The organism is Consotaella salsifontis, from assembly GCF_900167365.1.
GTDB lineage: Bacteria > Pseudomonadota > Alphaproteobacteria > Rhizobiales > Rhizobiaceae > Consotaella > Consotaella salsifontis.
This window is the reverse complement of record NZ_FUXL01000013.1, coordinates 1-57671: the sequence shown is the minus strand read 5'-3', so window position 1 is coordinate 57671 and position 57671 is coordinate 1. Positions and strand designations below refer to the sequence as shown.

General features: G+C 65.5%; 41 protein-coding genes (1 of these 41 running past the window's edge). 20 read left to right on the top strand and 21 right to left on the bottom strand.

All coding sequences use genetic code 11. From position 1 onward, the window contains the following. The 4 genes from B5D38_RS16515 to guaD form a co-directional block, all read left to right on the top strand. Positions 1–5, top strand: the 3' portion of a protein-coding gene (locus B5D38_RS16515) for an ABC transporter permease (RefSeq protein WP_078709543.1). It extends 922 nt beyond the left edge of the window; 5 of the gene's 927 nt are visible here — the last part of the coding sequence; the start codon falls outside the window, past its left edge; the stop codon is at positions 3–5. 90 nt (positions 6–95) lie between these two features. Next, the gene (locus tag B5D38_RS16510) at positions 96–1196 is read left to right on the top strand and encodes a BMP family ABC transporter substrate-binding protein (protein WP_078709542.1); all 1101 of its coding nucleotides are present in this window, start codon (positions 96–98) and stop codon (positions 1194–1196) included. 113 nt (positions 1197–1309) lie between these two features. Continuing rightward, a complete protein-coding gene (locus B5D38_RS16505; protein WP_078709541.1) occupies positions 1310–2548 on the top strand; it encodes a urate hydroxylase PuuD in 1239 nt (412 codons plus the stop codon). Beyond that, complete coding sequence (gene guaD / locus B5D38_RS16500) at positions 2545–3951, top strand: guanine deaminase (protein WP_078709540.1); 1407 nt, start codon at positions 2545–2547, stop codon at positions 3949–3951. Before B5D38_RS16505 ends, guaD begins: the two co-directional genes overlap by 4 nt. Positions 3952–3970: 19 nt before the next feature. Here the strand turns inward: guaD and B5D38_RS22785 are convergent, their stop codons facing one another. Continuing rightward, complete coding sequence (locus B5D38_RS22785) at positions 3971–4708, bottom strand: GNAT family N-acetyltransferase (RefSeq protein ID WP_342587365.1); 738 nt, start codon at positions 4706–4708, stop codon at positions 3971–3973. On the opposite strand from B5D38_RS22785, the gene B5D38_RS16490 reads away from it, so the two are divergent. Beyond that, positions 4680–5414 (top strand): polysaccharide deacetylase family protein, encoded by a 735-nt coding sequence (locus tag B5D38_RS16490; RefSeq protein ID WP_245319307.1) that lies wholly within the window; start codon positions 4680–4682, stop codon positions 5412–5414. The genes B5D38_RS22785 and B5D38_RS16490 overlap by 29 nt on opposite strands. Before the next feature lie 30 nt (positions 5415–5444). Here B5D38_RS16490 and B5D38_RS16485 read toward each other — a convergent pair whose 3' ends face one another. After that, entirely contained in the window at positions 5445–6242 is a 798-nt protein-coding gene (locus B5D38_RS16485) for an SDR family NAD(P)-dependent oxidoreductase (protein ID WP_078709538.1), read from the bottom strand. A gap of 180 nt (positions 6243–6422) precedes the next feature. On the opposite strand from B5D38_RS16485, the gene B5D38_RS16480 reads away from it, so the two are divergent. After that, on the top strand, positions 6423–7973 hold the full coding sequence (locus tag B5D38_RS16480) for an FAD-dependent oxidoreductase (protein ID WP_078709537.1): 1551 nt from the start codon (positions 6423–6425) through the stop codon (positions 7971–7973). Positions 7974–7993: 20 nt separating this feature from the next. Here B5D38_RS16480 and B5D38_RS16475 read toward each other — a convergent pair whose 3' ends face one another. Together B5D38_RS16475 and ispG are read right to left on the bottom strand one after the other, a co-directional pair. Beyond that, positions 7994–8926, bottom strand: coding sequence for a lytic transglycosylase domain-containing protein (locus B5D38_RS16475; protein ID WP_245319304.1), 933 nt, complete (start codon positions 8924–8926; stop codon positions 7994–7996). Positions 8927–8928: 2 nt separating this feature from the next. Next, positions 8929–10194 (bottom strand): flavodoxin-dependent (E)-4-hydroxy-3-methylbut-2-enyl-diphosphate synthase, encoded by a 1266-nt coding sequence (gene ispG, locus B5D38_RS16470; RefSeq protein WP_078709536.1) that lies wholly within the window; start codon positions 10192–10194, stop codon positions 8929–8931. Between the two features lie 221 nt (positions 10195–10415). On the opposite strand from ispG, the gene B5D38_RS16465 reads away from it, so the two are divergent. Next, positions 10416–10574: a DUF3309 family protein gene (locus B5D38_RS16465; protein WP_078709535.1), complete on the top strand. Its 159-nt coding sequence runs from the start codon at positions 10416–10418 to the stop codon at positions 10572–10574. A 132-nt stretch (positions 10575–10706) separates the two neighbouring features. Here the strand turns inward: B5D38_RS16465 and B5D38_RS16460 are convergent, their stop codons facing one another. The 4 genes from B5D38_RS16460 to pyc all read right to left on the bottom strand — a co-directional run bounded on the left by B5D38_RS16460 (position 10707) and on the right by pyc (position 16943). After that, the gene (locus B5D38_RS16460) at positions 10707–11132 is read right to left on the bottom strand and encodes a L,D-transpeptidase (RefSeq protein WP_078709534.1); all 426 of its coding nucleotides are present in this window, start codon (positions 11130–11132) and stop codon (positions 10707–10709) included. A gap of 184 nt (positions 11133–11316) precedes the next feature. Further along, a complete protein-coding gene (locus B5D38_RS16455) occupies positions 11317–12552 on the bottom strand; it encodes an MFS transporter (RefSeq protein ID WP_078709533.1) in 1236 nt (411 codons plus the stop codon). A 5-nt stretch (positions 12553–12557) separates the two neighbouring features. Continuing rightward, entirely contained in the window at positions 12558–13358 is an 801-nt protein-coding gene (locus tag B5D38_RS16450; protein ID WP_245319302.1) for a DeoR/GlpR family DNA-binding transcription regulator, read from the bottom strand. A 117-nt stretch (positions 13359–13475) separates the two neighbouring features. After that, positions 13476–16943 carry a pyruvate carboxylase gene (gene pyc, locus B5D38_RS16445; RefSeq protein ID WP_078709532.1) on the bottom strand — a complete coding sequence of 1156 codons (3468 nt, stop codon included), beginning with the start codon at positions 16941–16943 and terminating at the stop codon, positions 13476–13478. 209 nt (positions 16944–17152) lie between these two features. Here pyc and B5D38_RS16440 point away from each other — a divergent pair, with 209 nt between their 5' ends. Next, positions 17153–19330 (top strand): DUF1217 domain-containing protein, encoded by a 2178-nt coding sequence (locus B5D38_RS16440; protein ID WP_165690884.1) that lies wholly within the window; start codon positions 17153–17155, stop codon positions 19328–19330. Between the two features lie 44 nt (positions 19331–19374). Here the strand turns inward: B5D38_RS16440 and B5D38_RS16435 are convergent, their stop codons facing one another. Beyond that, positions 19375–20262, bottom strand: a complete 888-nt coding sequence (locus tag B5D38_RS16435) for a DMT family transporter (protein WP_078709530.1) — start codon at positions 20260–20262, stop codon at positions 19375–19377. Between the two features lie 190 nt (positions 20263–20452). Between B5D38_RS16435 and B5D38_RS16430 the strand changes: the two genes are divergently transcribed. Beyond that, complete coding sequence (locus B5D38_RS16430; protein ID WP_078709529.1) at positions 20453–20974, top strand: hypothetical protein; 522 nt, start codon at positions 20453–20455, stop codon at positions 20972–20974. 120 nt (positions 20975–21094) lie between these two features. Further along, positions 21095–22096, top strand: coding sequence for a 2-dehydropantoate 2-reductase (locus B5D38_RS16425; protein ID WP_078709528.1), 1002 nt, complete (start codon positions 21095–21097; stop codon positions 22094–22096). 21 nt (positions 22097–22117) lie between these two features. Here B5D38_RS16425 and treY read toward each other — a convergent pair whose 3' ends face one another. The 4 genes from treY to B5D38_RS16405 form a co-directional block, all read right to left on the bottom strand. Then, a complete protein-coding gene (gene treY / locus B5D38_RS16420) occupies positions 22118–24820 on the bottom strand; it encodes a malto-oligosyltrehalose synthase (RefSeq protein ID WP_078709527.1) in 2703 nt (900 codons plus the stop codon). Then, a complete protein-coding gene (gene malQ, locus B5D38_RS16415; protein WP_078709526.1) occupies positions 24817–26673 on the bottom strand; it encodes a 4-alpha-glucanotransferase in 1857 nt (618 codons plus the stop codon). The genes treY and malQ overlap by 4 nt, the downstream gene beginning before the upstream one ends. Next, positions 26670–28601 (bottom strand): malto-oligosyltrehalose trehalohydrolase, encoded by a 1932-nt coding sequence (treZ, locus tag B5D38_RS16410; RefSeq protein WP_245319300.1) that lies wholly within the window; start codon positions 28599–28601, stop codon positions 26670–26672. The genes malQ and treZ overlap by 4 nt, the downstream gene beginning before the upstream one ends. Positions 28602–28773: 172 nt before the next feature. Next, positions 28774–29832, bottom strand: coding sequence for a zinc-binding metallopeptidase family protein (locus B5D38_RS16405; protein WP_078709525.1), 1059 nt, complete (start codon positions 29830–29832; stop codon positions 28774–28776). Between the two features lie 242 nt (positions 29833–30074). On the opposite strand from B5D38_RS16405, the gene B5D38_RS16400 reads away from it, so the two are divergent. From B5D38_RS16400 to ybaK, 4 genes are read left to right on the top strand one after another with little or no spacing between them, the layout of a single operon-like run. Then, complete coding sequence (locus tag B5D38_RS16400; protein WP_078709524.1) at positions 30075–33509, top strand: transglutaminase family protein; 3435 nt, start codon at positions 30075–30077, stop codon at positions 33507–33509. Between the two features lie 26 nt (positions 33510–33535). After that, the gene (locus B5D38_RS16395; protein ID WP_245319298.1) at positions 33536–35953 is read left to right on the top strand and encodes a circularly permuted type 2 ATP-grasp protein; all 2418 of its coding nucleotides are present in this window, start codon (positions 33536–33538) and stop codon (positions 35951–35953) included. After that, a complete protein-coding gene (locus B5D38_RS16390) occupies positions 35950–36825 on the top strand; it encodes a transglutaminase family protein (RefSeq protein WP_078709523.1) in 876 nt (291 codons plus the stop codon). The genes B5D38_RS16395 and B5D38_RS16390 overlap by 4 nt, the downstream gene beginning before the upstream one ends. 17 nt (positions 36826–36842) lie before the next feature. After that, a complete protein-coding gene (ybaK, locus tag B5D38_RS16385; protein ID WP_078709522.1) occupies positions 36843–37322 on the top strand; it encodes a Cys-tRNA(Pro) deacylase in 480 nt (159 codons plus the stop codon). Between the two features lie 37 nt (positions 37323–37359). Here ybaK and B5D38_RS16380 read toward each other — a convergent pair whose 3' ends face one another. Next, positions 37360–38112: an SDR family oxidoreductase gene (locus B5D38_RS16380; RefSeq protein ID WP_078709521.1), complete on the bottom strand. Its 753-nt coding sequence runs from the start codon at positions 38110–38112 to the stop codon at positions 37360–37362. 471 nt (positions 38113–38583) lie between these two features. Here B5D38_RS16380 and B5D38_RS16375 point away from each other — a divergent pair, with 471 nt between their 5' ends. After that, the gene (locus B5D38_RS16375; protein WP_078709520.1) at positions 38584–40464 is read left to right on the top strand and encodes a methyl-accepting chemotaxis protein; all 1881 of its coding nucleotides are present in this window, start codon (positions 38584–38586) and stop codon (positions 40462–40464) included. A gap of 207 nt (positions 40465–40671) precedes the next feature. Here the strand turns inward: B5D38_RS16375 and glgB are convergent, their stop codons facing one another. The 6 genes from glgB to B5D38_RS16345 all read right to left on the bottom strand — a co-directional run bounded on the left by glgB (position 40672) and on the right by B5D38_RS16345 (position 51160). After that, entirely contained in the window at positions 40672–42903 is a 2232-nt protein-coding gene (gene glgB, locus B5D38_RS16370) for a 1,4-alpha-glucan branching protein GlgB (protein WP_078709519.1), read from the bottom strand. Continuing rightward, the gene (gene treS, locus B5D38_RS16365) at positions 42903–46232 is read right to left on the bottom strand and encodes a maltose alpha-D-glucosyltransferase (RefSeq protein WP_078709518.1); all 3330 of its coding nucleotides are present in this window, start codon (positions 46230–46232) and stop codon (positions 42903–42905) included. Before treS ends, glgB begins: the two co-directional genes overlap by 1 nt. Before the next feature lie 14 nt (positions 46233–46246). Then, positions 46247–48280, bottom strand: a complete 2034-nt coding sequence (locus B5D38_RS16360) for an alpha-1,4-glucan--maltose-1-phosphate maltosyltransferase (protein ID WP_078709517.1) — start codon at positions 48278–48280, stop codon at positions 46247–46249. A 162-nt stretch (positions 48281–48442) separates the two neighbouring features. Then, complete coding sequence (locus B5D38_RS16355) at positions 48443–49291, bottom strand: fumarylacetoacetate hydrolase family protein (RefSeq protein ID WP_078709516.1); 849 nt, start codon at positions 49289–49291, stop codon at positions 48443–48445. Positions 49292–49426: 135 nt separating this feature from the next. Then, positions 49427–50164 (bottom strand): DUF4336 domain-containing protein, encoded by a 738-nt coding sequence (locus B5D38_RS16350; protein ID WP_078709515.1) that lies wholly within the window; start codon positions 50162–50164, stop codon positions 49427–49429. A 93-nt stretch (positions 50165–50257) separates the two neighbouring features. Beyond that, entirely contained in the window at positions 50258–51160 is a 903-nt protein-coding gene (locus B5D38_RS16345; protein WP_078709514.1) for a polyprenyl synthetase family protein, read from the bottom strand. A 164-nt stretch (positions 51161–51324) separates the two neighbouring features. Here B5D38_RS16345 and mtgA point away from each other — a divergent pair, with 164 nt between their 5' ends. Together mtgA and rpmF are read left to right on the top strand one after the other, a co-directional pair. Next, positions 51325–52005 carry a monofunctional biosynthetic peptidoglycan transglycosylase gene (mtgA, locus tag B5D38_RS16340; protein ID WP_078709624.1) on the top strand — a complete coding sequence of 227 codons (681 nt, stop codon included), beginning with the start codon at positions 51325–51327 and terminating at the stop codon, positions 52003–52005. 327 nt (positions 52006–52332) lie between these two features. Further along, complete coding sequence (gene rpmF, locus B5D38_RS16335; RefSeq protein WP_078709513.1) at positions 52333–52518, top strand: 50S ribosomal protein L32; 186 nt, start codon at positions 52333–52335, stop codon at positions 52516–52518. 296 nt (positions 52519–52814) lie between these two features. On the opposite strand, the gene phaR is transcribed toward rpmF, so the two are convergent. Then, positions 52815–53333 carry a polyhydroxyalkanoate synthesis repressor PhaR gene (phaR, locus tag B5D38_RS16330; protein WP_078709512.1) on the bottom strand — a complete coding sequence of 173 codons (519 nt, stop codon included), beginning with the start codon at positions 53331–53333 and terminating at the stop codon, positions 52815–52817. Positions 53334–53549: 216 nt separating this feature from the next. Here phaR and B5D38_RS16325 point away from each other — a divergent pair, with 216 nt between their 5' ends. The 3 genes from B5D38_RS16325 to B5D38_RS16315 form a co-directional block, all read left to right on the top strand. After that, positions 53550–56873 (top strand): helicase-related protein, encoded by a 3324-nt coding sequence (locus tag B5D38_RS16325; RefSeq protein WP_078709511.1) that lies wholly within the window; start codon positions 53550–53552, stop codon positions 56871–56873. A 76-nt stretch (positions 56874–56949) separates the two neighbouring features. Continuing rightward, complete coding sequence (locus tag B5D38_RS16320; protein WP_078709510.1) at positions 56950–57333, top strand: RNA-binding S4 domain-containing protein; 384 nt, start codon at positions 56950–56952, stop codon at positions 57331–57333. Positions 57334–57424: 91 nt separating this feature from the next. Beyond that, positions 57425–57671 (top strand): helix-turn-helix domain-containing protein (locus B5D38_RS16315; RefSeq protein WP_131829941.1); only part of this gene is annotated, 247 nt, incomplete at its 3' end.

Sequence of the window (57671 nt, the reverse complement as noted above, 5' to 3'; positions counted from 1 at the left end):
CATGATCGGGCCCGCCCGCGCTCGTCTTTCGCCGAAAGAGGCGAGGCGGTGGAGCCGATGACCAACAGGATCGAGGAGCAACAGGAGTGACGTCGATGTTTCTGACAAGCCGCCGCCGGATGATCGCCGGCGCCCTCTCGCTCGCCGCGGCGAGTGCCCTGGCGATGCCGGCGAGCGCCCAGGAGGCCTTCTCCAAGCCCAAGGATCAGGTCAAGGCGGCCTTCGTCTATGTCGGCCCGGTGGGCGACTATGGCTACAGCTTCGCCCACGACCAGGGACGCAAGTATCTGGAAGAGAAGCTTGGCGACAAGGTGAAGACTACCTTCGTCGAGAATGTCGCCGAGGGTCCGGACACCGAGCGCGTGCTGCGCCAGCTCGCTCAGGACGGCAACGACATCATCTTCTCGACCTCCTTCGGCTTCATGAATCCCACGGTGAAGGTCGCCAAGGAGTTCCCGAACGTCGCCTTCGACCACGCGACCGGGTACAAGAAGAACGACACCAACATGGGCATCTACAACTCGCGCTTCTACCAGGGGCGCGCGGTGCTCGGCACGATCGCGGCCATGATGTCGAAGACGGGCAAGGCCGGCTATGTCGCCTCCTTCCCGATTCCCGAGGTGGTGATGGGCATCGACGCCTTCACGCTCGCGGCGCGCAAGGTGAATCCCGACTTCCAGGTTCAGGTGGTTTGGGTGAACTCCTGGTACGATCCCGCCAAGGAGGCCGACGCCACCAAGGCGCTGCTTGATCAGGGCGCGGACGTCATCACCCAGCATACCGACTCGCCGGCACCGCTTCAGGTCGCCGAGGAGCGGGGGGCCGTCGCCTTCGGTCAGGCGTGGGACATGTCGAGCTTCGCGCCCAACGCCCACATGACGGCCATCGTCGACCATTGGGGCCCCTATTACGTCGAGGAGGTCCAGGCGCTTCTCGACGGCAAGTGGGCGCCGCGCGATATCTGGGGCGGAATGAAGGAAGACATCCTCGAGATGGCGCCTTTCAATCCCAAGATGCCTGACGACGTGAAGGCGGCGGCGCAGAAGGTCATCGACGAGACCAAGGCCGGCACCTACGAGATCTTCACCGGCCCGATCAAGGATCAGAACGGCGAACTCAAGGTCAAGGACGGCGAGAAGATCCCCGATGGCGACCTGCTCAAGCTCGACTGGTATGTCGAGGGCGTGAAGTCCTAAAAGGCGCCGCGTTCCCTCGGAACTGACGAAGCAAGGGGCGCCGCGGCGCCCCTTGCCGTGTTCGCCGCCGGCGCGGGCCGGCTCCATGTTCCTCCTGAGGCAAGGAATGCGCCATGGCGCCCATCGTCTATGAATGGTTGAGCTTTGCCGTGCGCTGGCTCCACGTGGTGACGGCGATCTCCTGGATCGGCGAATCCTTCTATTTCATCGCCCTCGATCTCGGCCTCAGAAAGCGTCGCGATCTGCCGCCGGGGGTCGCCGGAGAGGCATGGCAGGTCCATGGCGGCGGCTTCTATCACCTCCAGAAATACACCGTGGCTCCCAGTGAGATGCCGGAGGAACTGACCTGGTTCAAATGGCAGAGCTACACGACCTGGCTCTCCGGCGCGGCGCTTCTGTTCCTCGTCTATTACCTTGGCGCCGAGCTGAACCTCATCGACACGCACAAGGCCGACCTGTCACCGCTGACGGCGAGCCTCATCGGCATCTTCGGCATCGGCCTCGGCTGGATCATCTATGACCAGCTCTGCAAGTCGCCCCTGAAGAAGAACGACACAGCGCTGCTCGCCGCGCTCGCCGTCTATGTCGTGGTGGCGAGCTTTCTCTTTTCGCAGGTCTTTTCCGGGCGCGGAGCAATGCTCCATACCGGCGCGCTCATCGCCACCGTGATGACGGCCAACGTCTTTTTCATCATCATTCCGAAGCAGAAGATCGTGGTGGCGGACCTCAAGGCCGGGCGCACGCCCGATCCGCAGCTCGGCCTCGACGCCAAGCAGCGCTCGCTCCACAACAACTACATCACCCTGCCGGTGATCTTTCTCATGCTGTCCAACCATTATCCGCTGGCCTTCGCCACGGAATGGAATTGGGCGATCGCCGGCCTCGTGCTCCTGATGGGCGCGGTCATTCGCCACTTCTTCAACACGGCGCACAAGACAGGCCGGCATCTTTGGTGGTGCTGGGGCGTCGCGGCTGTTCTCTTCGCCGCCATCGTCTGGCTCTCGACGTACCCCGGCTGGCAAGCCGAGGCGGAAGAGGGCAGCGCTCTGCCCACCACGAGCCGGTCGGCGGCGCTGGCCGCCTCGCCGGATTTCGAGGAGGCGACGATGATCGTCCAGACGCGGTGCTCGATGTGCCACGCCCGCGAGCCCTTGTGGCCGGGGCTTGCTCATGCGCCGCGCGATATCTTGCTGGAGACGCCGGCCGATATCGTTCACAATGCGCCAAGGATCGATGTCGAAGCGGTCATGAGCCACGCCATGCCGCCAGGAAACCTCACGGAGATCGAGCCTGCCGAGCGCCTCACTCTCGCCCGGTGGATCGAAACGAGCAAGGAAACGGACCAACCTTGACCAAGACCCGCGGCGCAACGCCTCCTACCTCCCTCGCGATACGCGGACGGCTGCTTTCCTTCGAGGGCGATCCCGCCGTCGAAGGGCCGTCGGTCGTGCGCTTTTGGGAGGACGGGACGCTGGTCGTCGCGAACGGTCTGATCGAGGCCATCGGCGAGAGCGGCGATATGCTGGCGGGGCGCGCGAAGGGCTTGCCGCTTGCCGACCACCGCCCGCATCTCGTCATGGCGGGCTTCGTCGATCCCCATCTCCACATGCCGCAGACGCAGGTCATCGCCTCATTTGGCACCGAGCTGATGGAGTGGCTGCAGCGCTACACCTTTCCCGAGGAAAGCCGCTATGGCGATCCGGCGGTCGCGGCGGCGGGATCGCGCTTTCTGCTGGACGAGCTGCTGCGCAACGGCACGACCAGCGCGGCGGTCTATTGCACCTCGCACCCGCAGTCGGTCGATGCCTTCTTCGGCGAGGCTGAAAGGCGCGGCCTTCGCATGGTCGCCGGCAAGGTGATGATGGATCGCGGCGCGCCCGAGGCGCTGCTCGACACGCCCCAGCGCGGCTACGAGGAGTCCAAGGCGCTGATTGCGCGCTGGCACGGGCGAGGGCGCCTTTCCTACGCCATCACGCCGCGCTTCGCGCCGACTTCGACCGAGGCCCAACTGGAGGCGACGGCGGCGCTGGCGGCAGAGTTTCCGGACCTTCACGTCCAGACTCATCTTTCGGAGAACGAGGGCGAGATCGCCTTCGTGCGCGAGGCCTTCCCCTGGTCGAAGGACTATACGGAAGTCTACGAGCGCTATGGCCTGGTGCGGGAGAAGGCGCTGTTCGGCCACTGCATCCATCTTTCGGACCGCGAGCGCACGGCGCTTGCGGCGGGTGGGGCGAGCGCCATTTTCTGCCCGACCTCCAATCTCTTCCTCGGTTCCGGGCTCTTCGATCTCGAAGCGTCGCGGGCGGCTGGAATCAAAACCGGCATCGCCACGGACATCGGCGGCGGCACCTCCTATTCGATGCTGCGAACCGCGGCGGAGGGCTACAAGGTGCTGGCGCTCAAGGGGGAAAAGCTGCCGCCGCTTCAGGCCTTTCACATGATGACGGCGGGCAACGCCGCCGCCATGGGGCTGGGCGACAAGATCGGGCGGCTCTCGCCGGGCTACGAGGCGGATATCGTCGTGCTCGACAGCGAGGCGACGCCTGCCCAGCGCCGGCGCATGGAGCGCGTCGAAACGCTCGGCGAGGAATTGTTCTGCCTGATGACGATGGGCGACGACCGCTCCATCGTCGCGACCTATGCCGGCGGGCGCTTGCTCCACGAGCGGGATAAGGCGCCGTTTCATCCTCTGGAGGCGAAGCAGGATGCGCCGCCGCCACCATCGTCCAGCCAGGGAGGCGAGGCGGGTCAGTAGGGCTATGGAGTGACTCGGCTCACTCCTTGCGCGTTGCGATACGCCGCTTTTGAAACCCGGTCTTCGTCTGCTCAAAGCCGGCGTGCAGGTAAAAGTTGATCGTCGCCGAATCTTTGGAACCGGTCAGGAGCATGACCTTGTAGCACCCGTGATCCCAGGCGGATGACGTTGCGGCGTCGAGCAACTGCGTGGCATGGCCCTGTCCCCTGAAGCGCTCATCGGTCACGACGTTCTCGATCAGTCCATAAGGGCTGCCTCCACGGGTGAGATTCGGCACGACGACGAGCGTGCAGGATGAAACGATGCTCGATGCGATCTCTCCGATGAAGATCGCGCTTCCCGGATAGGTCAGAAACCGGCTGAAAATCTCGGACGCAAGCTCCGGCGAGGCGCGCTGGTCGCCCGGCGCGAGGTGCTGATAAAGATCGAGAAGCGGGGGGAGATCGGCTTGTCGTGCCTGCCGGATGGAAAGAACGGTATCATTCATCGGGATCTGCTTTGGATTTTCCTGTTCGAATTGAGCGGCAGCACGGGGCATTTGCGCCATCACGATCCTTCCCCGTCGGCCGCCGCCATGCTCCGGCCGCAATCGCGGCTCCTTGCGTGCAAGCGGGTCCATCATCGCAGCAGAGTTCAGCATGTTCAATTTGCGCGGTCGCCTTCGTCGTATCAGTCGGGTGAGGCTTCCCACCTGGGCCGCCAGCGCGGCGTTTGCCGCCGGCGCGGTTTTGGCGCTGTGTTTTGCTGGTGCCGGCATTGCCGATGCCGGGCAGTCGCATCGGCTGGTGGAGCCCAAGCTGCATATCGCCACGGGCGGCGTCGCCCATCCGCAGGTCGCCCTGACGTTCGATGCCTGCAGCGGAGCGACCGATCCGAGGATTCTCTCGGCTCTGATCGATAACCGGATTCCCGCGACCATCTTTGTGACAGAGCGCTGGTTGAAGAGGAACAAGCCGGCGCTGGAGACGATGCTTTCCCATCCCGATCTCTTCGAGATCGAGAATCACGGGGCGAAACACATTCCCGCCGTCGATGTTTCGATGAGCGTCTTCGGCCTTGCGGCCGCCGGCAGCACCGAGGCCGTCGATCGGGAAGTGGACGGCGGCGCGGAGGCTGTCCAGAACGCCGGCGCGCCGGCCCCACACTGGTTCAGAGGCGCCACGGCGAAATACACATCGACCTCCATCGCCGAGATACGCCGGCTCGGCTTTCGCGTCGCCGGCTATTCGGTCAATGGCGACGAGGGCGCGCTGGCCAGCGAGAAGGCCGCCAGGAGCTATGTCGCGAGGGCCAAGGACGGCGACGTCGTCATCGCCCATATCAACCAGCCAGGCCGCGCCGCCGGAGCGGGCGTCGCCGCCGGCATCCTGTCACTCAAGGACAAGGGCTACCGGTTCGTCCGCCTCGACGACGCCGAGGCCACCGGCACCGATGGGACCACGCGCCAACAGCCGGGCTTCTAGGTAGTCGCGTCGTCGCGGGCTCCGGCCGGCTCAGTTCTGTACCGCCTGAACCGAGCCGCCGTCGACCCGCAGATTGGAGCCGTTGATGAAGGAGCCGCGCTCGGAAACGACAAGCGCGATGGCCGCGGCGACCTCGTCCGCCTTGCCGCGCCGTTTCATCGCGATGCCGGGGCGCTCCTCCTCCAGGAAGCTCGCCACGGCCTCGTCGAAGGAAACCCCGAGCTTTTCCGCGCGCTGCTTCATCATGTCGTCCGTCATCGGCGTCTCGATGAAGGCCGGCGCGATGGTGTTGCACAAGACGCCGTGGCGCGCTTCCCTGTAGGAGAGGTTCTTGACGAAGGCCGAGAGCGCGGCCTTGGCCGTGTTGTAGGTCGCCTCTTCCCAATAGGGCTGGACGGCGTTTTCGGACGTGATGCAGACGAAGCGGCCCCAACCGCGCGAGCGCATCGCCGGCACGGTCACGCGCGCCAGGCGCACGGCGGAGAAGAAGTCCACCTCCCAGGCTTCGCGATAATCCTCGTCGGTCATGTCCAGCGGGTCGCCCTTGGCGCCGGTGATGCCCGAGGTGTGGATGACGATATCGATGGCCCCGAAGCGCCCCCGGGCGTTTCTTGCAAGCGTTTCGACGTCGGACTGCCTGGTGACGTCGGCGGCGACGACGAGTGTCTCGCTTGGCAGGCTCTCCGCATCGCTCTTCAACCGATTGACCTCGATGTCGGAGAGGATGAGCCTGACGCCCTCCTGGGAAAGCAGGCTTGCCGTCGCAAAGCCGATGCCGCCGGTCGCTCCGGTGATGAGGGCGACGCGATTCTTCAGTCCAAGGTCCATGAGACTTTTCCAGCTCGGTTGATGTCGCGCGGGGCTGCCGCGTCCTTGTCCGCTCAACGCCGAGGCGGGTGCAGGGTTTCGGACGCAGGCCTGATTTGCCGAGAACCGACGAGGCGAAGGCACTTTTCCGTCGCCCTGTCGTTATCGACGCGACAAACCCATTCGATCGAGGAGACCGCCATGAGTGCCAAAGCCGACGATCAGCGCCCTGACCTCGCCATGGGCGTCGCCTCGGAGGCCATTCCCGAGGGTGCCATTTTGGCCGGCACGGTGAATGAGGAGCCGGTGGTCGTCGCCCGCAAGGGCGGCCATCTCTTCGCCCTCTCCGGCAAGTGCACGCATCTGGGCGCGCCGCTGGAAAAGGGCATCCTGGTGGGCGGCGAGTTGCGTTGCCCGTGGCACCATGCGCGCTTCTGCCTGAAGCGTGGCGCGGCAAAGAACGCGCCGGCCCTGCTGCCGCTGGCAAGCTACGAGGTGAGCGAGGTGGAGGGCGTCGTGCGCGTCTTCGCCAAGCGGCCTCTGGATTCTTCCGAGCCGGAAAGCCAAGGCCCCGGCAGGGTCGTCATCGTCGGCGGCGGGGCGGCGGGTCACGCCTGCGCCGATATTCTGGCGCGTGCCGGCCACGGCGCCAGCGTCACCATCATCTCCTCGGATGCCGATGCGCCCTATGACCGGACATTCTGCTCAAAGCAGTTTCTTGCCGGCAAGAAGGAGCGCGAGGACGCCATGCTGCCGGTCATGGGGCTCGGCAATGGGCCGAAGCCGGCGCTGCGACTGAAGTCCACCGTTGCAAGAATCGATCTCGGCGCGCGCGCCGTCATCCTCGAAGGCGGCGAGCATGTGCCCTTCGATTCGCTGGTGCTCGCCACCGGCGCCGAGCCGAAGCGGCCGGAGCTTCCGGGCGCCACGTCGCAGAATGCCTTCGTGCTTCGCTCGCTCTCCGACGCCGAGGCGATCATCGAAAAGGCCGGTTCGGCGAAGTCGGTCGCCATCCTGGGCGCGAGCTTCATTGGGCTGGAGGTCGCGGCGTCGATGATCTCGCGCGGGCTCGCCGTCCATGTCGTCGCGCCCGGAAAGGTGTCCTTCGAAAAGGTCATGGGTGCGGGTGTCGGTGGCTATGTCCGCGATCTTCATGAGAAAAAGGGCGTCGTCTTCCACCTTGGCAGCAAGGCGGAAAGCTTCGACGGCGGCACGCTGACCCTCGATGACGGCTCCACGATCGAGGCGGATTTCGTCGTCTTCGGCGTCGGCGTCAGCCCACGCATCGAGCTCGCCAAGCAGGCCGGCCTCGCTATCGCCTCGAAGGAGGAGGGCGGCGGCGTCAAGGTCGACGCGGAGCTGAAGACCTCGGCACCCGGCGTCTATGCGGTCGGAGATATCGCGAGCTATCCCGACGCCCGGCTCGGGCGCCGCATCCGCGTCGAACACTGGGTTCATGCCGAGCGTCAGGGCCAGCATGTCGCGCGCGTGCTCCTGGGCGAGGCGGAACACTTCAACGAGACGCCCTTCTTCTGGACCGCGCATCACGGCACGAGCCTGCGTTATGTCGGCCATGGCGACGATGTCGCGGAAGTGCGGATCGACGGCAGTCTGGAGGCCGGAGAGTTCGCGGCGGAGATCGTCGAGGGCGAGCGGGTGAGCGCCCTCGTCACGCTGAAGCGCGACAGGCAGGCGCTGGAGAGGGAGGCCGAATGGGACCACGCGGCGACGCTCGCCTCCGGCAAGAGCTGAGGGGGCGGCCCTGACGGTCGTCAGTTCTTATAGACGACGCAGGCGCCTCCCGCGGCCTTGAGCTTGCCGCAAAGAGCATCGGCTTCCGCCCTGCTGTCCGCGCCGATCCTCACGGCGTAGATGGAGCGGCGGCCGATGCCGTTTCGCGCGCGCATGACAATGGGGTCGCGCCCTCCGAGGACCGACGGGTAACGCTGTGCCGTTGCCCGGTAGATGCGCATCGCCACGTCCTGGCGGAAGTTTCCGGCGACCTGAACGCCCCAGGGCTGCATCGGCGCCGAGGCGACGAGGGCGCGCGTCTTGACGACCGGCAGGCGCTCGCAGGCTTCCTGGAAATCCTTCCCCTCCTCGAGCGGCCGCTCCTCCACCTCGTGCCCGTCATCGAGGAACCAGTCGGCCGATCGGGCCGTGATGGAAAGGACGTAATCCTCGGTCTCGAAGGGCAGGGACCCGCCGCTCGCCATCCAGCCCTTCACTCGGTTGATGCCGCCGTTATAGGCTGCCGCCGCGAGACCCCAGTTGCCGAGTTCGCTCTTCAGGTCGGCGAGGTAGAGGGCCGAATGCCGGATCGCCTCCTCCAGGTCATAGGGATCGGCCAGCCCGCGCTCCTTGGCGGTGTAGGGCATGAACTGGGCGATGCCTTGCGCGCCGACGGGCGAGACGGCCTTGGAATCGAAGCGGCTCTCCTTCCAGATCAGCCGGGCGAAGAAAGCCGGCGACATGCCGGCGACGTCCGCATTCGCCTTGATCAGCTTGCAGATCTCCGGCGGTCCGGGGGGTGGTCCCTCCTTTTCCGCCGCCGCAGGAGCCTCGGCTTGCGCCGCGTCAGGCGTCGCATTCGGCTCGGCGGGAGCAGCACGGGCGGCCGGCGCGGCCATCATCAGCACAAGCGTCAGCACGAGGAGGCCTCTCACGCGATGATGGCGCATCAAACGCTGCAACCCGTCGGCCATTCTCACTCGGCTGCCTGCGGTCTCCCGAAGCGCCGCTCGATATAATCGGCAACCATCACCTGGAAATCGGCCGCGATGGATGGCCCGCGCAAGGTCGCCACCTTCTTGCCGTCGACGAAGACAGGCGCCGCCGGCGTCTCTCCGGTACCCGGCAGGGAAATGCCGATATCGGCGTGCTTCGATTCGCCGGGGCCGTTGACGATGCAGCCCATCACCGCGACGTTGAGTGCCTCGACACCGGGATATTTCTCGCGCCAGAGCGGCATGTTCTTGCGAAGGTCCGACTGGATCGCCTCGGCGAGCTCCTGAAAGACGGTGGAGGTCGTGCGCCCGCATCCCGGACAGGCGGCGACCACGGGAACGAACTGGCGGAAGCCCATGACCTGGAGCAGCTCCTGGGCCACCTGCACCTCGCGCGTCCGGTCGCCGCCGGGCTCCGGCGTCAGCGAGACGCGAATGGTGTCGCCGATGCCCTCCTGAAGCAGAATGCCCATGGCGGCGGAAGAGGCGACGATGCCCTTGGTTCCCATTCCCGCCTCGGTGAGGCCGAGATGGAGGGCATGATCCGTGCGGGCGGAAAGATCGCGGTAGACGGCGATGAGGTCCTGCACCTGGCTGACCTTGGCCGACAGGATGATCTTGTCGCGGGAAAGGCCTGTCTCCTCGGCGAGCGCCGCCGAAAGAAGCGCCGACTGGATGATCGCCTCGCGTGTCACTGCGCGGGCCGAGAGCGGGCGGGGAAGCCGCTGGTTCTCGTCCATGAGGCGCGTCAGGAGCTCCTGATCGAGCGAGCCCCAGTTAACGCCGATCCGCACCGGCTTGTCATAGCGGATCGCCATCTCGACGATCTGGACAAACTGCCGGTCCTTCTTGTCCTTGAAGCCGACATTGCCGGGATTGATGCGATATTTCGCTAAGGCTTCGGCGCAGGCCGGATGATCGGCCAGAAGCTTATGGCCGATATAATGGAAATCGCCGACCAGGGGCACAAAGATGCCGAGGCGCTCCAGCCGTTCACGGATGTGAGGCACGGCGGCGGCCGATTCGTCCCGGTCGACGGTGATGCGCACGATCTCGGAGCCGGCGCGGGCGAGGGCCGCCACCTGTGCGACGGTCGAATCGGCATCGGCGGTATCGGTGTTGGTCATCGACTGAACGACGACGGGCGCATCGGCGCCCACCATGACGCCGCCGACCGAAACGCCGACGGTGCGCCGGCGCGGCAAGGGAGCCGCATCACGCTCGGAATGCGAGGCCTCGATGTTCATTGGTCAAGGTCCATGAATGTCCGGACAGAACGAAGCCGGCCTTAGGGGCCGGTCGTCTTCCGAGGTGGCGCTTTCCGGCGCTGTTGTCAAATCACGGGGACGCGCGACGTGACCGCCGCGAAAGTTGCCGAGCAACAATCGTGGCGAAAATGGGAACTTCCTGGCCGGACCGGAGTTTATTGGCCGACCAACCAAGGCTCCGCGTTCAAGGAAGCTCTGCCATGTCCCTCGGTACAATTCTCATCATCATCCTCATTCTTCTCCTCATCGGCGCGGTGCCCTCCTGGCCCTATTCGCGCGGTTGGGGATACGGCCCGTCCGGTATTCTCGGCGTCATCCTGATCGTCATCATCATCCTGCTATTGATGGGCCGGATCTGACGCCGAGCCGCGATCCAATCGGCGGCGGACGGCAAGTCCACCCGTGAACGAAAAAAGCCTCCCGGTGCCTAGCGCCGGGAGGCTTTTCAGTTGGCATTCGTGGAGCGCCGAAGCGCGCTGCGGTGCCGGCGATTAGCGCGTGATCTCGATGCGGGTGTTCTCCATGCCACTGCTACGAACCAGCCCGTAGAAGATTCGCGCATTGGCGGGATGAAGCCGCACACAGCCGTGAGAGGCGGGGCGGCCGAGGCTGCGCAGGGCATTGGTGCCGTGGATGGCATAGCCGCCTTTGAAGAACACCGAATACGGCATCGGCGACATGTCGTACTTGCGCGAATACCACATCTTATGGATGCGCTGGGCACGGTAGGTTCCTGTCGGCGTATGATAGCCGCGCCGTGCCGTGGAGACCGGCCAGGTATAGGTCAGCTCGCCATCCTCATAGACGTTCATCACCTGACTTGAGATGTCGATGCGCGCCGTAATGCCAGCGGACGCAGGTCCGGCAAGAGCGGCGACAAGAATACAGACCAGAAAGCCCAAAAGACCAAAGCGCATCGCTTTTCCCCACGGCGACTATTTCAACCTCTGGTCCTAATCCAAGCACGAGCCAGTCAACGAAAAAACAATTCCGCCTTGTGGTCGGGCTTCCGTTGGGAAAATGGCAAACAAAGTCTTCCTGAGCGGCGACGCACCCGAGAACCGCGCTCTTCAATGGGGGAAGCTTCGCCTCCCCATGTCTTCATGGCTGCGGACGGTCGGCGATCCCCAAGAGGCGAGCGCTGAAGAAGCCGCCGACGAGCAGCACGGACAACGCGATGAAGACCGTCGGGAAGCCGATCCTCTCCGTCAGATACCCAATCGGTGCAGGGGCGAGCAGGATGCCGGAATAACCGACGGTGGAAACGATCCCGAGCCCGACGCCCGGTCTCAGGCCCCGGACGTTGCCGGCCGCGGAAAAGGCGATGGGAACGAGGTTGGAAACGCCGACGCCCATGAGGGCGAAGCCGAGACAGGCCATGGCGAGGTTTACCGAGCAGGCCGCGACCACGAGACCGGCAGCGGCGGCAAGCGTGGAAAAGCGCGTGACCCTGACAGCTCCGAAGCGGTCGCGCAATCCGTCGCCGGCAAAGCGGAACGCCGCCATGGAAAGCGAGAATGAGGCGAAGGCGAACCCGGACAGCGCGACGCTGACGCCAAGGTCCCGCCGAACGAAGATCGCACCCCAATCCAGAACGGCGCCTTCCGGAACCATGCACAGGAGCGCAAAAAGGCCAACCGCGGTGGCGATGAGGATGGGGCGGGAGGAGGTCGAGCCGCGGTCGTCCGTGTCGGAAGGCACGGCAGTCGATTCCTCCTTCGCGGCCGTCAAAGACGAGCCGCGATCCTCCAGGGCGCGGCGAACCACCAACGCGATGAGCAGCAGGATCACGCCTCCGACCAAGAGCGCGTGGCCGAGGGTGCCAAGCGTAGCGATGAGCACTCCGCCGACGCTGGCGCCGGCAAGGCCGCCGAGGCTCCAGAAGCCGTGGCAGGAGGACATGATGGCAAAGGGGAGGCGCTTCTCGAGGGCTACCGCGTTAGCATTCATCGCGACATCCATGCTGCCCGTCGTCGCGCCGGCATAGGCCGCGGCGACAGCAACCGCCCAAAGCCCCGGTGCCGAGGCGATCGAGGGCAGGCCGAGCGCGAGGAGGACGCCCCCGGTGATCATGATGCGCCGCGACCCAAGCCGGCCGATGAGCCCGCCCACCAGAGGCATGGTGCCGATCGCTCCAAGGCCGAAGAGCAGGATGATCGTGCCGAGAACCGTGTTGTCGATATTGAGGCGCGCGGCCAGCATCGGAATTTGCGTTGCCCAACTGCCGGTAAAGAAGCCATTGGCGAAGAACGCTGCGCAGACAGCCACTCGTTCCGGCGTAATGCGACGAACGACAGCCGTCTCTCCGGCCCGGAAAGAGTAGGAAGATTGATCCATCGGATTCACTGGTCCTCGAAGGTGGCGGGCGCGGCGCGCGTCACGGCGACGCCCAGCCTCGAAAAGCGCTCAACCTCACGGGGCTCGGCATCGGCCTCGACCACCAGAGCGGAGACGCGTGACGCCGCCATGATGGCAAAGGGCGCGGCGGTGCCAAGCTTCTCGCGGGTCGAGGTGACGATGACCGCGCGGCTCGTGGCGGCGACGGTCCGCTTGATTTCGGCTTCCTCGCTGGAAAAGACGGTGACGCCCGCGTCCGCGGCGATGCCGCAGCCGCCGAGAATGACGACGTCCGGCGCCAGCCCCTCGACCTCGCGCAGTGTGCGCGAGCCGAGGCAGGAGCCGGTTGCCGGGTCGAGACGCCCGCCGATCACGACGATCTCGTCCACACCGTTTTCCGACAGGACGGCGGCGATGGAGGGCGCGTTGGTAATGACCGTTCGCGGCTGGAACCGCCAAGCCAACGAGGCAACCTGGACATTCGTCGAGCCGGCGTCGATGAATACGGTCGACCCCGGGGGGATCAGCGGGATAACGGCTTCCGCGATCAGACGCTTGCGCCCCGGCGCCTCCCGCCGGCGCTCGGTCAAGTTGCCGCCGGCGGGCGACAGGGGGAGCGCTCCGCCATAGACCCGGCGGCATTCGCCCGCACGGGCAAGGTCGCGGAGATCGCGCCTAACAGTATCCTCGGATACCGCGAATTCAGCGGCCAGTTCGGCAGCTTTGACCGGGCGTCCCTCACGCAGGCGACCGCGAATCAGCTCGCGTCGGGCATCGGCAAGGGGAATGAGTTCGCTCATCGACATGCATGCAATCATGCATGAATCGGATGAAACGTGCAAGAACGTGCATACTGCTCCTTTTAAAAGGAAAGGCGGCTCAGGGCCGCCTTCCGCTGGAACGATGGGGCTGAGGCTCCGTCGTCAGCCTTCGGCGGCGTAGACCACCAGAAGGTCCTTGGCGTCGACCTGGGCACCGAGCTTCACGTTGACTTCGGCGATGACACCGTCGCGTTCGGCATGGATCGCGGTCTCCATCTTCATCGCCTCGATCGAACAGAGCACATCGCCGGACTTCACCGCCTGACCCGGCGCAACGCCAAGCGTGGAGATCACGCCAGGCATGGGCGCGCCGACATGAAGCGGATTGGAGGCCTCGGCCTTCGCCCGCACCCCGGCGCCGGCCGCGCCATGGACGCGATCCGGCACCTTGATGCGGCGCGGCTGGCCGTTGAGCTCGAAGAGAGCGGCGCGCATGCCCTCTTCATCCGTCTCGGTGATGCCCGTGCAACGCACGATCATGGTCTTGCCGCGTTCCAGCTCGACCTGAATCTCCTCGTCCTGATCCATACCGTAGAAATAGTTGGGCGTCGGCAGGATGGAGACCGGACCATAGGTATCGGACGCGGCGACAAAGTCGAGGAAGACCTTCGGATACATGAGATAGGCGGCGAATTCCTCGTCGCTCGCCTCGCGTCCGATCTTCTCTTCCAGCTCGCGGCGCTTGGCGTCCATGTCGGCCGGCGCGATCAGTGAGCCGGGCCGCGCCGTCGTCGGCGTCTCACCCTTCAGCACCTTCTTCTGGATGTCCTTGGGCCATCCCGAGGGCGGCTGGCCAAGATCTCCGCGCATCATCGCCACGACCGAATCGGGGAAGGCGACGTCGCGCTTGGGATCGAGCACGTCGGCGACCGAGAGATCCTGGCTGACCATCAGCAGGGCCATGTCGCCGACCACCTTGGAAGACGGTGTGACCTTGATGATGTCGCCGAACATCTTGTTGACGTCGGCATAGGTCTGGGCGACCTCGTGCCAACGCGTCTCAAGGCCGAGCGAGCGGGCCTGTTCCTTGAGGTTGGTGAACTGGCCGCCCGGCATCTCGTGGAGATAGACCTCGGAGGCCGGACCCTTGAGGTTGCTCTCAAAGGCGGCGTACTGGTTGCGCACCGCCTCCCAATAGAAGGAGATGCGCCGGATGGCCTCGGCCGAAAGGTCCGTGGCCCGATCGCCATCGGCGAGCGCTTCGACGATGGAGCCGAGGCAGGGTTGCGAGGTATTGCCGGAGAAGGCATCCATGGCCGCGTCCACCGCATCGACGCCCGCTTCGACGGCGGCGAGGATGGTCGCGCCGCCAATGCCGGACGTATCGTGGGTGTGGAAGTGGATCGGCAGGCCCACCTCCTCCTTCAGGGCCTTGAACAGAGCGCGGGCCGCCGCAGGCCGCATGACGCCGGCCATGTCCTTGACGCCGAGGATATGGGCGCCCGCCGCCTCCAGCTCTTTGGCGAGGGAGACGTAGTATTTGAGGTCGTATTTCGGGCGCGAGGCGTCGAAGATGTCGGCGGTGTAGCAGAAGGTGCCCTCGCAGAGCTTGCCCGACTCGATCACCGCGTCCATCGACACGCGCATGTTCTCGACCCAGTTGAGGCAGTCGAACACGCGGAAGAGGTCGATGCCGCCCTTCGCGGCCTCGGCGACGAAGCGCTTCACCACATTGTCGGGATAGTTGGTGTAGCCGACGCCGTTGGAGCCGCGCAGCAGCATCTGAAGCAGGATGTTCGGTGCCTTTTCGCGGATGAGAGCGAGTCGCTCCCACGGGTCCTCGGTGAGGAAGCGCATGGCGACGTCGAAAGTGGCGCCCCCCCAGCACTCCAGCGAGAGCAACTGCGGCAGCGCTCGCGCATAGGCGTCGGCGATCTGCGCGATGTCGTGGGTGCGCATGCGCGTCGCCAATAGCGACTGATGGCCGTCGCGCATCGTGGTGTCGGTGACGAGGACGCGCTTTTCCGCTCGCATCCATTCGGCGAAGCCCGTCGCCCCGAGCTCGTCGAATTTCTGGCGCGTGCCCTCGATGAGCGGAAGATCGAAGACCGGGGCGATGGGCCGGGCGATCTGCGGGTCCGGTCGCGGACGGTCGCGGGTCTCGGGGTGGCCGTTCACCGAGACGTCGGCGAGATAGGTCAGCAGCTTCGTCGCGCGGTCGCGCCGCTTGGTTCGATGGAAGAGCTCAGGTGTCTCGTCGATGAAGCGGGTGGTGTATTGGTTGGCCTTGAACTTCTCGTGGGTGATGATCGCCTCGAGAAAGGTCAGGTTGGTGGCCACGCCCCGGATGCGGAACTCGCGCAGCGCCCGGTGCATCCGCGCGATCGCCTCTTCCGGCGTCGGCGCCCAGGCCGTCACCTTTTCCAGAAGCGGATCATAGAAGCGGGTGATGACCGCGCCGGTATAGGCCGTGCCGCCATCGAGGCGGATGCCGAAGCCGGTGGCGCCGCGATAGGCGGTGATCCGGCCATAGTCGGGAATGAAGTCCTGCTCGGGGTCCTGCGTGGTGATGCGGCACTGGAGGGCATGGCCGTTGAGGCGGATGTCCTTCTGGGCCGGGACGCCTGATCCCGGCGCGCCGATGGCGAGGCCGTCGAGGAGGTGGATCTGCGCCTTGACGATGTCGATGCCCGTCACCTCCTCGGTGACGGTGTGCTCGACCTGGATGCGCGGGTTGACTTCGATGAAGTAGAACTCGTCGCTGTCGGCATCCATGAGGAATTCGACCGTGCCGGCTCCGACGTAGTCGGTCGCCTCGGCGATCTTGCGGGCGTAGGCCGCCACCTCGCGCCGCTTCTCGTCGGACAGGTAAGGCGCGGGCGCGCGCTCCACGACCTTCTGGTTGCGCCGCTGGATCGAGCAATCGCGCTCGAAGAGGTCGACCACCGTGCCGTATTTGTCGCCGAGGATCTGTACCTCGATGTGGCGGGCGCGCTCCACGAGCTTTTCGAGATAGACCTCGTCCTTGCCGAAGGCCGCCTTGGCCTCGCGCTTGGCCTCGATCACCTCGCGCGCAAGGTCGGCGTCGGAGCGTACGACGCGCATGCCGCGCCCGCCGCCGCCCCAGGACGCCTTCAGCATCAACGGATAGCCGATGGCCTCCGCCATCTTCTCGATCTCTGCCGGATCGTCCGGCAGGGGCGGCGTCGCCGGAACGACCGGCACGCCCACTTCCACCGCCAGATTGCGCGCCGCCACCTTGTTGCCGAGCTTGCGCATGGTTTCGGGGGAGGGGCCGATGAAGAGAATGCCGGCGTCGGCACACGCCTGCGCGAATTCGGGGCTTTCCGAGAGAAGGCCATAGCCCGGATGAATGGCGTCGGCGCCCGAGAGCTTGGCGACCCGTATCACCTCCTCGATGGAGAGATAGGATTCCACCGGCCCGAGAGGCCGCGCCAGGTGCGGTCCCCGACCCACTTCATAAGACTCGTCGGCCTTGAACCTGTGGAGCGCCAATTTGTCTTCTTCCGCCCAGATCGCGACCGTTCGAAGACCCAGTTCATTGGCGGCCCGGAACACCCGGATGGCGATCTCTGACCGGTTGGCGACAAGCAACTTGCGAATGGGCAAGGATATCTCTCCTCATGAAGTGCAGCGATTCACGCTCCCCGCGCTGCCGCGAAAGTGCGGTGGCAAGGATGATTTCGCAAGTGCGAAAGTCTGAGCGTCTTGAAAGCGGCGCACGTTAGGCTGGCACAACGTTGAAGAGTTAGGGCCTTGATTGGCGCCGTCCATGTGCGCCGACGATGGAAGCGTCAATCGCGAAAGGCCCGCCTGCCATGCTCTCGACCCTTCTTGCTTATCGCATGGTCGCCAACGACCCCGACCGAGCCCTTGCTCGCGTGGAGGCCAATCCCGTGAACAAGCGAGAAGCCGAATACTATCAAGACAATATCGGCAACGTCCGGTCGGTTGACGACTTCATCGGAAACTTCCGTCTCTTCAGATTTGCGATGACGGCCTACGGGCTCGAAGAGAAGGTCAACCAGCAAGGCTTCATGCGCAAGGTGCTGGAAAGCGATCTTTCCGACAAGAACAGCTTTGCCAACCGTCTGGTCGACAAGAGATTCGTCGCCTTCGCCAAGGCCTTCAACTTCTCCGCGGACGGTTCTGTCTCGTCTACACCTGAGATTCAGACCGCGACGCAGGAAAACAACACCGTCGAGGCTTATAGCGAGTGGCGGGTGCGGAACGCGACGGCGGCGGCGGCCGAAACCAACTATTTCCGCGATCATTTCCGCGGCGACATGAGTGTCGACGACCTGCTGAACGACGACCGGCTCTATCAGGTCGTGATGAAGTCGGCGGATATCGATACAACCTATCTGTCCAAGAGCTATGTGCGGCAGATGCTGACGGCCGACTATACGGACAGGAACGCCTTTCCCGCCGGAAGTCAGGGCGCCAAATATTTCGAGCTCGCCGGGATGCTCCGCTTCGATTCCACCGGTGCGGCGCCTGCCCGAACGCCCGAATACACAGCGGATCTAATCGACCAGACGAGCTACAACTACAACGTCAACACCGACAACATCGATAGCCCTCAGGCTGAGCAGTACATGGTCGATCACTTCACGTCGAAGATCGATACGATCACCAACGTCAATGATCTGGTCGCGGACCCGAAGGCGTGCCGCTACATCTTCGTGGCCTTCGGCCTCGATCCCGATCTCGAATACTCTTCCTCGATCCAGCAGGCGCTGACGAGCGATCTGAACGATCCCAACAGCTGGGTGCGCAAGTTACCCGTTGACTCGGCCGCTGACGTGAAGCGCAAGACCTCATACATGGCGATGGCATCCATGTTCGACTTCGGCACGGATGGCACGGCCGACCCGGCCGGCGCGATCACCGACGAGGAGAAGCAGCAGCTCTCCGCGCTCTTTCATGAGCATAATGACGACAAGTCCGAAACCATGGACAAGCTCAGCACGGCGATCTTCCGGGGCAAGATACGCAAGGTGACGACGCTCAACAGCCTTCTCTACGACAAGAGCCTTCTCGAATACGCGCTCAAGGCTTGCGACATCGACCCCGAGAAAGTCTCGCAGTCGCAGCTGCGCAAGGTCCTGACCAGCGATCTTTCCGATCCGAAGAGCTATGTGAACCGCCTCGGCGATGAGCGCTTCGTCAACCTCGCGGCGTCCTTCAACTTTGACGCCAACGGCAAGGTCGGCGCTCCGAAGCCGATCCAGACGCTGCGTGACCAACAAGCCACCGCCACGCTTTATACGGCGGCGCTCTCCAGCTCGGCGACAACGGCCCAGAAGGCCAAAGCCAAGGAGGAGGTCACCTACTACCTCGAGAAGATGCCGACGCTGCACAAGCTCGACGATTTCGTCGCCGATGATCGCCTGACGAAGTTCGTTCTGGCCGCTCATGGCGTCGAGGATCAGAAGGTGACGCCGTCGATGTGGAAGAAGATTCTGGCCAGCGATATCACCGACCCCAAGAACTATGCCAGCAGCCTCGGCAGCCAATTCGCGGACATCGCCGCCAGCTTCAACTTCGACAAGGACGGCAAGGTCGCGGCGAGTGACAATGTGCAGACGGTGGGCGGTGTGGCCAAGACGCGCCAGCTCTTCCTCCGCCAGACGATGGAGACCGATGCGGGGCAACAGAACGAGGGCGCGCGCCTGGCGCTCTATTTCCAACGCAAGGCTCCCGAGGTCAAATCAGCCTACGACATCCTGGCCGACAAGGCGCTAACGCAGGCGGTCAGGACGGCCTTCGGACTCCCGGATCAGATGTCACAAATGGATATCGACGTTCAGGCGAAGATTCTCGACAAGAAGCTGAATTACGATGACTTCAAGGACCCGAAGAAACTCGATGCCCTCGTGGCGCGATTCGCCGCGATGTACGATCTCAAGAATGACACCTCGGCCTCATCTCCCGCGGTCTCGCTGATCTCCGGCATCAACACCGGCGGCACAGGCCTGCTCGGATATCTCTGACGTCGGGTCACACGATGGCGCGCGGCCCTCCCGGGCCGCCGCGTTCACTGCCGATGGCGCACGACGGGCGTGCGGCGCGACCAGCCCGCTCTCTTCTCCTCGCGCACGAAGGTGAAGAGACCGGAGGCGCCGACGAGGCCCATGCCGACGACGGCCAGGAAGTCCGGCAGCTCGCCGAACAGTCCGGCGCCCAGCAGGGTCGCCCAGACGATCTGCCCGTACTGCGTCGGCGCGATCCGGTTGGCCGGGGTGAGGCGCGCCGCCGTCACCAGGAGAAGCTGGCCGATACCGCTCATCAAACCGCCGAGGACGAGGATCGGCACGACATTGAGCGAAGGCGGCGAGAAGGTGGGGATCATCAACGCGCCGTTGGTGGCGATCGCCGCGACGATGACGGAGCCCATCAGCGTCACCCGCCTTTCGCTGGGACCGAGCACGCGCAGGACGATGATCGTGATGGCGCCGAAGGCGGCGACGCCGAGGGCGGCGAAATGGGCGGGCAGGATTTCATTGAAACCAGGCCGCACCACGAGCAGCACGCCCGCAAGGCCGATGGCCACCGCGATCCAGCGCCGCCAGCCGATCTCCTCCTTCAGCACCAGCCGGGAGAGGACGGTGACGAAGAACGGGATCAGGAAGATCAGCGCATAAGCCTCCGCAAGCGGCAGATGGGTGAATGCATAGATGCCGAGAATGCCGCTCGACGTGCCGCAGACCATGCGCAGGAGCACCAGGCGCGGGCGTCTCGGCACCAGCAGCTCGCGCCATGTCTCTCCCGCCCTTTTGGCGAAGAGGACCGGGAACAGCGCGATCAGCGACGTGAAGAAGCCGATCTGAAACACCGTCATCGAGCCTCCCAGGGCCTTAACGGCGGCGTCGCTGCACGAGAAGCTGAAGTAGGCGAGAAACGCCAGCAGGACGCCAAACTGCATCGCTATCGGTCTTTCGGGAAGAGAATCACGGGAAGGCTTTCGGGGGTATGGGCGCGCCTCGCCGGAAAGGCAATGACGAGCCTTGCGCGCCATCGCACAAGCTTCTGACGACAGACCACGCCGGCACTTTTACCCTCCCGCAATCTGCGGTAGCATCGCCGATATTCTGATCGGAAGACGGTGTTGGCCCATGGCATCCTGGTTCGATCGTATCACGCTGCGCCAGATCGCTTTCGGTGCCGGCGCTGCTCTCGTCTGCCTCTTCGCGATCGGCTGGGCGACGCGCGATCCGCCGGCGGACAAGCCCTATCTCAAGATCGCGGGCAGCGGCTTCATGTTCAATTACCGTGTTGCCGACGCCTATTACGGCTTCACCGCCTATGTGCAGAAGCCGGTGCGGAACCTTTCCCTGCTCGAAGCCTCATTCGAGGACCCGGCGGGTGGACCACCTCATGTGGTCTCGACCCGCCTCTCTCCCAGAACGAGGCAATACAGCCTGCGCTCGCCACCGCTCTCGGGCATCGAAAAGGACAGACCTTACGGCGTCGATGTGCGGCTGATCCAGGCGGGCGACGGCGCGGTGCTGTTCTCGGATCATTTCACCGTCACCTCACAGATCGCCGACGACATCCTGCCGAAAGAGCCGCTGACCATTGGTCCCGGCTACACGCGCAACCCGCGTCTTTCGGTTGACGAAAACCACCGGGGCTGAGGCGAGAGAGGGCGCGGGCGCCGAGTTTTTTTGCTTGATCGGAGTACGCCGACCCTCGAAAAGTAAGGGTGCCGTGCAGTTTCTTGCGGCGGCCCTCTTCTCGAACCCAGGCGAACGCCCGTGAAAAAGATCTGCATATTCGGGGCTGGAGCCATCGGCGGCGCCGTTGCCACCCGCCTCCAACTCATCGCGCAAAGCCACGATCTCGACGTGTCGGTGGTTGCGCGCGGGGCGCAGCTCGCGGCGATCCGCGAGCACGGCCTTACCGTTTCGGCGGCGGGCGAGCCACAGCCGTGGGCAGCCCGTATGCGCGCGACCGATGATGCCGCGGAGCTTGGCCCCCAGGATATCATCTTCGTCGCCTTGAAGGGCCACCAACTCACTGCCGCATGTGGCGCGCTCGCCAGCCTTCTGGGCCCTGAGACGCGCCTTGTCGCGATCCAGAACGGCATACCCTGGTGGTATTTCCACGGCGACAAGACGAGCGGCCTCGAAGGTCGCCGGATCGAGATGCTCGACCCGGGCGGTGAGCTGTGGCGGCGCATCGGGCCGGAGCGCGTGATTGCCGGCGTCGTCTACCAGGGCGCGGCCGTCGCTGCCCCCGGCGATATTCGGCTCGGGCCGATCGGCCGCTTCGTCTTCGGCGAGCCAAACGGGGAGATGACGGACGATCTCGAACGGGTCGCGACGCTCATTCGCGACGCGGGCTGGCAGGTCAAGACGACCCCGCGCATTCGCGACGACCTCTGGATGAAGCTGCAGGGCAACGCCGCCTTCAATCCCTTAAGCGCGCTGACGCGTGGAACCATGGCGGACCTTCTGAAGGAGCCGATGCTCTCCGTGGTGCGTCAGATCGTCGACGAGGTGCGGCAGGTGGCCGAGGCGCTCGGTGCCCGCATCGAGGGCTCGGCCGAAGAGCACATCGTCGCCAATGGCGGTGTCGGGTCGGCCAAGACCTCCATGCTTCAGGATCTGGAAAAGGGGCGCCGCCTTGAATACGTGCCGATTCAGGCGGCGGTGGGCGAACTGGCCCGCATGGTCGGCGTGGCGACGCCGATCAGCGACGCCGTCCTCGCCCTTACCACGCAGCTGGACGAATCCATGGCGCGAAAGGGAAGCTGACGTTCCCTGCCGCCAACCTCGTCATGCCGCGAGCAGGAACGCGAGGGGCAGGCCCTTGAGAAGAGCCGACAGCTCCATGGACTTGCCGGCCCGCCGCCTGCCGCCCGAAAGGACATCGCGGAAGCCGCGCCCCTCGAAGTCCTCCGGCAGGATCAGCCGTCCGCCTTCCCAACGCTCGGCCGGCGGCAGAAGCCCTTCCGCACCGTCCAGCAGACCGAGCGTGAGGCGCGGGACGACGACGATAGCGGCCGCATCCTTCGCCGTTCTGGCGAAGGCGAGAAGGTGCCTGCTCGCCTCGCCCTCGATCGCTAGCGGGGTATAGGCGCCCGAGGTGAAGAGAGTGGGCGCCTCGGCGCGGGCCGCGAGCCCCGCCGCGAGCAGCTTGGCCTTCACCCGCCCATCACGCCACTTCGCCATCGCCTCGGCGATCGATGCGTCGTCGTGAATGAGCGTGCTGCGCCCATTGATGTCGACGGGCCTACGGTTGTCCGGATCGACGAGGCTGAAATCGTAGAACTCCGTGCCCTGGTAGATATCGGGCACGCCGGGCACTGTCAGCTTGAGCAGCGTCTGCGACAGCGAGGTGAGGGCGCCGGCGGCGACGAAAGGCTGAATGGAGGACCAGAAGTCGGCGAGGAACGAGCCGGTCGCCTCTTCGTCGAAGGCGGCATGAACGAAGGTCGCGAGCTGGGCCTCGTAGGCGGTGCCGGGCGCGGTCCAGCTGGTGTAGCGCTTGGCCTCGCGCACCGCCTTTTCCATGAAGGCCGCCAAGCGAGCCTCGATATTGGCCCGCGCGCCCGTGTCATCCGGGTCGAAGTCGCACGGCAAGACACCGGCGAGCGCCTGGTAGAACATCCACTCCGTCGCCGGGTCGGGCGAGATGGTCAGACTGTCGGCGGGAGCGCGGAAAGGCTCCATCGTCTTGCGCCACCCTTCCACCAACTCGGCCCAGCGCTCCGGCGCCTCGCTCAAGGTGTAGAGCCGGGCGCGCGCGTCCTCGGCGCGCTTGGTGTCGTGGGTGGAGCTGGCCAGCAAGCCTTCCGGCTGGTCTTCCAGGCGGATCGCCATCGCCTGGTGGAATTCCTCTACGCCGGTGCCGTAATGGTCGGGCTCGCCGCCCACCTCGTTGAGGGCGATGAGGCGGTTGTAGCGGTAGAAGACCGTGTCCTCCACGGCCTTGGCCATCACCGCGCCCGTCGTCTGCTGGAAGCGCCGGGTGAACTCCAGCGCGCCGGCGACATCGAGCGCGTCCGAGAAGTCGAGCTTGAGCAGCCGCCCGATGAACTCGATCGGCTCGTCCGCTTCCACCTCGCGTCCCGCCTTGGCGCGCTCGACCGCGCCATCGATCACCGCCGTGTCATGGGCCGGCACGCCCTCGACGCTGACATAGGTGCGATAGACCGGCAGCTGGGCCGCCATCTCGACGATCGACCGGGCCATGGTGTCCGGCCCGAGGTCGCGGGTCGAGAGCCCGCGCGAGGCGACGTTCATCGCTTCGTTGGTGAGGAACTGCAGCTCGCCCGCCAGATTGCGGAAGAAGATCACCCGCTTCTGCTTGGCGATCATCGTGCGCAAAGGGTCCTCTTCCCCGACGAAGCCGCAATAGGCCTGCGTCATCGCCGCTTCCTGGTCACCATCGACATAGAGGCCGGCGAGCGCGGTGATGAATTCGTAGCCGGTGGTTCCCTCGATCTCCCAGCTGGCGCGAAGGCGCTCCGGGCCGGTGAGGATCTTCTCGACATGGATGGTCGGGCTGCGGCGAACGCCGGAGAACGCCTGCTTCAGGTCGCTCAGATAGCTCTTGGGATCGCCGAGGCCGTCGACATGGTCGATGCGAACGCCGTCGAGCCGCCGCTCCTTGGCGAGGCGGATGAGTGTGCGGTGCGATTCCTGGAAGACCCGGCGCCTTTCCTGGCGAACGCCGATCAGGTCGGCGATCTCGAAGAAGCGGCGATAGGTCAGCTTTTCCCGCGCCGTGCGCCACCAGGCAAGGCGCCAGCTCTGCGCCTCGTGCAGCTCGTGCAACGCACTTTTGTCGCCGTTGACGGCGGCGACGGCCGCGTCCAGCGCGGCGCGGAAGGTCTCGTCCTCCAGGTGCTCCTCGAAGCGCTCGTCGAGTTCGGCGGCGTCCCACGGCGTGGCGACGGCAAAGCGCCGAACGAGCTGCTCGCGCGCCTCATGCTCCAGGAAGCGGAAGACGATGCCGAGGCTGCGCGGGTCGAGCGGCAGCTGGTAGCCGGCGGCATCGAAGCGCAGCCGGCGCTTGCCGGCATCGATGATCACCGACAGGTCCCCGTCCGCGAGCGCGTCGCCGTAGGGCTTGCCGAGCACCGGGACGAGGATCTTCTCGGCGTCCCAGGCGATGTCGAAGACGTCGCCGAAGCGGCTATCCGCGCCCCATGTGAGCACATCCTCCCACCACACGTTCTGAGGGCTGATGCCCATGTGGTTGGGCACGAAATCGAGCATGAGCCCGATGTCGGCTTCCATCAGGGCGTCGCTCATGGCGACGAAGCCGTCATTCCCGCCGAGCGCCGGTTCGAAGGCGTTGTAGTCGACGACGTCGTAGCCATGAGTTGAGCCGGGCGCGGCCGTGAAGATCGGCGAGGCATAGAGATGGCTGACGCCGAGCCGCTTCAGATACGGGGCGAGCTGGCGGCCGCTTTCGAAGTCGGTACCCTCGCGAAACTGCAACCGATAGGTTGCGACCAACTGTCTCTTCATCGTTCGGCCGGTCGCTCTTCTCTCATCGCCGATGCCAGCCTCTGGAACTCCTCATGCGAGGCGAGATCTTCCAGGAAGACATTCAGGCGGATGCGCCAATTGGGGTATTGATCGGTGGTGCCCGGGACGTTGAGCTGCCGCGTCGAGCCGATCATGTCGTCGATCTGGGCGGCGACGACGATCGCGCGTGTGCGGGCGATGAAGCGGTGGACCGCCTCGACCAGCGAAAGCGGTAGATCGGGCGGCATGGCCTCCTCGCCGGACGCGGCACGCTCAAACTCTTCCGGCAGCAGCGCGGCGTCCTTGAGGGCGAGAACAAGGGCTCGCCGGTCGCGCCGGCGCTCGTCCCATGTGCGGTCCGTCGCCGTCTGGTCCTGCGTGCCGAGCTCGAAGCGCAGATTGACATCCGCGCCCGTCCACCAGCCCTTCAGGGTCGGCAGATCATGGGTGGAGATGCAGGCCAGCGCGAGGTCGGGATAGGCTGACGGCGGCAGAAAACCAGTCTCGCCATGGCGCTCGAAATAGAGCAGTCGATAGGAGAGGATCGCGGCCTCTCCCATGAAATGACGGAAGCCGGGCGGAACGGTGCCGAGGTCCTCGCCGATGACGAGGCACTTGTTCTCCTGCGATGCCTTGGCCACGACATCGATCATCCGGCCGAGCGGATAGCGCACATAGCCGCCGTCCTTGGCGCCGACTTCGGCGGGAATCCACCAGAGGCGGGCGAGCCCCATGGAATGGTCGATGCGAACCGCGCCGGCATTGCGCATCAGCATCGAGAAGGAATCTTCCAGTGGCTTGAAGTTGCGCTCCGCCAGGGCCGCCGGAGAGAGCGGGGCGAGGCCCCAGTCCTGACCGGAGGAATTGAACATGTCGGGCGGAGAGCCAATGCGCGCGGCCCCCGCCGTCAGGGCGGGATCGGCCCAGGTCTCGGCACCGTCGGGGGCGACGCCCACCGCCAGATCCAGATAGAGCCCGATCCGCATTCCCGCGCCCGTCGCGCGCGTCTGCGCGGCGGCAAGCTGGGCCTCGGCGAGATATTGAAGCCAGAGATGAAAGAGAAGGTCGTCCTGATGGGCGGCGGCGAAATCCTTCACGGCCTGGCCCTGCCGATCGCGCATCTCCTCCGGCCAGGAATGCCAGCCGGCGTGATGACCGGCCTCGACCATCTTTTCGGAAATCGCCTCGAACAGCGCGAAGTCGCGCAGCGGCTCGCCGCCACCGGCGCAGAAGCGCTGGAATTCCTCGTCGCCGCGGATCGCTTCCAGGCGCGCCGAGAACAGAGAGCGCAGGAGGCGCCGCTTGAGAGCGCCCACCCGTGGGTAGTCGACGAGGTCCTCGTCGAGCCCCTCGAACATTTCCGGCGCCTCGGCTCTCACCCCGTCGATGGCGGCCGGCCCCCCTTCGATCTGGTCGATGGCGATATAGAACGGGTTGAGGAAGCGCCGGCTCGACGGTGCGTAAGGGCTGAAGCGCCCCGGATCGGCCAGAAACAGCGCGTGAAGCGGATTGACGCCGATGAAGGCGGCCCCGACCGCCCCGGCGATGGTGGCGAGCCTCCCGAGATCCTCGAAGTCGCCGATGCCGAGATTGCGCCGCGAGCGCAGGCCGTAGAGCTGGCAGGCGACCCCCCACAGGCCACGTTCCGGCATCGGCGGCACGTAGCAGCGCGACGTCGACTGATCGGCCGCCTCGTCGAACGCGCCTTCCGGGCCCGTTTCCGGGTCGATGCCCATGACCTTGAGCAGACGCGCCTTGGCTTCGTCGGAAATCATGTGGCGCTCGCCGAGCTCGGAGATGTAGGCGAGCTGGATGCCGTGGCTCTCGGCGAGGCGGTCGAGGCGTTCGCTCATGAGTCTTTCCCGATCTGGAGGTTGGGCGCGAAGCGGAAGACGACGGAGGGGCCGGGCAGGACGCCGGTGGCGAGGCTTTCGGCCGCTCCGGCCTCGTGTTCGAACAGAACCTCGCCGGCGGCCGCCGCGCCCGCGGTCACGGCCTGCGGCACGTTCCACGGCTCGTCGTCGAGATTGGCGAAGAGGCGCAGCACGTTGTCTCCCGCCAGCCGCCAGGAGACGGCGAAAGCGTCGGTCGACTCGTCGACGTGATAGCGGCCGGCATGGCCGCCCATTCCCTTCAGCAGCGGCACGATCCTCTCACGGCGCAAGGTCAGCAGCCGCTCCACCAGATCGAGGCGGCGCCGGTAGGTCGGTCGACCGCGCGCGGCCGTCCAATCCATCTTGCACTGGAGGAAGGTTTCCTCGTCGTTCGGGTCGGGAATGAGCTTGCGGTTCTCGGGATTGCGGAAGGCGGCGAAGTGCTTGAACTCCGAGCGCCGCCCCTCGCGCACGATCTCGCCGAGCTCGCCATGGAAATCGGTGAAGAAGCAGAACGGGTTGGTCTCGCCATACTCCTCGCCCATGAACATCAGCGGGATCTGCGGCGACAGCAGGAGGATCGACTGGAGCACCGCCACCAGCCGGCGCGAGGCGAGATCGGTCAGCCGCTCACCGAAGGCGCGGTTGCCGATCTGGTCGTGGTTCTGGAGGAAATTGACGAAGGCGGTCGGCGGAAGATGAGCCGAGGGGAAGCCGACATCCTTGTCGCGGTGGCGGGAATGATCGCCCTGGTAGACGAAGCCCTCGGCCAGCGCCCTGGCCATCTGCTTCACCGCGGAGCGGGAATAATCCTGGTAGTAGCCCTCGCTCTCCTTGGTGGCGATGGCGTGGGCGGTGTGGTGAAAGTCGTCGTTCCACTCGCCGCTGACGTATTTCGGCGAACAATCCTTGTTGCGCTCGATGTGCCAGGTGATGTTGCGCGCGTCCTCGCTGGTGAGATGCACGTGCCGGTCTGTGATGCGCGTGCGCACGGCGGACGCCAGCTCGCGGATCAGCGGCTCGTCGGTGGTATCCTCGATGGAGTCGATGGCGTCGAGACGCAGGCCGTCGATGCGAAACTCCTCGAGCCAATAGAGCGCGTTCTCGATCATGAAATCGCGCACCGGCTTCTTATCGTAGGCGATGGCCGCGCCCCAGGCGGTGTGAATCTCGGGATGGAAGAACTCCGGCGCATAGACGCCGAGGTAGTTTCCGTCCGGGCCGAAGTGGTTGTAGACGACGTCGAGGAAGACCATCAGTCCGCGCTCGTGGGCCGCGTCGACGAGGCGCTTCAGCCCCTCGACACCGCCATAGACCTCGTGCGGCGCATAGAGATAGACGCCGTCATAGCCCCAGCCGCGCCTGCCTGAGAATTCGGCGACCGGCAGAAGCTCGACCGCCGTGATGCCGACCTCCTTCAGGTAATCGAGCTTTTCGATGATCGCCTCGAAGGTGCCTTCCGGGGTAAAGGTGCCGGTGTGGAGCTCGTAGAAGACCGTTTCCTCCCACGGGCGGCCCTTCCAATCTGCGGTCTTCCACCGATAGGCCTTCGGATCCACTAGCCGCGACAGGCCATGCACGCCGTCGATCTGCGCCCGCGCCGCCGGGTCGGGCACCACCATGTCGCCGTTCACCCGGAATCCATAGCCGCCGCCGATGGCGACGCGGTCGGTCTCGACGCGCCACCACCCCGCCTCGTCGCGCTCCATGGCGAGAAAGTCGGGGCCGTCCGCCTTGCCGATCGCCAGCTCGATGGATTGTGCTCCCGGAGCCCAAAGGCGAAACAGCGTGCCCGTCTCGCCGATCCTTGGACCCCATGAGGTTTCGCAAGAAAAGGTCGCCTCACCAGTCATGTCGTCCCTTGCCTCGGCTCCCTCGCGGGCGCCGTGAATAGCGTTGCTGGTCATATGTGGGCCGACTGCAAGCGGCCCCGCCCATCCCCGTTCGATGGCCGTTTTTCTGCAACACAAGATTGGCCTGATCCTCCCGCCGTCCAGCGGTCGGGGCCGGAAAAATGCGGGGCGGTCTAAGGTTCATGGCCGCCGGCGCGATGTCGTGGGCAAACGGAAGGGTGGCGGCTTACCTGCCGTGAACGAGATCGTGGATGAAGCCGAGCTTCTCGATGACCCCTGGGGAGAGGACGAAGGGATAGAGGTCCTGCTGACCCATGGAGCGGTTGAAGGAGTTGAGCGCGGCGGCGAGGGGCAACCAGGCGTCCGTGATCTCCTTGATCGTGATGCCGGGCGCGTAGGGATCGAAATCGAGGTCGGCGTGCAGGAGACCCTTGTTGTCGACGCGCGGATCGATGGAGATGCCCCAGGAGCGCCCCGTCTCCAGGGTGTCGACGATGTGGAGGTAGTGTGCCCAGGTTTCGGCGAAGTCCTCCCAGGGATGGGAGCCGGCATAGGCCGACACATAGTCGGTCTGCCAGTCGGGCTTCGGTCCGTTCGCGTAGTGGCGCTGCAGCGCCTCGCCATAATCTTCGCTGTCGTCGCCGAACAGGGCACGGCAGGCATCCAGGCTGCCGCCATCCCGCACCAGCCGATCCCAATACCAGTGGCCGATCTCGTGGCGGAAGTGGCCGAGAAGAGTGCGGTAGGGCTCGCCCATCTGGGTGCGGCGCTTTTCGCGCTCGGCGTCGTCGGCCTCGGCGATGGCGATGGTGATGAGGCCATGGTCGTGGCCGGTCATCACATGCTCGGTTCCCGCCACGCCCTCGGCCAGGAATTCGAAGCCTAGTCCCTCGGGGTTCTCGTCTCGCGTCAGAAGCGGAAGTCTGAGCTTCAGGAGCGTGTAGAAGAGCCGGCGCTTGGCGATCTCCATCTTCTGCCAGAGCGGCAGATTTGCGGGGTCTGTCAGCGGCGGGATGATGAGGTTGTGGCGGCAGGCGAGGCAGAAGGTCGTCTCGCTGGTCGTCGGCACCAGCCAATTGCAGACGCCATGAGCGTAGTTCTCGCAATAGCGCCACGTCGCCTCGGTGGCGTGACTGCCCGCCTCCTTCCAGCCGTCGCCCTCCTGTTCCAGGGCGAGCATCGTCATGGCGCCGGGCTCAAAGCCAAGCGCATGCCCGCAATTCTCGCACACCACGTTCTCGAAATAGACGACGTTGCCGCAGGATGGGCAGGAGAAAAGCTTCATGAGCCGGAACCGTTTGGCGGCACTTTCGCCGCTGGGAAGACCGCGCCAACAATGACCGGGCGGTCAAGCGGTTCCGCCGCAATTGCGCGGAACGCCTCTGCTTCGTTCAATATTTGGCGAGCCGGCCGAGCAATGGCAGCCGCCGTCGCAACGGACCTGTGCGGCGATCGGCGCTTGCCGCAGCACTCCGTTCGTCTACAGTTGACTTCCGCGTCCTCCCTCGCGTTTCGCAAAAGGCTCCGATGTCGATCCTCGCTGCCCTCCACCACGTCACCCACTACAGGTACGACCGGCCGGTCACTCTCGCCCCCCAGACCATCCGTCTTCGACCGGCGCCGCACTCCAAGACGCGGGTCGCGTCCTATTCCTTGAAGGTCACGCCCAAGGAACACTTCATCAATTGGCAGCAGGACCCGTTCGGCAACTATCTCGCGCGCTTCGTCTTCCCGGAGAAGGCGAACGAATTCAAGATCGAGGTCGATCTCCTCGCCGACATGACGGTCTACAATCCCTTCGACTTCTTCGTCGAGGACTATGCCACCGAGTGGCCGTTCACCTACGCCGAGCCGCTCGGCAGCGATCTCGAGCCCTATCTGGAGCGGGAACCGGCGGGGCCTCGGCTCCAGACCTTCCTCGCCGAACTCGATCGCAGCGAGAAGCACACCGTGAACTTCCTCGTCGGGCTGAACCAAAAGCTCGAACAGGCGATCGACTATCTCATCCGCATGGAGCCCGGCGTCCAGAACCCGGAGGAGACGCTGGAGAAGGGCTCCGGCTCCTGCCGCGACACCTCCTGGCTGCTCGTTCAGATCCTGCGTCATCTCGGCTTCGCCGCCCGCTTCGTCTCAGGCTATCTCATCCAGCTGAAGCCCGACATCGTCGCGCTCGACGGCCCGCCGGGAACGGATCACGATTTCACCGACCTTCACGCCTGGGCCGAGGTCTATCTGCCGGGGGCGGGCTGGATCGGCCTCGACCCGACTTCGGGGCTGCTCACCGGCGAGAGCCACGTGCCGCTTGCCGCGACGCCGCACTACCACTCGGCCGCGCCGATCTCGGGCGCCGTCGACTACGCCGAGGTCGAGTTCTCCTTCGACATGAGCGTCGAGCGCATCGCTGAGCGGCCGCGCGTCTCGCATCCCTTCTCCGACGAGAGCTGGGCCGCGCTCGACGCGCTCGGCGAGGCGGTGGACGAGGAGCTCCGGCGCAACGACGTGCGGCTCACCATGGGCGGCGAGCCGACGTTCGTTTCGATCGACGACTTCCAGTCGCCCGAGTGGAACACCGAGGCCACCGGCCCTCAGAAACGGGGCCTCGCCGACGCCTTAATCCGCCGCTTGCAGAAGCGCTTCGCCCCCGGCGGCTTCCTCCATTTCGGCCAGGGCAAGTGGTATCCGGGCGAAACCCTGCCGCGCTGGACCTTCTCGCTCTACTGGCGCAAGGACGGCAAGCCGATCTGGAAGAAGCCGGATCTCGTCGCCCGCGAAGCCGATCAGCGAGCGGTTACGGCAGAGGACGCGGCGGTGTTCACGCGGGCCGTCGCCGCCGAGCTTGGCGTCGACCCCGACAATGCCGCGCCCGCCTTCGAGGACCCGGCCTATTGGCTGGTCAAAGAGGCACAGCTTCCGGAGAACGTCGATCCCACCGACCCCAAGCTCGAGGACCCCGAGGAGCGCGCGCGCATCTCCCGGGTCTTCGATCGGGGGCTCACGCACCCGTCCGGCTACGTCCTGCCGATCCAGGCCTGGCAGGGGCGGGGCTTAAAATGGATCTCGGAGCGCTGGTCGACGCGGCGCGGCAAGCTGTACTTGACGCCCGGCGATAGTCCGGTGGGCTATCGCCTACCGCTGTCCTCGCTGCCCTACCTGCCGCCCTCGACCTTCCCCTATATCTTCCCCTCCGATCCGACCGTGCCGAGCGGCCCGCTGCCGGAGCCGCAGGAGTTCGGCCCGGGGCGCGATCAGATGCGCATTGCGGCGCCTGCCGGCCAGAGCCAGTCGCCCTCGGGCGGGCTTCAGGCGATGGGTGGCATGGCGCAGGGGCAACGTCTCGCCTCGGATGGCGCCCTTCCGCCGATGGGCACCCAGTCCATGGGCGGGATGAGCCAGGGGCCGGGAGGGCGGAGCTTCGGTCCAGGGCCGGACATCGTCGGCTATGTGCGGACGGCGCTCTCCATCGAGCCGCGCGACGGCAAGCTCTGTGTCTTCATGCCGCCGACGGAGACGGTGGAGGCCTATCTCGATCTTCTCGGCGCCGTCGAGGCGGTGGCGGAAGAAAAGGGCGTCCCGGTCCAGATCGAGGGCTACCAGCCGCCGCACGATCCGCGCATGAACGTCATCCGTGTCGCCCCCGATCCCGGCGTCATCGAGGTGAACATCCACCCGGCCGACACGTGGCGGGATGCAGTGGACATCACGACGGCAATCTATGAGGAGGCGCGGCTCACCCGCCTCGGAACCGACAAGTTCATGATCGACGGGCGCCATGCCGGCACGGGCGGCGGCAACCACGTCGTCGTGGGAGGCGCGACGCCGCTCGACAGCCCGTTCCTGCGCCGGCCCGACCTTTTGAAGTCGCTGGTGCTGACCTGGCAGCGCCACCCCTCGCTGTCCTATCTCTTCTCCGGTCTTTTCATTGGCCCGACCAGTCAGGCGCCGCGCATCGACGAGGCGCGCCACGACCAGCTCTATGAGCTGGAGATCGCCATGGATCACGTGCCGCCGCCGGGGAGCGGCATGGCGCCGCCGCCCTGGCTGGTGGACCGCCTCTTCCGCAACCTGCTCATCGACGTCACGGGCAACACCCACCGCTCGGAAATCTGCATCGACAAGCTCTATTCTCCGGACGGGCCGACGGGCCGGCTCGGCCTCATCGAGTTCCGCGGCTTCGAGATGCCGCCGGATGCGCGGATGAGCCTTGCCCAGCAGCTCCTCATTCGCGCGCTCATCGCCAAGTTCTGGAAGGAGCCGGCTTCGGGCAAGTTCGTGCGCTGGGGCACCCGGCTTCACGACCGTTTCATGCTGCCCGAGTTCGTCTGGGGCGATTTCCTGGAAGTGGTGGCCGACCTCAACCGCTCAGGCTATGCCGTGCGCCCCGAATGGTTCGAGGCGCAGGCCGAATTCCGCTTTCCCTTCTGCGGACGCATCGAGCGCGAGGGCGTGTCGCTGGAACTCCGGCAGGCGCTGGAGCCCTGGCATGTCATGGGCGAGACGGGCGCCATCGGCGGCACGGTGCGCTTCGTCGATTCCTCGGTCGAGCGCCTTCAGGTGAAGGTTTCGGGGCTGGAGGACGGGCGCCACGTCGTCACCTGCAACGGAAGGCGTGTGCCGCTCGTGCCGGGCCGAAAGAACGGCGATTGGGTGGCCGGCGTGCGCTTCAAGGCGTGGCAGCCGGCCTCGGGCCTTCATCCGACCATTCCCGTCCACGCGCCGCTCACCTTCGATCTCTACGATACGTGGACGGGCCGCTCGCTCGGCGGCTGCGTCTACCATGTCGCCCACCCCGGCGGGCGAAATTACGAGACGTTCCCGGTCAATGCCTATGAGGCCGAGGCGCGGCGGCTCGCCCGCTTCGAGGATATCGGCCACACGGCGGGCGGTTTCGTGCCACCGTCCGAAGTCCCCGACCCGACCTTCCCGACGACGCTCGACCTTCGCCGGCCGGCGCATCTTTCGTGATGGAAAGGGAAGGGGAGCGGCCGGGCATGACGGGGGCAGGGAGCCTGGAGGCGCTTCTCGCCGGCTACCGGCCGCCGGCCGGCGGCTTCGACGAGATGATGGAGGCGGGCGGCACCGTCCGTGAGTGCTACCGTCCGCTGGCCGACGCCCTCAGCGCCATGGATCGCGCCGAGCGTACCGCGCGCTTTGCGCGCGCCGGGCGCTACCTGCGCGAGGCCGGCGTCTTCTATCGCGTCTATGGCGGCGAGGACCCGGGCGAGGAGCAGCGCGTCTGGCCGCTCGCCTATCCGCCGCTGGTCATAGGCGAAGGCCAGTGGGCAGCGCTCGAGGCCGGGCTCGTCCAGCGCGCCGTCTTTCTGGAGCGCCTCCTCGCCGATCTCTACGGCGACAACCGTCTGGTGGCCGAGGGCATTCTGCCCGCTCCCATCGTCGCCCGGAATCCGGAATATCTGCGCCCGCTCGCCGGGCAGGCGGCCTCGGGCGAGCCGCTCATCCGCTTCATCGCCATCGATCTCGGCCGGGGGCCCGACGGGCGCTGGTGGGTGCTCGGCGACCGCGCCCAGGCGCCCTCCGGCGCCGGCTTTGCGCTGGAGAATCGCGTGGCGACGGCGCGCGCCTTCGGCGACGTCAGTCGCGCCATGCGGGTCGAGCGCCTCGCCGGTTTCTTCCAGCGCTTTCGCGAGACGCTGTTTCGCCTCACCGGCTCGCCAACCGGGCGCGTTGGCCTTCTGACGCCCGGTCCTCACAACGAGACCTATTTCGAACACGCCTATCTCGCCCGCTATCTCGGCCTCACGCTCCTCGAGGGCGGCGATCTCGTCGCCGGGGAGACCGGTGTCGCGGTCCGCACCGTCCATGGCGCAAGACCCATTCCCGTTCTGTGGCGCCGGCTCGATGCCGACTATGCCGATCCGCTGGAGCTCTTTTCCGCCTCGCGCATCGGCACCGCCGGGCTTGTGGCTGCGGTGCGGGCCGGAAGAGTAAGGCTGGTCAACGCGCTCGGCTCCGGCATTCTCGAAACTCGCGCGCTGCTCGCCTTTCAGGCGGCCATGGCCAAACGGCTGCTCGGCGAGGAGCTGAAGCTGCCGGTGATCGCGACCTGGTGGTGCGGCCAAGGAAGCGAACGCGAGCTTGTGCGGGCTAACCGGGAGAGAATGGCGCTGGCGCCGGCCTTTCCACCAGCCTCTGGCGAAGAAGGCGCGATGCGGCCGATCCTGCCCGCCACCGGTGGCGCCAGCCCCGAAAGCCTTTTCGGACCGGCGGTGGAAGCGGCTTCGCTGGTCGGGCAGGAGATGGTTGCCCTCTCGACCGTGCCTGTCTTCTCGGCCGGGCAGTTGGAGCCGCGCCCGGTCACGCTCAGGGTCTATCTGGCGCGAGGCGAGGACGGCTGGTTCGTCATGCCCGGCGGCTTTGCGCGCGTCTCGCAGTCCGACGACCCGCGCGCCGTTGCCATGCAGGCGGGGGGGCACTCGATCGACGTTTGGGTGACGTCCAGCCAGGAGCCGAAGCCCGTGACCCTGCTCGGCGGGGGAGGGGCGCGGTTTGCCCGGCGCCTGCCCAACGCCTTGCCCTCGCGCTCGGCGGACAATCTCTATTGGCTCGGGCGTTATGTCGAGCGCACGGAGGGCGTAACCCGGCTTCTGCGCCTTGCGGCGGCGCGGCAAGGCGAACTCGGGGAGGGCGCGCCGCTGATCCAGCGCATCGGCGATCTTCTCGCGGCCTATGGTGTTTCGCTTTCCCATGATCCCGTTGTCGGGCTGGAGGCGCATGCGCGGGCGGCCTCGGCGACGGCCTCGCGCATCCGCGATCGTTTCTCGCCCGATGGCTGGCGGGTGCTCGCCGAGCTGGAGGAGCTGATCCTGCGCAGCCCGCCGGGGCTCGGCATCGAGGCGCTGCAGCGCCTCCTCGGCGAGATGCTGACACGGCTCGCCGGCTTCACCGGCCTCGTCCACGAAAACATGGTGCGTTTTACCGGCTGGCGCTTTCTGGAAGCCGGACGCCATCTGGAACGCGGCACTATCACGGCGGGGATCGCCGCCACGCTGCTCAAAGGCGAGCCGCCGGAAGGCGCGCTGGAGGCGCTGCTCGAATTCACCGACAGCCGCGTCGCCCACCGCCGACGCTATTCCGTCGCCCTGTCGCGGGAGACGGTGCTGGATCTCGCCATGCTCGATCCGCTCAACCCGCGCTCGGTTTCGTTCCAGGCGGGCAAGCTGAAGGAGATGCTGGAGCATCTTCCGGGAACGGGCGGGGGCGTGACGCCCGACGGCCTGATCCGCCGCACCGCGCGCCTTGCCGTGCGGCTGGAAACGGCCGAGCCGGCGGAGGTGGACGAAGCGTTTCTCAACCGCGCCAGCGCCGATTTCTCGGCGATCTCCGATCTCCTGCTGCGTCGCTATTTCTCCGGCGCGGCGGGAGGCGAGGAAAGGGGGGAGGCGGAATGATCTGCGATATTCGCCTGAGGATCGGCACCGACTATCCCTCCGCCGTCGGCGAATCGAGCCATCTCCTGCGTGTTCGCCCGCGCGCGGGCTTTGGCCAGAGCGTGGAAGCCGCTTCGCTCCTCATCGATCCTCGGCCGGGGGAGCAGGGGCGGGAGACGGATTTCTTTGGCAATACCGTCGACCGGTTCCGGATCGATCGCGCCCACGATCGTCTGTCGATCGAGATGCGCGCGCGCGTCGCGGTGGAGCGCACGGCGCCCGATCTCAACCTGGCACTGCCTGTCGGCGAGGTGGCGCGGGCGGCGGAGGCGAGCCGAGATCTCGCCGCTCTTTCGCCCGCGCACTTCCTGGGTTCTAGCAGGGCCGTCAAGCTCGTTCCCGACGTCACGGCCTATGCCGCGGCCCGGTCGGGGCGGCGCGTCTCTGTCGGCCGCGCCTGCCTGGATCTCGCGACCACGATCAGAAACGAGTTCACCTACGAGGAGGGCTTCACCGACGTCACCACGGACGTTGCCGCCGCCTTCGCTCTGCGGCGCGGCGTCTGCCAGGACTTCGCCCACGTCATGATCGCCGGGCTCAGGGGGCTCGGGCTTCCCGCCGCCTATGCCAGCGGCTATCTCAAGACCGATCCGCCGCCCGGCCAGCCGCGCATCGAAGGCGTCGATGCCATGCATGCCTGGGTGATGGCTTGGCTCGGCCCGGAGATCGGCTGGATCGGCTTCGACCCGACCAACGGCATCCTTGCCGGGGAAGGGCACATCATCGCAGCCATCGGCCGCGACTATGCCGACATCGCTCCCATGGCGGGGGTGGTCACGACGGCCGGCGCGCAGAGATCGTGGCACGCGGTGGACGTGGTGCCGGTGGACTGAGAACGGATTCGAACGAGATGTCGAAAAGCACCCAGGCGACCCTTGCCCTCGACAAGGCGGGCATCGCCTATCGCACGAGAAGCTACGACTATCACTCCGGCAACGAGCCCATCGGCCTTCAGGCCGCCGCCGCCATCGGCGAGCCGCCGCACCGGGTGCTGAAGACGCTGATGGTGGAGGTGGACGGCAAGCCCGCCTGCTGCGTCATCCCCTCCGACCGCGAGTTGTCGATGAAGAAGGTCGCGGCCGCCTTCAAGGGCAAGACGGCGGCAATGATGCCGCCGCAAAAGGCCGAGCGCCTCACCGGCTACCATGTCGGCGGCATCAGTCCCTTCGGCCAGAAGCGGGCCGTGCCGACGGCGATCGAGGAGAGCGCGATGGATGAGGCCAGCGTCATCATCAACGCCGGCCAGCGCGGCCTGATGCTGGAGCTGGCTCCCAAGGACGCGCTGGCGGGGCTGAAGGCGACGGCGGCGAGCCTGGCTGCGGAGAGGTAGGAGGCGGCGCGAGCAGGCCGCCTCGCAAGACGGGCGGCTACAGCTTGACGGCGGCGTTGCCGCCATCGGCCCAGAGAGCCGAGCCGGTGACGAAGCTCGACAGGTCGCTCGCCAGGAACAGGGCGGCTCGGGCGATCTCGTCCGGCTGGGCGATCCGCTTCATGGCGTGGAGGCCGGCGGCCCATTCGCGCTGCTGGGCATCGCCCGCCATGGCGGTGTCGGTGCCGCCCGGCAGAAGAGCGTTGGCCCGGATGCCCTTCGCGCCGTAATCGGCGGTGAGGCCCTTCACCAGTCCCACAAGCCCGGCCTTCGCCGCGCCATAGGCCGCCATTCCCGGCAGGCCGACGCTGTTGCCGACGAAGCTGCCGGTAAAGACCAGCGAACCGCCGCCCTGCTTGAGCATTGCCGGAACCTGATATTTCGCACCGAGAAAGGCTGCTGTCAGGTTGGTGCGCAGAACGCTCTCCCAGTCGTCGAGCGTCAGCTCCGCGAGAGGGCGCATAGGCCCCACCAGACCGACATTGTTGAAGGCGATGTCGAGGGCACCGAACGCTCTTTCTGCTTCTTCGATGCAGGCCTTGTGCGTCTGCTCCAGAGCCACATCGCCGACAACGACGGCGACCTCTCTGCCCGCCGCCTGGATTTCCGCCGCGAGATCTTCCAGAGGCTCGCTGCGCCTCGCATTGACGACGACCCGCGCGCCCTCCTGGGCGAAGAGCTTGGCCGCTGCCCTGCCGATGCCGGAGCTTGCGCCGGTGATGAGGGCGACCTTGTTTGACAGAAGATCCATGGAAACACTCCCGTGTCACGTCAAAGGAGCGTCTCAGCTAGAGCATGGCTTTCCACCGAGCCACCCGTTTTCCAAGCGGGAGCGATAATGGTCGATGGCGATCGGCGGAAGCGCGACGGATGAGAGCATTGTCATCATCCATGATCGCTGCGGCCGAAGCGGTGGCGGCGAGCTCGGTGGCAAGCCTCTTCATGCGACAAGCTTATGAAGGCATTGGCGCCCGCACTTTGCGATCGAATACCCGTCGCCGCTTATTATTTGCGATACAGTTTGTCATTAGTGAGGTCGTAATAAATCGAAACTATTGTCACCAGCAACCGTGAGAAGCGCTCGATGGGCGAGCGGCCTCGGGTGGAGTTTGTCCCGGTGCTTGCGATGTTAAAGAATTTTCGAATTGTTACCAAGATTGCAGCGGTAGTAATTGTCGTCAGTCTGATAGGGTTAGGATTTTCTGTCTATAGCTCGGTCGAAATGCGGTCGATCGACGCCGAATACTTCGATCTCTCCGGCCCTGATTCCCTCAATCTCGTCAGATTGGCGAGAGCCAGCCGGGCCGTCAGCGGAGTGGCCTATGACTCCTACAAGGTCATGGCCTATGACGGCGCCTCTGATGAAGCCAAAGCCTCGGCCGCCGACCGTGACAAGCAGATCGAGCGCGCGAGGCAATTCCTGTCCGACGTGCTGGCCAACTTCCCGGAGGTCGGGTCTGCGATCGACGCGCAGATCAAGCGCCTCGACGTCATCGACCAGAAGACCAAGGAGGCTGTTCAGCTCGGCCGCGCAAATCGCAATGATGAAGCCAAGCAGCATCTGGCCGAGGCGGATGAGGTCATCGCCGAATTCACCTCGCAGAGCACCAAGCTCACTGACGATTTGATGGCGAGCAACGACGTCCGAGCGAAGGAACTGTCTGCTCTGGTCGGAACGATCTCGACGGGAACCTTGGCGGGCTCTCTGCTTGCCATGATCCTAGGCATCGGCGCGGCGCTGGTGGTTTCCTCGCGTGGCATCACCAAGCCCCTGGACCTGTTGCGCAGCGAGATGGAAGCGCTTGCCGCCGGTCGGCTCGAGACCAAAGTCACCGGCCAGGATCGCCGCGACGAGGTCGGCAAGATGGCCTCTACCATCGAGGTCTTCAAACAGACGGCGATCAAGCAGAGAAACCTCGAGGCGGAGGCTGCCGCGATGCGTGAGGCGCAGGAGGCCGAGCGTCAGCGGCAGGCCGTCGCCGAGCGCGCCAAGGCGGCCGAGTTGCGCGCCTTTGTGTCTGACATCGAATCCGGCTTTGCTCAGCTTTCCGCCGGCGACCTGACCGTGCGGATGACCAACCCCGTCGCCGCTGAATACGAGGTCATTCGCGATCAGTTCAACGGCTCCATCGGCAAGCTGGAGGAGACGCTCGGATCGGTGGTTTCCTCGATCGGCTCGATTCGCAACGGGCTGGACGAGATCAACACCGCGTCCAACGATCTCGCTCAGCGCACCGAGCAGCAGGCGGCGAGCCTCGAGGAGACGGTGGCCGCGCTCGGCGAGGTCAGCCGCGGCGTCCACGAGACGGCCGAAGGTGCCAGCCGGGCCCAGGTTTCGGCCGAGTCCGCCCGGTCCAACGCCGAGAAGGGCGGGGCGATCGTCAGCAAGGCCGTCGGCGCGATGGCGGAGATCGAGAAGTCGTCGGAGGAAATCGGCAAGATCATCGGCGTCATCGACGAAATCGCCTTCCAGACGAACCTCCTCGCCCTGAACGCGGGCGTCGAGGCGGCGCGCGCGGGCGAGGCCGGCAAGGGCTTTGCGGTCGTCGCGCAGGAAGTGCGGGCTCTTGCCCAGCGCTCGGCGGAGGCCGCCAAGGAGATCAAGGGACTCATTGTCATGTCGAGCCATCACGTCAGCCAAGGCGTGGAGCTGGTGACGGCGTCGGGCAAGAGCCTGGGGGATATCGTGGCGCAGGTCGCGGCGATGAGCCAGGAGGTGGCCGATATCGCTAAGAGCGCGCGTGAACAGGCGATGAGCCTGAAGGAGGTCTCGACGGCCGCCGACCAGATGGACAAGGTCACGCAGCAGAACGCGGCGATGGTCGAGGAAGCGACAGCGGCCGCACAGACGCTCGCCAACGAGACCGACCAGCTGGCGCAGCTGATCGCGCAGTTCAGGACCGCGGCGACGGCCGGCCATCAGGCGCAGGGCGCGCGCGCTGTGCGGCGTCAGACGGCGGTGACCGCCGCAAGGCCTGCCGCGTCGGCGTCCCGCCCGGTCCAGAAGGCGCCTGCCCGTCCCGTGGGGCAGATGAAGGCGACGGGCGCCGGCGGCGCGGCGGCGAAGGCCGCCCCTGTCGACGACAGCTGGGAGGAGTTCTGAGACGTCAGCCTTCTCTCTTAATTGATCCCTATTGATTGAGCCGCCAAAGCTCAGGACAACGAACGAAGGGGGCGCACCTATGGTCGCCCCCTTTCGCCATTTCGTCTCTGCGTCGGCGAGGTTATCTCGGCGCCGGCGGTGCGAGCCGAGGCCGCGCCTGTCGCCGCCTCCTGCTGCCGTGGGTTATGCCCTTCGGCGTCGCGTGCCCTATGCCTCGGCCTCCGGCACCAGCATGATCGTCGCCAGCGGCGGCAGGGTGAGCTTCAGCGAGAAGGGCCGGCCATGGGACGGCGTCTCCTCGGCAATCACCTCCTCGTTGGCGACGTCCGAGCCGCCGTACTCCGCGTGGTCGGTGTTCATGACCTCGACCCACTTGCCGCCCTCCGGCACGCCGAGCCGGTAGTTCTCGCGCACCACCGGGGTGAAGTTGCACACGATCAGCACCTTGCCGCCCTCGCGATCCTTGCGCAGGAAGGCGAGGACGGTGTCCTGGGCGTTGGCCGCATCGACCCACTCGAAGCCCGCCGGATCGCAATCGAGCTGATGGAGCGCCGGCGTCTCGCGATAGAAGTGGTTGAGATCGCGCACCAGCGTCTGCATGCCCTTGTGCTCACCGTACTGGAGCAGGTGCCAGTCGAGCGAATAGTCGTGGCGCCATTCGTTGGACTGGGCGAACTCGCCGCCCATGAAGATGAGCTTCTTGCCGGGATGGCCCCACATGAAGCCGAAATAGGCGCGAAGGTTGGCCGCCTTCTGCCAGCGGTCGCCCGGCATCTTGTTGAGGAGCGAGCCCTTTCCGTAGACGACTTCGTCGTGGCTGAGGGGCAGGATGAAGTTCTCCGAATAGGCGTAGACCATCCCGAAGGTCATGTTGTGATAATGGAAGCGCCGGTGGATCGGATCTTCCTGCATGAAGTGCAGGGTGTCGTGCATCCAGCCCATGTTCCATTTGAAATGGAAGCCGAGGCCGCCGAGATAGGTCGGCCGCGAGACGTTTGGGAAGGCGGTCGATTCCTCGGCGTGGGTTGACGCCTTGGGGAAGTAGGAACCGATCTTCTCGTTGGCCTCCTTGAGGAAGGCCATGGCCTCGAGGTTCTCGCGCCCGCCGAAGATGTTGGGCTCCCATTCGCCATGCTTCCTCGAATAGTCGAGGTAGAGCATGGAGGCGACGGCATCGACGCGCAGCCCGTCGATGTGGAAGCGGTCGAGCCAGTAAAGGCCGTTGGCGACGAGATAGTTTTTGATCTCGGTGCGGCCGTAGTCGTAGATCAGCGTGTTCCAGTCCTGGTGGAAGCCTCGGCGCGGATCGGGGTGCTCGTAGAGCGCCGTTCCGTCGAAGTGCGCAAGACCGTGAACGTCGGTCGGGAAGTGCCCCGGCACCCAGTCGAGCAGGACGCCGATTCCCTCCTGGTGGAGCCTGTCGACAAGGCGGGCGAAGCCTTCCGGCGAGCCGAACCGCGAGGTCGGCGCGTAGAGGCCGATGGGCTGATAGCCCCAAGAGCCATAGAACGGGTGCTCGGAGACGGGCATGAACTCCACATGGGTGAAGCCCATCTCCTTGACGTAGGTCGGAAGTTCCTCCGCCAGTTCGTCATAGGTGAGGTAGGCGTTGCCGGGGCCGCGCCGCCACGAGCCGAGATGAACCTCGTAGATGGAGATCGGCTTTTCGCGGTCTTGCCAGTCGTCGGCATGGTCGCGGAACGCTCCGTCCTTCCAATCGTGCTCGACGAGGCCATCGATGACCGAGGCCGTCGAGGGGGCCAGTTCCTGAAGGAAGCCCACCGGGTCCTGCTTCAGCGGCTGAAGATCGTTGCCGGGTCCGAGGACCTCGAACTTGTAGACCTCGCCACGGCCGATGTTCGGAACGAAGAGTTCCCAAATGCCGCATTCGTGGCGCCGGCGCATGACATGGCGCCGTCCGTCCCACGAGTTGAAATTGCCGACCACCGAAACGCGGCGGGCGCGCGGCGCGAGCACGGCGAAGCGCGTGCCCGCGACGCCGTCCATCGTCGCCGGATGGGCGCCGAGCGTCTCGTAGAGCCGGTAGTGCGTTCCCTGGGCGAAGAAATAGAGGTCCTGGTCGCCGAGGATATAGCCAAAGCGATAGGGGTCCTCCTCTTCCCAGTCGACCGTGCCGTGGGCATAGCGCAACCGATAACGGTTGCCCTCCGGCATCGCGTTGACGAGGCCGGAGAAGAAGCCCTCGGGACCGAAGCGGTCGAGTTTGGCCAAAACCTTGCCGCTTGCGTCGATCACCGCCGCCTTCTCGGCGCCGGGACGATAGACGCGGACCGCCGTGCCTCCCGACACGGGGTGGGGGCCAAGAATGTGGAAGGGATCGCCGTGGCTGCCACGGCTGATCTCCCAGGCCTCGCCTTCATTCGGGCAATGATCGATCACCGGCTCTTCTGCCGGGGGGGTGAGCTCAATCGTGTTCATCAGAGGACCTGTCGCTTCTCGAGAAGAGAAATGATCCCGCGCAACGGGATCGACAGCCACGCCGGGCGCGAGGCCGCCTCGTACTTCAATTCGTAAAATGCCTTCTGCAGGAGAAAGAGATCGAGGAGCCGTGCGTTCCCTTCTTCCTCCGCATCGATTCCCGATGCCTCGCTCCATGAGGCGAGGAAGGTGCGGGTGGCGTCGTCACGCCAGACGCCCGCCATGTCGAACATGCGCTGCAGCGCCGCCTCCTCGGCCGGCCCCGCGTGGTCGAAGGCGGCGTAGGCGGCATAGTCGAAGGAGCGGAGCATGCCGGCGACATCGCGCAGCGGCGATGTCTTCCGGCGTCGCTCGTCCAGCGGGCGGCCCGGCTCGCCCTCGAAATCGAGGATGACGACGTCGTTCTTGGCCACCAGAACCTGGCCGAGATGGTAGTCACCATGGATGCGGGTGCGCGGGCTGGAGAAGCGCCCCGCGCTGAAGCCGTCGAACCACGACAGGATCGCCCCGCGCGCCTCGGTGAGCCGGGCAACGCCCTCGGGCAGTGCCGCGCCATGCGCCGACTGCGCCTGAAGCTGGTCGAGAAGGTCGAGGGCTCCCTCGGCCTCCTTGCGCGCTTCGGCGACGATCTCCGCCAGGGAGGCCGCGTCGATCGGCTCTGGGTCGAAGGCCGGGTCGCCCGTCGGCGTGGCGAGGGCGGCATGCATCTCGCCCGTGCGTCGGCCTATGGTGGCGCCCGGGTCGATCTGGATGTTGAGCACCGGCTCCACCGGCGCCGTCTCGCCGCCGTCGCCCTCCTCTGTCGTCGCCTGGGCATAGGCGTTGTCGCGCAGGTGGCGGGCAAGGGCGTCCGTCACCATAGCCCAGGCGTCGCCCTGGTTCTCGATGCGCTCGAACAGGGCGGCGATGGCCGCCTCGCTGCCGTCGGCGCGCTTCAATGTGACGCTGCCATAGAGGGCGGGCGCAGCTTCGAAGCTCGTTTTCTCGGTGAGGAAGCGCGTCACCTCGAGTTCCGGCTGAATGCCGTCCCTGAGCTGGCGATAGAACTTGAGGATCGCGACCGTGCCGACCTGGAGCGAGGTGTTCGACTGTTCTCCGCCCAGCGGGTGGATGGCGTCGGCATCGACCTCCATAGCCTCGGCGACGGCTTCTGCCTCGGTCGCCGAGCCTTCGACCACGAGCGCCCCGTTTTCCATCTCCACCGTCTCGCCTGCGCCGATGAGGTCGACGAAGACCTTGGCGAGATCGGCATCGCGGGCGCCGTCGAGTATGGCACCTGTACGCGGGCCCCGGCGGATCTTGGCGATGGTGTAGGGAAGCGCCGGCGCGTCGCGGTGCAGGTGCTTTTCGCCCCATTTCACGCCCAAGGGCAGGAAGTAGCGTTGCTCACCCGCCGCGCCCTCGACACGGGCCTCGGCAATCAGGTGATGGCGCGAGGCCGGCGGCGAGTCATACGGGATCAGCTCGACCTTCTTCGGCCGCGCCGTCTTGCCGGAGAACCAGCGCTGGCGACCGACGAAATCGGGCAGGATGCCTTCAAGGTCGCGCTTATTGCGGGCGCTGATGCTGGCCTTGAGATCGCCGGTCATCACGACGGTGGTGAAATCGGGCAGCGGCACCGGAGTGTTGTCGACGCTCGTCGTGTCTCCCGGCGTCAGCTCGAACCAATAAAAGCCATAGGCCGGCAGCGATAAAAGGTATGGCAGCTGGCCGATGCGCGGGAAGGCCGCGCCTCCCACCATCTCGACCGGCAGGAAGCCCTGGTAGGCGGAAAGATCGAGCTCCACGGCCTGCGCCGAACTCGACAGGTTGGCGACGCAGAGGACCTTGCCGTTCTTGTATTCGCGCAGATAGGCCAGAATCTTGCGGTTCGAGGGATAGAGGAAGGTGATCGAACCCCGGCCGAAGGCCTCGCTCGTGCGGCGCACCTGGATCAGGCGCCGCATCCAGTTGAGGAGCGAGGAGGGGTTGTTGTTCTGTGCCTCGACGTTGAGCCCGAGATAGCCGTAGATCGGGTCCTGGATCAGCGGCAGATAGAGCTTCTGGGGGTCGGCGCGCGAGAAACCGCCATTGCGGTCGACGGACCACTGCATGGGCGTGCGCACGCCATCGCGGTCGCCGAGATAGTAGTTGTCGCCCATGCCGATCTCGTCGCCATAGTAGACGGTCGGCGTGCCGGGCATGGACATAAGCAGCGCGTTCAAGAGCTCGATCTTGCGCCGGTCGTTGCCCATGAGGGGCGCGAGCCGGCGGCGGATGCCGAGGTTGATGCGGGCGCGGGTGTCTGCGGCGTAGGTCGACCAGAGATAGTCGCGCTCCTCCTCCGTCACCATCTCGAGCGTCAGCTCGTCGTGATTGCGCAGGAAGATCGCCCACTGGCAATTGTCCGGGATGTCCGGCGTCTGGCGCAGGATGTCGGTGATCGGGTGCCGATCTTCCTGGGCGAGGGCCATGTACATGCGCGGCATCAGGGGGAAGTGGAATGCCATGTGGCACTCGTCGCCCTCGCCGAAATAGGGGCGCGTGTCCTCGGGCCACTGGTTGGCCTCGGCCAAGAGCATCTTGCCCTTGTAGTTGCGATCGAGTTCGGCCCTGATTTCCTTCAGGACGTCGTGGGTCTCGGGCAGGTTCTCGTTGTTGGTGCCCTCGCGTTCGACCAGATAGGGAATGGCGTCAAGGCGCAGCCCGTCGACGCCCTTGTCCAGCCAGAAGCGCATCACCGAGAGCACCTCCTCCATCACCTTCGGATTGTCGAAGTTGAGGTCCGGCTGGTGGGAATAGAAGCGGTGCCAGAAGTACTGCTTGGCCACCGGGTCCCAGGTCCAATTGGAAACCTCGGTGTCGAGGAAGATGATGCGCGTGTCCGGATAGCCCTTGTCATCGTCGGCCCAGACGTAGAAGTCGCGCTCGGGCGAGCCGGCGGGGGCGTTGCGCGCCGCCTGGAACCACGGATGCTGGTCCGAGGTGTGGTTGATGACAAGTTCGGTGATCACCCTGAGTCCGCGCTTGTGCGCTTCCTCCACCAGGCGCTCGAAGTCCTCCATCGTGCCGTAGGAGGGATGAACCGCGCGATAATCGGCGATGTCGTAGCCGTCGTCCCTCAGGGGCGAGGGGTAGAACGGCAACAGCCAGATGGCCGTTACGCCGAGGGCCTTGATGTAATCCAGCTTTTCCAGAAGGCCCGCGAAGTCTCCCGTTCCGTCGCCGGACGAATCGGCGAAGGTCTTAACGTGGAGCTGGTAGATAATCGCGTCCTTATACCAGTCTTCGGCCTCCGGGTCCGGCACTGTGTTGACATCCGCCGCAATCGGCAAGGTCTGGTCGTTCATGGGAATTGCCTGGGTTACGAGCGTGAGATTCTGAAGACGGCGTAGGGGCACTCTTGGGGATTGAACCACCAGTGCTGCACCTTCCCCTGCCAGGTGAAGGACCGCTCCGCGACGAGGTCGTCGACCTTGATCGACCCGCCGTCGGGCAGGCCGAACTCCCAGAGCGGCACCTCAAACTGGCCTCCCTGGGGATTGAACGGATCAAGCGTCACGGCGAAGAGCAGGAAGCTCGAAAGGTCCGGCGTGCGCTTGCCGTACCAGAGCACGTTGTCGTTCCAGAAGGTGTAGAAGGCGAGATTGCGGAAATCGCGCATCGCCGGCTCGCTGTTTCGCAGGCGATTGAAGAAGGCGATGTCGTCGCGGATATTGCCCTCGCGCTTCCAGTCGAACGCGCGGATTTCGTATTTCTCGGAGTTGAGATATTCCTCCTTGCCGGCGACGACGGGCTCGAACTCGCAGAGCTCGAAGCCGGAATAGACGCCGTAATTGCCGCCGAGCGTCGCCGCCAAGGCGAGGCGGATGCGGAAGCCCGGCCGGCCACTGGTCTGAAGGAATACGGGGTTGATGTCCGGCGTGTTGACGAAGAAGTTCGGCCGCATGTACTCGGCGCATTCTTCCTGTGTCAGCTCTGTTAGATATTGTTCGAATTCCCACTTGGCGTTTCGCCAAGTAAAATAGGAATAGGACTGGTTGTAGCCGATCTTTGCCAGACGCTTCATCACCTTCGGGCGGGTGAACGCCTCGGCGAGGAAGATGGCGCCGGGATCGACCTTGCGCACCTCGTCGATGACCCATTCCCAGAACGGGAAGGGCTTGGTGTGCGGGTTATCAACGCGGAAGATGCGCACCCCATGCTTCAACCAGTGAAGGAACATGTCGCGCATGGCGATCCAGATCGAGGGGATCGCGTCGCGGTAGAAGTGGAAGTTGACGATGTCCTCGTACTTCTTCGGCGGGTTCTCGGCATATTTGATGGTGCCGTCCGGCCGCCAGTCGAACCACTCGGGATGCTCCTTGATCCACGGATGGTCGGGCGAGGCATTGAGAGCGATATCGAGGGCGATCTCCAGCCCATGGCCTTTGGCCGCCTCCACCAGTCGGTGGAAGTCGTCGAACGTGCCGAGTTCGGGATGGATGGCGAGATGCCCGCCTTCCTCGGAGCCGATGGCGTAGGGGCTGCCGGGATCGCCGGCCTCGGCCTTCAGCGAATTGTTCTTGCCCTTGCGGTTGGTGTGCCCGATGGGGTGGATCGGCGGAAAATAGAGGACGTCGAAGCCCATCTCTGCGATGTCGGGCAAGCGCGCGATGACGTCGTCGAAGGTGCCATGGCGCGCGGGATCGCCGGACTGCGAGCGTGGGAAGAGCTCGTACCAAGCGCTGAACGCCGCCCGTTCCCGATCGACCCACACCGGCACGTCGGCATAGCGCGTCAGATTGGTGCGAACGCCGGTGGCGTGGAGCAGGGCGATGGTTTCGGGCGCCTGCATCAGAAAATACTGCGCGTCGGCATCGCCCGCCGCGCGCAGTCCGTCCAGCTTCTCGGCAAGCTCGGCCAGCGCATACTGCTCATCGTCCGAGCCTCGCCCGGATTTCTCCGCCATCTCGACCAGATGGCGCGCTTCCGTGAGTTCGAGGTCGGTGAGAACGCCGGCATCGCGCTTCTTCTTGGCCTCGTCGCGCCATGTCGCGTAGAGATCCCGCCAGGCGATGATCGAGAAGCGGTGGGCGCCGGGCTCGGCGAAGGACAGGGTGCCGGTCCAACGGTCGTTAACGACGAAGGAGAGCGGCACCTCATGGAGCTCGCCGTCTACCGCGCCATAGACGAGCGCGGCATCGATCTTGTCGTGGCCGTCGCAAAAGACGTCGGCGGTTACGGTCAGCGGCTCGCCGGCGACGCGCTTCACCGCGAAGCGCCCGCCGTTGATTTCCGGCGTCACGGCCTCGATGGCGACCCGGCTTTCGGCAAGGGTGCGCAGGCGCGCGACATCGGGGTCATCGCTTGGCACGGTGTCGACTTTGGTTCGGCTCGCTTCCAAGGCTTTGGACATGGAGGAATCCCGTTTTGCGTGTCTTGACGGATCTGCGCTGCCTTCGAGGCGGCCGGGTCGTCTTGAATGAGGGCCGCGAGATAAGGCATAGGCGCCGATCCGCCCAAGTCCAGGCGAGGACGCGAAGGAAACCAGAAATTGCGCGCCTCGCCTGCGGCTCGTTCAGTCCTCGAACGCCTTCACCACATGGCGTTGCTCGCCGAGGCGACCCCCGCCGAGCGTCACGATGTCTCCCGCCTTCAGAAAGCGCTTCGGGTTCATTCCCATGCCGACGCCCGGAGGCGTGCCCGTGGTGATGACGTCGCCCGGCATCAGGCGCATGAACTGCGAGGCGTAGGAGATCACGTTGGCGATGGAGAAGATCATCGTCGCGGTCGAGCCGGTCTGCATCCGCTCGCCATTGACGTCGAGCCAGAGATCGACGGACTGCGGGTCTTCAAGCTCTTCGGGCGTCACAAGCCAGGGGCCGAGCTGGCCGAAGGTGGGGAAGCTCTTGCCCTTCACCCACTGGCCGCCGCGCTCCTTTTGATAGGTGCGTTCCGAAACGTCGTTGCAGAGACAGAAGCCGGCCACATGGTCGAGCGCCTGCTCCTGCGAAACGTAAAGGGCGGGCGTGCCGATGACGGCGGCGATCTCCACCTCCCAGTCGGTCGTCTCCGAACCCTTGGGAAGGATCAGTTCGTCCTGTGGGCCGGCGAGGCAGGAGGGCGCCTTATTGAAGAGGATGGGTTCACTGGGAATGGCCGCGCCGGTTTCGCGGGCATGGTCGGCATAGTTGAGGCCGACCGCCAGGAAGTTGCCGACATTGCCGACGCAGGGGCCGATGCGGTGGGAGGGGTCGGCCTTGGGCAGGCTTTTGACGTCGAGCGCGCGGATACGGTCCATCTGATGGCGAGAAAGACCTTCGCCCGAGAAGTCCGGCACCTCCAGGGACAAGTCCCGGAGATGATTTTCCTCGTCGATCAGTCCAGGCTTTTCGTGCCCCGTCTCGCCGTATCGCACCAGTCGCATCGCGCGTCTCCTGTGGTCATGCCCGCCGTCCCGTCGGCTTCGCCATGAACATAGAAGTGCGACGCGATCTGTCTCTAGGCGAGAACGAAGAAGGCTCTCACGAGTGCTTCATGATGATTGCAATGCCGCTGCCGTTCAGGCTTTCAGCGCCCAGGAAAAAGCACTCTTTAGCGCCTCTCGGCAATCGCCCTGGATGATCCGCCCGTGCGCGACCACGATTCGCTGCGGTTCCAGCGCGATGAGATGCCGAACGAGGGAGCCGATCTCTTGTCTGTGATGTCTGTAGGTCAGGCGCATGTCCCTTGGCGTGCTGCCATGGGGTGAGACGATGCCGGCAAGCCTCGCCAGCGGCGCGGTCCACCAGGATAGCTTGTGCGCCTCGAAATTCTCGATGAGATCCGTAAGGATGAGGCTGCGCGATGCGCCGTGGAAAAAGACCATCTCGGTCATATAGTCGCCGGGAGCGGCGAAGGTGGCTATGGCGTGGTCCCAAGGATAGCTTTCGGCCGGCATGGAGAGGCAGGGAAAATCGATGCGTCCCTTGGCTTGGCTCGTGATTCGGGGCGCCAGCCAGCATTGGGCTTGCGGATAGGCCGCATGCCAATCGGGCATCCACCAATAGTGGATCCTGTTGGGCGCTGCGATGAAACGCACCTCGCCCACCGCATCGATTTCTTCTTTGAGAGGAGCGGGTAGCGCTATCGGAGAATGAACGAAGAGCCCCTCGTCCAGCCTGATGACGGTCATTCGCGTGGGAAACGGCATCGTCATCCCGCCGAGGCCGAAGTCGATAGTCTCGCCATCGGCGATCCAGATATCGTGGTCCAGCGGCTTGAGGGTGAAGAGCGGAGCATAAGTCGGGTCGCGAGCCATGACTGGCGAACTAGCACACGATTCCGATACTGCGATTGCCTATGCTCGCCGAGGTCGGGGCATTTCGTCACCCCGACCTGCGACAGCACGATCTTAGTGTGATCGGCTCACAATGTAGCGGGTTGCGGCCCTGAGTGTGGTGGCCTGATCGCCATAATGCTTCAGCAGTTCCTCGGCTTCCACGGAAAGATCGTAGAGCCGATCCTTCGCCCAATCGACGCCATGGAGCGCCACCATGGTCTTCTTGCCCTGGCCGCGGTCCTTGCGTGCCGCCTTGCCCATCGCCCCGGCGTCGCCCGTCTCGTCGAGAAGATCGTCGGACAGCTGATAGGCGCGGCCGAGCACCTCGCCGAGATGACGCAGCCTGTTGCGGTGGTCGACGGTGGCGCCGCCGACGATCGCGCCCGCCTCGCAGGCAAAGGACAGCAGCGCGCCCGTCTTCATGGTCTGCATGCGGGTGATCTCGATGTCCTTGAGATCGTGATCCTGCGCGTTCATGTCGAGCATCTGGCCCCCGACCATGCCGGCGACGCCGGCGCGGCGCGACAGGGCCGAGATCAAGGCGATGCGCGGTGCGGGGGGAATCGATTCGGCCTCGGCGATGAGGCCAAAGGCCAGCGTCAGCAGCCCATCGCCGGCCAGCACCGCCGTCGCCTCGTCGAACGCCTTGTGGACGGTGGGCTTGCCACGCCTGACGCTGTCGTCGTCCATGGCCGGGAGGTCGTCGTGGATCAGCGAATAGCAGTGGATGCATTCCAGCGCGATGGCAACGTCCATGGCCGCCTGTTGGGGCGCGGAGAACAGCTTGGCGGTTTCAAGGACGAGGAAGGGGCGCAGTCTCTTGCCGCCGTTGAGCACGCCGTGGCGCATGGCGTCCAGCAGGCGGTGCGGCGTGCCGACGATCAGGCGGTGGGAGCCGAAGACGTCCTTGAGGGTGGCCGTCACCGTCTTGGCGGTCTCGTTCAGCACGGTCTCGAATGCTTCGGTTGAGGTCATCGCCAACACTCTGGTTTCCTCGTTCTTAGGTTTTGCTTCGTATTGCTCGCCAGCGGCGGCTGACCGCATCGTCAATGTTGCGCGATCTTGATAGCGCAGATAGGTAAACGCTTGTTTTGTCGGGCGTCCGTTTCGCCCGTTCTTACCACGAAGGTTGCCATTTCGTGACATTCCGGCGCTCTCTTCGTGTCCTGGCGCTTGTTCTGGCGGTGTTGGTGGCGCTGCCGCTGGTGCTGGTTCCGATCTATGCCATTCCCGGCGTCCGCCCCTTGTCGACGCCGATGCTGGCCGATCATTTTCTGTTTCGCTCCTATCAGCGGCAATGGGTGCCGTTTGACGATATCGCGCCGGTGCTCGTGCGCTCGGTGATGATGTCGGAGGACGGGCGCTTCTGCTTCCATGACGGTATCGACTGGGACGCGATGTCCGAGGTGATCGATCAGGCCATGGATGGCGAGCCGACGCGCGGCGCCTCAACGATCCCGATGCAGACCGTCAAGAATCTCTTCCTCTGGCCCCAGCGCTCCTTCGTGCGCAAGGGGCTGGAAGCGCCGCTGGCGCTCTACGCCGACCTCATCTTGAGCAAGCGGCGGATCATGGAGATCTATCTCAACATTGCCGAATGGGGCGAGGGCGTCTACGGCGTCGAGGCGGCGGCGCAGACCTATTTCAAGGTTTCCGCGAATAAGCTCTCCGCCCGGCAGGCCGCGCTTCTCGCCGTGACCCTGCCAGCTCCGACGCGGCGCGATCCCGCAAGGCCCTCCCGCTCGCTCAGTCGCATGGCCCACACAGTGGCGGCACGGGCGCGCGCCTCTGGCGATTATGTCGGTTGTGTCGGTGGATGATCCGGATGCCGACGGACAAAATCGCCGTCTGCTCTTCCCAAATGGGCTGCTCTTTGCTATGGCCAGCCCCGATTTCCCATCAGGCTGCGGTTAACCCACGATCGCCCGCCGGTCGGCCGCGCCGATGTGGATGAGAACATCGTGTGCTGGCGTCAGCGTTCCTGGCGAGCTGCGATGGTAACGAGAAACCAGGGTGGCCGTGCGGCGAGGGTTCGTCGGGCGTCTGCCGTCGTGTTGTATCCTTAAGGGAGCATCACGGCATCAACCATTGTTTCGGAGCGGGGCCGTCCTGGCGACGGGGACCTTCCGGACGGAGCGGAGCAGGACATGGCCGTACCCAAACGCAAAACCTCACCGTCGAAGCGCGGCATGCGTCGCTCGGCCGATGCCATCAAGGCGCCGACCTATGTCGAGGACAAGAATTCGGGCGAGCTTCGCCGGCCTCACCATATCGACCTGAAGACCGGCATGTATCGCGGTCGTCAGGTGCTGGCCGTCAAGGACGGCGAATAAGCGCGACATGTCCAGGATGAGGCGCGGCGGCGTTTCCGCGGCGCCCTCTCGACGCTGACCTGCGCTCTGCCGGATCCCGGCGAGCTCATCTTTGGAAACCGGCGTGAAATGCGGCGCTATCCTCGCATTTCACGCCGGTTTCTTGTGTTGTGCGAAACATGTGAAGGGCGCCAGTGCGCGACCGCTCGTTAAGAGCGCGAGTGAGGCGTGTACCAGGCCGCAAGCAGGCGCGATCCGGCCCCAGGCGCGATCCGGTCCTTGTGCCTCATGGCGTTCTGTCTCGGCTGCCCCTTCGGCTATTTGCCGATCGGAGAAAGGCTTGCCGTGTCGCCGCGAAATTTCCGCTCGGCAGGCAAGGCGCGGTCGATGCTTTCGAGGCGGCGCCGCATGCGCTCCAGCTCCTCGCGCATCGTCTTGAAATCGCCGGGCGCCGCATCGCTCGCGCTTTTGTCATAAGCGGCCTGGGCCCCGGCACCGCGCTTCTCGTTTCGGCCTTCGCAGAAATCGGCCATCGCCTGTTCGAGGGCGAAGGGCACCGAGCCTTGGGCATCCTTGCCGTAGAGGCGAATCAGTTGGCGCATGAACGCGCACGGCATAAGGCTCTGGCCGTCCTGGTTCTCCAGTTCAAAGATGATCTGGGTGAGAACCAGATGGGTGAGGTCCTCGCCCGTGCGCGCATCGCTGACGACGAAAGCCTCGTCGCGCCGGATCATCTCGGCCAAGTCCTGAAGCGTCACATAGGTGCTCGTGCCGGTGTGATAGAGCCTGCGGTTGGCGTATTTCTTGATGATGGTGGCGTCGGTGTCCTTGGGCAATGCGGTTCTCCTCCCGGTCGAATGTCATTGATCGCACTCGACTTTTGCATGCGGAATCGAACATAGGGAAAGCCAGGGACAATTTCCACTTCGGCCGATCGCGTTTATTGATGGGCGAAAGAAGTCGCCAAGATCCCTGCTTTGGCGCATCTCGCGGCGTCGGCGGCAAGCCGGGGCCTTTCCACTTTCCGCCCGGCTTCCCAAATAGCGGCCAGAATGAGTGAACCCCGAGTCTCTTCCCCGGCCTTGCGCTTCGATGGTGCCACTGTCACCGCCGTTCTCGGGCCGACCAATACAGGCAAGACGTTTCTCGCCATCGAGCGGATGATCGCCCATTCCAGCGGCGTCATCGGTCTGCCGCTGCGCCTGCTTGCCCGCGAGGTTTACCAGAAGGTCGCGGACCGCGTGGGCGTGAGGTCCGTCTCGCTGATCACGGGCGAAGAGAAGATCAAGCCGCCCAACGCGCGCTACAGCGTGTGCACCGTCGAGGCGATGCCGCGCGATCCCGGCACTGCCTTCGTCGCCATCGACGAGGTTCAGCTCGCCACGGATCTGGAGCGCGGCCACGTCTTCACGGACCGCATCCTCAATACGCGCGGCCGCGAGGAAACGCTTCTCCTTGGCGCCTCGACCATGCAGGGCGTGCTGCAACGCCTTCTGAAGGGGGCGTCCACGGTGACGCGCCCGCGCATGTCGAACCTCCTTTACGCGGGATCGAAGAAGATCACGCGCCTGCCACGCCGCTCGGCCATCGTCGCCTTCTCTGCCGAGGAGGTCTACGCCATCGCCGAGTTGATCCGCCGGCAGCGGGGCGGCGCGGCGGTGGTGCTGGGAGCGCTCAGCCCGCGCACGCGAAACTCGCAGGTCGAGCTCTATCAGTCGGGCGACGTCGATTTCCTGGTTGCCACCGACGCCATCGGCATGGGCCTCAATCTCGACGTCGATCATGTCGCCTTTGCCCAGGACTGGAAGTTCGACGGCTATCAATATCGTCAGCTGACGCCCGCCGAGCTGGCCCAGATCGCCGGGCGCGCGGGGCGCCACGTGCGCGACGGCACGTTCGGCGTGACGGGGCAGGTGGACCCATTTGCCGACGAGGTGGTGGAGGCGGTGGAATCGCACGCCTTCCCGCCGGTCAGAGTGCTCCAGTGGCGCTCCGAGAAACTGGACTTCTCGACGATCGGCGCGTTGCGCGACAGTCTGGAGGCCGTGCCCCCTTCAGAGGATCTTACGCGCTCGCTGCCCTCCGTCGACCAGCGCGCCCTGGAATTCCTGTCGAAGGACGGGGAAGTCGTCCGTCGCACGCGCGACGCGCGCCATGTCGAACTCCTGTGGGAGACCTGCAAGCTGCCGGACTACCGGCGCATCGCTCCGGCCCAGCACGCCGAGATCATCTCGACCATCTATCAGGACCTCGTGGAGCGCGGCGCGGTGGCGGAAGACTATATGGCCGCCCAGGTGCGCCGTGCCGACCGAACCGAGGGCGACCTTGACACTCTGTCGCAGCGGATCGCGGAAATCCGCACCTGGACATATATTTCTCACCGCCCTGGCTGGCTTGTCGATCCGACACACTGGCAGGAAAAGACACGCGCAATAGAGGATCGGCTGTCGGATGCGCTTCACGAACGGTTGACGAAACGCTTCGTAGACCGCAGGACAAGCGTCTTGATGAGGCGGCTGAGAGAGAACGCATATATGGAAGCTGAAATCAGCGGTGACGGCACGGTGTCGGTGGAGGGCCACCCTGTCGGCGAACTGCAAGGATTCAGATTCACGCCCGACACCACGGCTGACGGTCCTGACGCGAAGGCTGTGCGCGCCGCCGCCCAGAAGAGCCTGAGCGGCGAGTTTGAGCGCCGCGCCGAGCGTTTCGCCAATTCCCCCAATGGAGATCTGGCCCTCGGCTCAGACGGTCTGTTGCGATGGCTCGGGGCTCCCGTGGCCTCGCTGACGGCGGGCGAGGACGCGCTGAAGCCGAATATCGTGCTTCTTGCCGACGAGCAGTTGACCGGACCGGCGCGGGACAAGGTGGCGGCGCGGGCCGACCGCTATGTCACCTATCAGGTCTCGACGGTGCTGAAGCCGCTCGCCGATCTTCAGGTCGGGCTGGGGCTCGAGGGTGCGGCAAAGGGTCTCGCCTATCGCCTTTACGAAAATTTCGGGCTGATCCAGCGCCGCGATGTGTCCGAAGAGGTTCGCACGCTCGACCAGAACGCGCGCGCCGGTCTTCGCCGCCTCGGCGTTCGTTTCGGCGCGTATCACATCTTCGTTCCGGCGCTGATCAAGCCGGCGCCCGCCAGCCTCGTCACGCTGCTCTGGGCGATTCGCAACGACGGCCGCGACAAGCCGGGCTTCGGCGACGTGACGCATCTGCTCGCCACCGGACGGACCTCGGCCGTGCCCGACGCGAGCTTCGAGCCGGTATTCTACACCCTGGCGGGCTACCGGGTGCTCGGCCGCCGGGCCGTGCGCGTCGACATCCTCGAGCGCCTTGCGGACCTGATTCGCCCGGCGCTTGCCTGGAAGCCTGGCACCGGACGGCGGCCCGAGGGCGGCTACAACGGCTCGCAGTTCCTGGTGACGCCGGCCATGATGTCGATTCTCGGCGCGACGTCCGACGACATGGACGAGGTGCTGAAGGCCCTCGGCTATCGCGCCCAGGCGATGAAGGCCGACGACGTCGAAAAGACCGTCGCCGATCTCGACGCCGCCGCCGAGGCGGCGCGTCTGGCGGCGGAGGCGGCGCGCAAGGCCGAGGCGGAAGCGTCGGCGGCTGCATCCGCGACGGACTCGCCCTCGGAAGCTCCGGCGGCTGAACCCGTCGAGGCCACGGAACCCGGCGGCGAGCCACAGGCAGACGCTGAGATTGTCGCCACCGAGCCGGAGAATACGGACTCGGTGGCCGAGGCAGAGGAAACCGAGTCGGCGGTCGAGCCCGAAGCGGTGGATGCCGAGCCGTCGCATGCCGTCGAGGAGGCGGACGTCTCGGAAAAGCCCGAGGCGGCTGCGGTCGAGACCGTGGCCGAGGAGAGCGAATCGCCGCAGGCCACCGAGAGCGATCCGGTACAGGCCGACGAGCCCAAGATGATCAATGTCTGGCGGCCCCATCGCTTCGAGGGGCGCGGCCAGCGTCACGGCCACGGACGGGGGGATGGACGCGGACATCGGCGCCATGGCCAGCCAGCACAGGCGGCCGGGCAGGATCAGCAAAATCGCCAGGACCAGCAGCCCCGGCCCGAGCGGCAGGGGCGGCCGGACCGGAACGGTCAGCCTCGACGCAATGAGGCCGGGCAAGGTCAGGGACGCGCCGGGGGGGAAGAGCGCCAGAGGCGTGACGACCGGCGGCCCAACGCCAACCGTGGCGAGGACAAGCGCGAGCGCTTCGGCAAGGATCGGCCCCGGCCCGACAAGGGCGGACGGTCGGGCAAGTCCGATTGGCGCGCCGATATGCCGGCCCGTCAGCAGCGCAACCAGCAGGTCGATCCCGATTCGCCGTTCGCAAAGCTCGCCGCCCTCAAGGACAAGCTGAAGTCTTGAGGCTTATGACGCGATCTGCCGATCCTTGGCGCTTCCTCGCCGGCCTGTCCGGCAAGGAGGCGCGCGGGACCGGGTGATGGCGGAGCAGCGCATCGACAAGTGGCTGTTCTTCGCCAGGGTGGTGAAGTCGCGCAGCCTGGCGCAAAAGCTGGTTCAATCGGGTGTGGTGCGCGTCAATCGCGACAAGGTGGACAGCGCCGCGCGGCCGGTTCGTCCCGGCGATGTTCTCACCATTCCCCTGCACGGCCATGTCCGCGTGCTGAAGGTGCTGGAGCCGGGCACACGGCGTGGTCCGGCCAGTGAGGCGCAAAGCCTCTACGAGGACCTGTCTCCGCCCAAGCCTCCAAGGGAGGCGCCGCTGACCGATGGCTTCAACCCCGGCGACCGCGCGCCCCACAAGCGCGAGCGCCGAGCGCTGGAGCGCCTGCGCCGGCCCGATCCGGAGGACGATCTCGATTAGAGCGGGATGAAGTTCGGCAGAATCGGAAGAGGATTCCATCGGAGGCGCCAATCTGATTCAACATGCTGGCTGGAGACGGAGGCCAGCATGGATGGGTCGACCTTATTCGATGGATCTGCGCGAGCGGGTGGTTGCGGCGGTGCTTGAGGGCGGGCTGTCGCGCCATCAGGCGGCGGAGCGCTTCGGGGTTGCGGTGAGCACGGCGGTCAAATGGCTGCAGCGCCACCATGAGACGGGCAGTGTGGCGCCCGGCCAGATGGGTGGGCACAAGCCGAAGAAGATCGCCGGCGCGCATGCCGAGTGGCTGCGCCGGCGCTGCACGGAGAAGCCCTTCACGC

Coding starts and splice junctions, on each gene's coding strand:
- ybaK (WP_078709522.1), top strand. CDS start 36,843: ATGTCGAAAAGCACCCAGGCGACCCTTGCCCTCGACAAGGCGGGCATC.
- B5D38_RS16375 (WP_078709520.1), top strand. CDS start 38,584: ATGCGGTCGATCGACGCCGAATACTTCGATCTCTCCGGCCCTGATTCC.
- treS (WP_078709518.1), bottom strand. CDS start 46,232: ATGAACGACCAGACCTTGCCGATTGCGGCGGATGTCAACACAGTGCCG.
- B5D38_RS16380 (WP_078709521.1), bottom strand. CDS start 38,112: ATGGATCTTCTGTCAAACAAGGTCGCCCTCATCACCGGCGCAAGCTCC.
- B5D38_RS16405 (WP_078709525.1), bottom strand. CDS start 29,832: ATGAAGCTTTTCTCCTGCCCATCCTGCGGCAACGTCGTCTATTTCGAG.
- treZ (WP_245319300.1), bottom strand. CDS start 28,601: ATGACCAGCAACGCTATTCACGGCGCCCGCGAGGGAGCCGAGGCAAGG.
- B5D38_RS16350 (WP_078709515.1), bottom strand. CDS start 50,164: ATGGCTCGCGACCCGACTTATGCTCCGCTCTTCACCCTCAAGCCGCTG.
- B5D38_RS16400 (WP_078709524.1), top strand. CDS start 30,075: ATGTCGATCCTCGCTGCCCTCCACCACGTCACCCACTACAGGTACGAC.
- B5D38_RS16355 (WP_078709516.1), bottom strand. CDS start 49,291: ATGCGACTGGTGCGATACGGCGAGACGGGGCACGAAAAGCCTGGACTG.
- B5D38_RS22785 (WP_342587365.1), bottom strand. CDS start 4,708: ATGCCGGCACCAGCAAAACACAGCGCCAAAACCGCGCCGGCGGCAAAC.
- B5D38_RS16475 (WP_245319304.1), bottom strand. CDS start 8,926: ATGGCCGACGGGTTGCAGCGTTTGATGCGCCATCATCGCGTGAGAGGC.
- rpmF (WP_078709513.1), top strand. CDS start 52,333: ATGGCCGTACCCAAACGCAAAACCTCACCGTCGAAGCGCGGCATGCGT.
- B5D38_RS16455 (WP_078709533.1), bottom strand. CDS start 12,552: ATGGATCAATCTTCCTACTCTTTCCGGGCCGGAGAGACGGCTGTCGTT.
- B5D38_RS16510 (WP_078709542.1), top strand. CDS start 96: ATGTTTCTGACAAGCCGCCGCCGGATGATCGCCGGCGCCCTCTCGCTC.
- B5D38_RS16485 (WP_078709538.1), bottom strand. CDS start 6,242: ATGGACCTTGGACTGAAGAATCGCGTCGCCCTCATCACCGGAGCGACC.
- B5D38_RS16430 (WP_078709529.1), top strand. CDS start 20,453: ATGGCATCCTGGTTCGATCGTATCACGCTGCGCCAGATCGCTTTCGGT.
- B5D38_RS16435 (WP_078709530.1), bottom strand. CDS start 20,262: ATGCAGTTTGGCGTCCTGCTGGCGTTTCTCGCCTACTTCAGCTTCTCG.
- B5D38_RS16440 (WP_165690884.1), top strand. CDS start 17,153: ATGCTCTCGACCCTTCTTGCTTATCGCATGGTCGCCAACGACCCCGAC.
- glgB (WP_078709519.1), bottom strand. CDS start 42,903: ATGAACACGATTGAGCTCACCCCCCCGGCAGAAGAGCCGGTGATCGAT.
- B5D38_RS16320 (WP_078709510.1), top strand. CDS start 56,950: ATGGCGGAGCAGCGCATCGACAAGTGGCTGTTCTTCGCCAGGGTGGTG.
- B5D38_RS16395 (WP_245319298.1), top strand. CDS start 33,536: ATGACGGGGGCAGGGAGCCTGGAGGCGCTTCTCGCCGGCTACCGGCCG.
- B5D38_RS16390 (WP_078709523.1), top strand. CDS start 35,950: ATGATCTGCGATATTCGCCTGAGGATCGGCACCGACTATCCCTCCGCC.
- B5D38_RS16450 (WP_245319302.1), bottom strand. CDS start 13,358: ATGTCGATGAGCGAACTCATTCCCCTTGCCGATGCCCGACGCGAGCTG.
- B5D38_RS16465 (WP_078709535.1), top strand. CDS start 10,416: ATGTCCCTCGGTACAATTCTCATCATCATCCTCATTCTTCTCCTCATC.
- B5D38_RS16345 (WP_078709514.1), bottom strand. CDS start 51,160: ATGACCTCAACCGAAGCATTCGAGACCGTGCTGAACGAGACCGCCAAG.
- B5D38_RS16460 (WP_078709534.1), bottom strand. CDS start 11,132: ATGCGCTTTGGTCTTTTGGGCTTTCTGGTCTGTATTCTTGTCGCCGCT.
- B5D38_RS16360 (WP_078709517.1), bottom strand. CDS start 48,280: ATGTCCAAAGCCTTGGAAGCGAGCCGAACCAAAGTCGACACCGTGCCA.
- ispG (WP_078709536.1), bottom strand. CDS start 10,194: ATGAACATCGAGGCCTCGCATTCCGAGCGTGATGCGGCTCCCTTGCCG.
- B5D38_RS16505 (WP_078709541.1), top strand. CDS start 1,310: ATGGCGCCCATCGTCTATGAATGGTTGAGCTTTGCCGTGCGCTGGCTC.
- malQ (WP_078709526.1), bottom strand. CDS start 26,673: ATGAGCGAACGCCTCGACCGCCTCGCCGAGAGCCACGGCATCCAGCTC.
- B5D38_RS16325 (WP_078709511.1), top strand. CDS start 53,550: ATGAGTGAACCCCGAGTCTCTTCCCCGGCCTTGCGCTTCGATGGTGCC.
- treY (WP_078709527.1), bottom strand. CDS start 24,820: ATGAAGAGACAGTTGGTCGCAACCTATCGGTTGCAGTTTCGCGAGGGT.
- B5D38_RS16480 (WP_078709537.1), top strand. CDS start 6,423: ATGAGTGCCAAAGCCGACGATCAGCGCCCTGACCTCGCCATGGGCGTC.